At 44.7% G+C, this 46,429-nt stretch carries 34 protein-coding genes and 1 riboswitch (1 of these 35 cut by a window edge); of the genes, 23 read left to right on the top strand and 11 right to left on the bottom strand.

The window, feature by feature from the left end; all coding sequences use genetic code 11:
• Nucleotides 1–105: 105 nt before the first annotated feature.
• Nucleotides 106–1,497 (bottom strand): Gfo/Idh/MocA family protein, encoded by a 1,392-nt coding sequence (locus tag AB6735_RS06465; protein WP_370995042.1) that lies wholly within the window; start codon nt 1,495–1,497, stop codon nt 106–108.
• 184 nt (nt 1,498–1,681) lie between these two features.
• Between AB6735_RS06465 and AB6735_RS06460 the strand changes: the two genes are divergently transcribed.
• Nucleotides 1,682–3,586 (top strand): beta-N-acetylhexosaminidase, encoded by a 1,905-nt coding sequence (locus tag AB6735_RS06460; RefSeq protein ID WP_370995041.1) that lies wholly within the window; start codon nt 1,682–1,684, stop codon nt 3,584–3,586.
• 330 nt (nt 3,587–3,916) lie between these two features.
• A complete protein-coding gene (locus tag AB6735_RS06455; protein ID WP_370995040.1) occupies nt 3,917–4,366 on the top strand; it encodes a DinB family protein in 450 nt (149 codons plus the stop codon).
• 273 nt (nt 4,367–4,639) lie between these two features.
• Here AB6735_RS06455 and AB6735_RS06450 read toward each other — a convergent pair whose 3' ends face one another.
• Nucleotides 4,640–6,286, bottom strand: coding sequence for a S8 family serine peptidase (locus tag AB6735_RS06450; protein WP_370995039.1), 1,647 nt, complete (start codon nt 6,284–6,286; stop codon nt 4,640–4,642).
• A gap of 110 nt (nt 6,287–6,396) precedes the next feature.
• Nucleotides 6,397–7,938 carry an aldehyde dehydrogenase family protein gene (locus AB6735_RS06445; protein WP_370995038.1) on the bottom strand — a complete coding sequence of 514 codons (1,542 nt, stop codon included), beginning with the start codon at nt 7,936–7,938 and terminating at the stop codon, nt 6,397–6,399.
• Between the two features lie 239 nt (nt 7,939–8,177).
• On the opposite strand from AB6735_RS06445, the gene AB6735_RS06440 reads away from it, so the two are divergent.
• From AB6735_RS06440 to AB6735_RS06405, 8 genes are all read left to right on the top strand, one after another.
• Nucleotides 8,178–9,581 carry a lipopolysaccharide assembly protein LapB gene (locus AB6735_RS06440; RefSeq protein WP_172336049.1) on the top strand — a complete coding sequence of 468 codons (1,404 nt, stop codon included), beginning with the start codon at nt 8,178–8,180 and terminating at the stop codon, nt 9,579–9,581.
• 318 nt (nt 9,582–9,899) lie between these two features.
• Nucleotides 9,900–10,661 (top strand): phosphosulfolactate synthase, encoded by a 762-nt coding sequence (locus AB6735_RS06435; protein WP_370995037.1) that lies wholly within the window; start codon nt 9,900–9,902, stop codon nt 10,659–10,661.
• Between the two features lie 171 nt (nt 10,662–10,832).
• Nucleotides 10,833–11,594 (top strand): YoaK family protein, encoded by a 762-nt coding sequence (locus AB6735_RS06430; RefSeq protein ID WP_370995036.1) that lies wholly within the window; start codon nt 10,833–10,835, stop codon nt 11,592–11,594.
• Nucleotides 11,595–11,630: 36 nt separating this feature from the next.
• Entirely contained in the window at nt 11,631–12,431 is an 801-nt protein-coding gene (locus AB6735_RS06425; protein ID WP_370995035.1) for a shikimate dehydrogenase, read from the top strand.
• A complete protein-coding gene (gene gldD, locus AB6735_RS06420) occupies nt 12,428–13,006 on the top strand; it encodes a gliding motility lipoprotein GldD (RefSeq protein WP_370995034.1) in 579 nt (192 codons plus the stop codon). The genes AB6735_RS06425 and gldD overlap by 4 nt, the downstream gene beginning before the upstream one ends.
• A 213-nt stretch (nt 13,007–13,219) precedes the next feature.
• Nucleotides 13,220–14,032 (top strand): helix-turn-helix domain-containing protein, encoded by an 813-nt coding sequence (locus AB6735_RS06415; protein ID WP_370995033.1) that lies wholly within the window; start codon nt 13,220–13,222, stop codon nt 14,030–14,032.
• Nucleotides 14,033–14,236: 204 nt separating this feature from the next.
• Nucleotides 14,237–14,620: a VOC family protein gene (locus tag AB6735_RS06410; RefSeq protein ID WP_370995032.1), complete on the top strand. Its 384-nt coding sequence runs from the start codon at nt 14,237–14,239 to the stop codon at nt 14,618–14,620.
• A 216-nt stretch (nt 14,621–14,836) separates the two neighbouring features.
• Nucleotides 14,837–16,075, top strand: a complete 1,239-nt coding sequence (locus AB6735_RS06405) for an MFS transporter (RefSeq protein WP_370995031.1) — start codon at nt 14,837–14,839, stop codon at nt 16,073–16,075.
• 1 nt (nt 16,076) lies between these two features.
• Here AB6735_RS06405 and AB6735_RS06400 read toward each other — a convergent pair whose 3' ends face one another.
• Nucleotides 16,077–16,499: a VOC family protein gene (locus AB6735_RS06400; protein WP_370995030.1), complete on the bottom strand. Its 423-nt coding sequence runs from the start codon at nt 16,497–16,499 to the stop codon at nt 16,077–16,079.
• Nucleotides 16,500–16,625: 126 nt separating this feature from the next.
• Between AB6735_RS06400 and bshA the strand changes: the two genes are divergently transcribed.
• The 7 genes from bshA to AB6735_RS06365 all read left to right on the top strand — a co-directional run bounded on the left by bshA (nt 16,626) and on the right by AB6735_RS06365 (nt 23,623).
• A complete protein-coding gene (gene bshA / locus AB6735_RS06395) occupies nt 16,626–17,798 on the top strand; it encodes an N-acetyl-alpha-D-glucosaminyl L-malate synthase BshA (protein WP_370995029.1) in 1,173 nt (390 codons plus the stop codon).
• Nucleotides 17,799–17,995: 197 nt separating this feature from the next.
• A complete protein-coding gene (locus tag AB6735_RS06390; protein WP_370995028.1) occupies nt 17,996–18,187 on the top strand; it encodes a hypothetical protein in 192 nt (63 codons plus the stop codon).
• A gap of 83 nt (nt 18,188–18,270) precedes the next feature.
• Nucleotides 18,271–18,335, top strand: a riboswitch (Fluoride riboswitch).
• Between the two features lie 264 nt (nt 18,336–18,599).
• Entirely contained in the window at nt 18,600–19,991 is a 1,392-nt protein-coding gene (locus tag AB6735_RS06385) for a voltage-gated chloride channel family protein (RefSeq protein WP_370995027.1), read from the top strand.
• A gap of 409 nt (nt 19,992–20,400) precedes the next feature.
• The gene (locus tag AB6735_RS06380; RefSeq protein WP_370995026.1) at nt 20,401–21,351 is read left to right on the top strand and encodes an NAD-dependent epimerase/dehydratase family protein; all 951 of its coding nucleotides are present in this window, start codon (nt 20,401–20,403) and stop codon (nt 21,349–21,351) included.
• Nucleotides 21,352–21,495: 144 nt separating this feature from the next.
• Nucleotides 21,496–22,221: a YebC/PmpR family DNA-binding transcriptional regulator gene (locus AB6735_RS06375; RefSeq protein WP_370995025.1), complete on the top strand. Its 726-nt coding sequence runs from the start codon at nt 21,496–21,498 to the stop codon at nt 22,219–22,221.
• Nucleotides 22,222–22,369: 148 nt separating this feature from the next.
• Entirely contained in the window at nt 22,370–22,585 is a 216-nt protein-coding gene (locus tag AB6735_RS06370; protein ID WP_370995024.1) for a DUF2442 domain-containing protein, read from the top strand.
• An 87-nt stretch (nt 22,586–22,672) separates the two neighbouring features.
• Nucleotides 22,673–23,623 (top strand): hypothetical protein, encoded by a 951-nt coding sequence (locus AB6735_RS06365; RefSeq protein WP_370995023.1) that lies wholly within the window; start codon nt 22,673–22,675, stop codon nt 23,621–23,623.
• A 134-nt stretch (nt 23,624–23,757) separates the two neighbouring features.
• Here the strand turns inward: AB6735_RS06365 and AB6735_RS06360 are convergent, their stop codons facing one another.
• From AB6735_RS06360 to AB6735_RS06345, 4 genes are all read right to left on the bottom strand, one after another.
• Complete coding sequence (locus AB6735_RS06360; protein ID WP_370995022.1) at nt 23,758–24,555, bottom strand: prolyl oligopeptidase family serine peptidase; 798 nt, start codon at nt 24,553–24,555, stop codon at nt 23,758–23,760.
• Between the two features lie 223 nt (nt 24,556–24,778).
• Entirely contained in the window at nt 24,779–26,134 is a 1,356-nt protein-coding gene (locus AB6735_RS06355) for a glucoamylase family protein (RefSeq protein ID WP_370995021.1), read from the bottom strand.
• Between the two features lie 105 nt (nt 26,135–26,239).
• Nucleotides 26,240–27,775 (bottom strand): RagB/SusD family nutrient uptake outer membrane protein, encoded by a 1,536-nt coding sequence (locus AB6735_RS06350; protein ID WP_370995020.1) that lies wholly within the window; start codon nt 27,773–27,775, stop codon nt 26,240–26,242.
• Nucleotides 27,776–27,786: 11 nt separating this feature from the next.
• Nucleotides 27,787–30,786: a SusC/RagA family TonB-linked outer membrane protein gene (locus AB6735_RS06345; RefSeq protein ID WP_370995019.1), complete on the bottom strand. Its 3,000-nt coding sequence runs from the start codon at nt 30,784–30,786 to the stop codon at nt 27,787–27,789.
• A 389-nt stretch (nt 30,787–31,175) separates the two neighbouring features.
• On the opposite strand from AB6735_RS06345, the gene AB6735_RS06340 reads away from it, so the two are divergent.
• On the top strand, nt 31,176–32,363 hold the full coding sequence (locus AB6735_RS06340; RefSeq protein ID WP_370995018.1) for a M57 family metalloprotease: 1,188 nt from the start codon (nt 31,176–31,178) through the stop codon (nt 32,361–32,363).
• 61 nt (nt 32,364–32,424) lie between these two features.
• On the opposite strand, the gene AB6735_RS06335 is transcribed toward AB6735_RS06340, so the two are convergent.
• The gene (locus AB6735_RS06335) at nt 32,425–35,316 is read right to left on the bottom strand and encodes a triple tyrosine motif-containing protein (RefSeq protein WP_370995017.1); all 2,892 of its coding nucleotides are present in this window, start codon (nt 35,314–35,316) and stop codon (nt 32,425–32,427) included.
• 168 nt (nt 35,317–35,484) lie between these two features.
• Here AB6735_RS06335 and AB6735_RS06330 point away from each other — a divergent pair, with 168 nt between their 5' ends.
• Nucleotides 35,485–35,688, top strand: a complete 204-nt coding sequence (locus AB6735_RS06330; protein WP_370995016.1) for a hypothetical protein — start codon at nt 35,485–35,487, stop codon at nt 35,686–35,688.
• 222 nt (nt 35,689–35,910) lie between these two features.
• On the opposite strand, the gene AB6735_RS06325 is transcribed toward AB6735_RS06330, so the two are convergent.
• Together AB6735_RS06325 and AB6735_RS06320 are read right to left on the bottom strand one after the other, a co-directional pair.
• A complete protein-coding gene (locus AB6735_RS06325) occupies nt 35,911–36,873 on the bottom strand; it encodes a rhodanese-related sulfurtransferase (protein WP_370995015.1) in 963 nt (320 codons plus the stop codon).
• 156 nt (nt 36,874–37,029) lie between these two features.
• Complete coding sequence (locus AB6735_RS06320; protein ID WP_370995014.1) at nt 37,030–39,510, bottom strand: DUF5686 and carboxypeptidase regulatory-like domain-containing protein; 2,481 nt, start codon at nt 39,508–39,510, stop codon at nt 37,030–37,032.
• A 701-nt stretch (nt 39,511–40,211) separates the two neighbouring features.
• Here AB6735_RS06320 and AB6735_RS06315 point away from each other — a divergent pair.
• From AB6735_RS06315 to AB6735_RS06300, 4 genes are all read left to right on the top strand, one after another.
• On the top strand, nt 40,212–41,447 hold the full coding sequence (locus AB6735_RS06315) for a glycoside hydrolase family 76 protein (protein WP_370995013.1): 1,236 nt from the start codon (nt 40,212–40,214) through the stop codon (nt 41,445–41,447).
• A 464-nt stretch (nt 41,448–41,911) separates the two neighbouring features.
• Nucleotides 41,912–43,099 carry a glycine C-acetyltransferase gene (gene kbl / locus AB6735_RS06310; protein WP_370995012.1) on the top strand — a complete coding sequence of 396 codons (1,188 nt, stop codon included), beginning with the start codon at nt 41,912–41,914 and terminating at the stop codon, nt 43,097–43,099.
• A gap of 681 nt (nt 43,100–43,780) precedes the next feature.
• Nucleotides 43,781–45,061, top strand: coding sequence for a glycoside hydrolase family 71/99-like protein (locus AB6735_RS06305; RefSeq protein ID WP_370995011.1), 1,281 nt, complete (start codon nt 43,781–43,783; stop codon nt 45,059–45,061).
• Between the two features lie 145 nt (nt 45,062–45,206).
• Nucleotides 45,207–46,429, top strand: partial view of a glycoside hydrolase family 3 N-terminal domain-containing protein gene (locus tag AB6735_RS06300; protein WP_370995010.1) — the 5' portion only. 1,042 nt of this gene lie beyond the right edge of the window; only the first 1,223 of its 2,265 coding nucleotides appear in the window; it begins with the start codon at nt 45,207–45,209; its stop codon lies off the right edge, out of view.

Genomic DNA, 46,429 nt, shown 5'->3' with positions numbered 1-46,429 from the left:
GCTAAATTCTATAACGTTTATGAAGGATGGCTACTCTATCAAGATTACAACTAAAAGATGTGTCCACACAGTAGCCCGTGGGGAGGGAATAAAAACCTCATCAACCTACACCAGCTTCATTCCAATCGGATCCCATTTGATCACCCGGTTCTCGAAATAACTATCATTACAGGCTAGACAGGGCGCAGCGGCGCGGAAGCCAAAGGCGGCATCCTCCACTACGCGTTTACCGGTGCGCATGGAATCAAAAAAATTGGCGAAATGCTCGTTGGAGTCGTTATAGCCTTCGGGTTCGTGGTATACCACATCATCCATTTTGGGCGCCTGCTGATCGGCAGCAGAATATTTTTTATTGTATTCCTCTACAATAGCTTTTTGCATGGCTTCCGGATAAGTTCCGAAGGCATCCCAGCCGCCGTAACCCGGCGCTACCGGCATTTTGCTTTTATGGATGGTAAAGCCGCCGCCATCGCTCATGTCAATAACCCCTTCAGAGCCCACGATTTTAGTAGAGGCCCGGTCACCTTCACCACTTACAAAATTTACACGAAGGGTGACCTGGAAAGCCGGATGTTCCGGCGATTCGGGATAGGAGATCACGGCACTCATCACATCAGGCACATTGCGGCCGTCTTTCCAATAAGTTAAACCCCCTATCGAAAATATTTTATCTGGCCCTTTGGAGCCGGTTATAAAATGAATGCCCGACAGCAGATGCACAAACAAGTCGCCGGCAACGCCGGTACCATATTCGCGGTAATTACGCCACCTGAAGAAACGGTTACTGTTATAAGCATGTTTTACCTTGCTGTTGGCCTGAAACTGTGCCCAGTCAACGGTTTGGGGCGACGCATCCAGCGGAATGGTATACTGCCATGCCCCCAGCGCGCTTTGCCGGCTAAAAGAGGCCTCTACCGCGTTGATCTTGCCTATGGCACCCGCCTGGTAAAGCTCTTTCGCTTTTTTAAACGCTATGCTGCTTACCCGCTGACTGCCTACCTGGAAAACCGCTTTGGTTTCCTGCTGCACTTTTATTTCATTCAGCCCCTCACTAATGTGGTGTATCATGGGCTTTTCGCTGTAAACGGCTTTGCCCTTACGCATGGCTTCAATAGATATGGGGCTGTGCCAGTTGTCGCTGGTAGCCACAATAACAGCATCAATATCCTTGCGGTTTAAAATATCATGGTAATTATCGGTAGTAAAAATATTGGGGCCGTACACTTCCTTAGTGCGCTGCAGCCGGCCTTTGTACAGGTCGCAAGCAGCTACCAGTTCCACACCCGGTACGGTAAGTGCCGCGTGGGTATCGTTAAATCCCATAATACCCATGCCTATGGTGGCTATCCTGATCTTATCATTAGGGCTCACGCGTTTTTCGGCCTGTAGTATTCTTTTTTCATGCTCCTCTTTGGCAGCCAGGCTGGTAAGCGATGCCGAAGTGAGGAGAACTGAGGTGCCAAATTGTTTTAAAAATTTTCTTCTGTCAGTTGCCATAGGTATCTTGTTTTTAGTTCAGGTAAATGAATAATTGGTTTGTACAATCGGGTATATACTGCAGGCGCAGCTACGGGATGTATTTATATGCAATTTAAAACAACAAATTTTACTCTGCAACTTTTTAATTTTATTTAAAAAGTTTAATTTGCATACCGTTTCCCAATTAAAACATATCCTTTATATGAAAAAGTTATCCTTATTGCTCTGCTGCTGCTTTGCGCATGCGCTCACGTTTGGTCAGGTTGCACAAAGCGGCTTATCCATTATTCCCGAACCGGTGAAGACCATCCGTTTAACGGGCCAGTTCCTGCTGCCTAAAAGTGTTATTGTAGAAGCCGGCAATCAGGCTGAACTGACTTCGGTAAAGGCTTATTTGAAAAAGAAACTGGCTACCGCGCCGGGTTCATCCGTGATCATCAAAAGTGTGGCGCCTACGGCTTCTATCAGGCTTATTCTGAATAAAACTGCCGATGCGGCTATTGGTACCGAAGGCTACACGCTGTCGGTAAAAAGCAAAAAGATCGTAATCAGGGCTAATGAAGCCGCGGGTTTATTTTATGGTGTACAAACGCTGATGCAGCTGTTGCCTGCAGATATTGAAAGCGCGGAGCCGGTGAAAAATGTAAAATGGACGGTGCCTTGTGTAGAAATTACCGATTATCCGCGTTTTGCCTGGAGGGGATTAATGTTTGATGTGGCGCGTCACTTTTTTACCAAAGCAGAGGTAAAACAATATATAGATGCCATGGTGAAGTATAAACTGAACCTGCTGCACCTGCACTTAACCGATGATGAAGGCTGGCGCGTAGAGATCAAGAGCTTGCCAAAGCTAACTTCGGTTGGGGCTTATAACGTTAAAAAAGTGGGTCAGTTTGGTACATTTACTCCGCCGGCACCGGATGAACCCCGCACTTACGGCGGATTTTATACCCAGGATGATATTCGCGAGCTGGTTCAATATGCCAAAGACCGCTTTGTAAATATATTGCCCGAGATAGATGTACCAGGGCATAGCCTTGCCGCTGTTGTAGCTTATCCTGAGCTGTCATGCACTCCCGGTGCTGATAAATACGTGGTTAACTCCGGCGAGCCGTTTATGAACTGGAATGGTCCGCATAATACAGCCATTGTGGACAACACCCTTTGTCCGGCTAATGAAAATGTATACACTTTTCTGGATAAGGTGGTGACTGAAGTGGCGCAGCTGTTCCCGTTTGGCTATATACACATGGGCGGCGATGAGTGCGCTAAGAACTTCTGGGAGCAAAGTGACGCTATTAAAGCCCTGATGGCTAAAGAAGGACTGAAAACACAACAGGAAGTACAAAGCTATTTTGAGAAACGCTTGGAAAAGATAGTTGAATCAAAAGGTAAAAAGTTCATGGGCTGGGATGAGATCATTGAAGGAGGCCTTGGTCCGAATGCCGCGGTAATGAGCTGGAGAGGTATTAAAGGAGGCATCGAGGCCGCTAAACAGGGTCATGAAGTAGTGATGAGTCCTACTACTTTTGCTTACCTGGATTATATGCAAAGCGACCGTGTGAACGAAACAAAAATTTACGCTACGCTGCGCCTGAGCAAATCATACGAATTTGAGCCGGTACCTGATAGTGTGGATGCCAAACTGATCAAGGGCGGGCAGGCCAATTTATGGACCGAACAGGTGTACAACATCCGCCAGGCCGAATATATGACCTGGCCAAGGGGTATGGCCATTGCCGAGTCGGTATGGTCGCCAAAGGAAAAGAAAAGCTGGCCTTATTTCTTTGGAAAAGTAGAGAAACAGTTCGATCGTTTTAATGCCGCCGAAACAAAATATGCACCAAGTGTTTATGATCCATCCTTCAGCGCTATACGCAATGCCGATGGTACGCTAAAGATCACCCTGACCAATGAGGTGGATGGGCTCGATATTTATTACAGTTTTGATAATTCATTCCCCGACAGGTTTTATCCAAAATATACGCAGCCTATTGATGCGCCTAAGGATGCAACAACGTTACGGGTGATCACCTACAGAGGTAAGAAACCGATTGGCAGGATGGTAACCATGCCACTATCTGAACTGAGTAGCAGGATTAAGTAGTGTAACTTATTTTATCGAAGAGAAGCTTTCCTTGTCATCAGGAAAGCTTCTTTACTTTATAACTATAACTCTTGTCATCCTGAACGTAGTGAAGGATCTTCTTCATCATGTATGCCGACCGACTTGGCCCGCGAAGAAGATCCTTCGTTCCTACCCATGACATGTTTAGTAAACCGTGTAAAGACTTACGAAGTTTCAAAAACTTCGTAAGTCTGGCATCAACACCTAATATGTCATTTTCGCCTTCAGAATCCAGCGGATTTTATAACTCAGGATGACAAATTCGAGTTTAGTAATTCTTATGATTTACTAAATTTATAAATAAATATCATGACTATGTTGAATAGTACATTGGCCAATTTTTATGAGCGTGATATCAGCAGGTTGATTGAAGAGATCAACTTATTCCATGTTGAAGAAAACCTGTGGAAGACAGCGGGAACGATCAAGAACTCAAGCGGTAACCTGGTGTTGCACATTGTTGGAGGCACCAATTACCTGATCGGGGCCATGCTTGCGAAAACCGGATATGTTCGTAACCGCGACCAGGAGTTTATCATAAAAGGCGTACCACGAACTGAGCTTGTGGCGCAGTTGGAAGCGCTTATGCTGATGATCAGTAAAACGCTGAGCACTTTCGACGATGAGCGCATGGAAGCTGAGTACCCGATCATGTTTGATGATATGAAAGTTCCAAACAGCTATATACTGATACGGTTGGCGATCCATTTGAATTATCATCTCGGCCAGGTAAATTACCTGCGGCGCGTTTTAGAATAAATAGGATGGTTTAAAATAAGAAAGCTTAGCAGTAACCTGCTAAGCTTTCTTATTTTAAACTGTTGAATCTTTGCGCAGCGTGGACAACCGACCGGAGGGAGCTCATTAATACCTTTAAAGATAATTAATAATATTAATAATCCCCGATAGGCAGAGCCGCTCTGTATAGTTTGGGATTATTAACTGTTGTGTTTGTTTTTATCAGTATTAATGAGCTCCCTCCGGTCGGTTGTCTTCGTGCCTCGTAATGACGCGTTATATTTGATCGACTCGTTAATTAGCCCGTTCGCCTTTTGTTTTTGATGCTATCTGCAGGGCTTTGTAAGCATTTACAATACCTCCCGTTTTGCTTAGGGAGGCAAAATCAACCTTAATTGTTTTACTGCCTGGCCTGAACACCATAGTACCGGTTAATGGTGTTGCCGATTGCAGGATGATCTGCTTCAGTTGTTTAGCGCTCAGGGTTGGATAATATTCCAGCAATAAAGCCGCTACACCTGCCGTGATGGGCGATGAAAAGCTGGTACCATCCTCGGTCATAAATTCGGCATCGGTATCAACAGTAGTTACTTTAACACCCGGAGCAAATACATCCACATTCTTTTTGCCGTAGTTAGAAAAATCACCGGCCAGGTGTTCGCCTAATCTGGGTCCCGATGCGCCAACGTTGATCACGTTATCAGCATCAGTTGCGCCATCCAAAAAGGTATCGTTCGGATAATCAGGAATGACATCCACATCCTGGTTATCATTACCTGCCGCCTGTACCAGCAGTACATCTTTTGATGCCGCGTATTTAAAAGCTTCATCAAGCCACTCTTTATGCGGCGATATTTTTTTACCAAAGCTCATGTTAACAATGCGGGCACCGTTATCAACCGCGTAGTGTATAGCATTGGCAATATCCTTATCGTATTCATCACCATTGGGTACCGCCTTAATAGCCATGATCTGCACGTTATCAGCCACACCATTAATCCCATAATTATTGTTGCGGATGGCCCCGATTAAACCGGCTACGCCGGTACCGTGCGATGCATCTGTAAATTTAAGCAGGTTGTTGCCATAAGGTTTATGGTCCATACTATCTACATTATCGCCAACTATGCGCTTGCGGGCTTCCAGGTCAGGCGATAAGTCATTGTTTAACTTGGCAAGGTACTCACTCAGATCTTTGATAATAGCGGCATTGGTTTTATTGGTACCCTCCTGCGAAAATATAGATTCCCAAACATATTTGCTTTGGGTAAGGGTATCATTAGCCAGCTTCAATTTTACCAGGTCGGCTTGTTTAAAGGTGCCGTTGGCTGGCAGACTAAGCCCTCTTTTAATATACCCGCTGGTCACCATCAGCGCATTCATGATGGGTTGTAGCTGTTCGGTCTCGGTACGCGATTTATTAACGGTGCTATCGTAAATGGTTTTTACACGTTTCCAATAAGCGTATTGCTTTTTATCAACGGCATTAGTATCACTGATGTTTTCAAATTTACCTTTCAGCTTATTATATTCACGTACCTCCTCGGTGGTTTCATTAAAATCAGCTTTGCCATCCGGGCCACCTAAAAAATTCCAGCCGTGTATATCATCCACATAACCATTATGATCATCGTCGATACCGTTGCCCGGAATTTCTTTGGTATTTGTCCAAAGGATGCTTTTCAGGTCTTTTTGCAAGGTATCAATACCGCTATCAATGGTGGCTATTACCACAGGCTTACTTTTTTTGCCCTGTAAAAAAAGATAAGCGGGTTTCAAGCTGATGCCATAAAAACCATTTTCTTTCAGGTCCATCAGCTGCCAGCCTTTTGGGGGCTCAGGCTCTGCTTTGGGGAGTATTTGCGCAAAAGTTGTTTGACTAAATGTTAATGCAGTTAATAAGGTGGTGCCGGTGATTAATAATTTGCGGTAATTGAACATGTACAAAAATTAGAAAATGAAAAAATAATCATATGGGTTTCGTGGAGCGTGTTGCGAGGTTCGTGGACCTTTGTATATCCCGGTCCTCGCAACACGCCCCTCGAACCTAACTAAAGGTCGAATTTGATCCCTTGTGCTAAAGGCAACGTTTTTGAGTAATTAATAGTATTTGTTTGGCGCCTCATGTAAACTTTCCAGGCGTCGGAACCAGATTCACGGCCGCCGCCGGTTTCTTTTTCACCGCCAAACGCGCCGCCTATCTCTGCACCCGATGTACCGATGTTTACATTAGCTATACCACAATCAGAACCAGCATAGGATAAAAATTGTTCTGCCTCACGCAAATTATTAGTCATAATAGCCGATGATAAACCCTGCGGAACACCATTCTGCAAATCGATAGCTTCCTCAAGCGTGCTGTATTTGATCAAATAAAGTATCGGCGCAAAAGTTTCGTGCTGTACTATTTTAAAATGGTTCTCTACCTCGGCAATGCAGGGTTTTACGTAACAGCCCGATGAATAGTTTTCGCCCTCAAGCTTGCCGCCTTCAACCACAAATTTACCGCCTTCGGCTTTACATTTTTCTATGGAGTCCAGGTACAAGTTCACCGCGTCATGATCAATCAGCGGGCCCATGTGGTTATGTTCATCCAATGGGTTGCCAATGCGGATCTGTTTGTAGGCGTTCACCAGCTTTTGTTTAAAGGCCTCATAAGCATTTTCGTGAATAATGAGCCTGCGTGTGCTGGTACAACGCTGACCGGCAGTACCCACCGCGCCAAATACCGCGCCGATGAGCGACATGTCCAGATCGGCATTTTCGCTGATGATAATAGCGTTGTTACCACCCAGTTCCAGCAGACTTGTCCCTAAACGGGCACCTACTGCCGCGCTAACCGCCTTACCCATGCGGGTTGATCCGGTAGCCGATATCAATGGTACACGGGTATCGGCCGCCATCAGCTCACCAATGTTACGGTCGCCGATGATGAGGTTGGATACGCCCTCTTCAATATTATTCTTTTTAAATACCTCCTGCGCGATGTGCTGGCAGGCAATGGCGGTTAAAGGTGTTTTTTCTGATGGTTTCCAGATACAAACGTCGCCGCAAACCCAGGCCAGCAGGGAGTTCCAGCTCCAGACTGCTACCGGAAAGTTAAATGCCGAAATAATACCCACAATGCCCAGCGGGTGATATTGCTCATACATACGGTGGTTGGCCCTTTCAGAGTGCATGGTTAATCCATACAATTGGCGGCTCAAGCCAACGGCAAAATCGGCAATATCAATCATCTCCTGAACCTCGCCCAGGCCTTCCTGCAGGCTTTTACCCATTTCGTAAGATACCAGACTGCCCAGATCGTGCTTGTGCGCGCGTAGGGCTTCACCTATCTGGCGTACGATCTCACCGCGTTTTGGAGCAGGGGTATTGCGCCAGGTTTTAAAAGCTTTGGCAGCTTGTTCAACTACCTGGTTATAATCGTTTTCTGAAGCAAATTTTACGGATGCTATTTTTTTGCCGTCAACCGGCGATATAATATCTTTTACGGTAGCGCCGGCGCTGCTGCCCCAGTGGTTGCCCGTACTAAAAGCATCATTAATATCGTTTATATGTAAACGTTTTAGAATGTCTGAAATATCGAGGTTCATAATTGTTACTTTTGTCAAAGGTAAAAATCTTAAGGCAATTTTTAGTTTGCCCACTTTTGGCTCGTGAATTGATTGTCGTTAATTATCAATGCTTTGCATGTAAATCATGTTAAAAATGTGCGAATGTTGAAAACTAAATTGTTTATTGGAGGCTTACTTGTTGTATTTTGAACTCAATAAGTCTTTACAAGACAATAACAATTGTTAACCTAAAGCGGATGTTCTGCAAACAAAATTGAATGGAAGAAGAATTTGAATTTGGTTTTACCGAAGATCCAAAGTTTTCGGTAGAACGGTACGAGGAGATGATTCGTAATCACGACCAGTACTTTTTTGATGCCCAGGCGTTTGAGAACATTATCGACTACTACATCGAGAAAAATGATCCGGCCAAGGCACTGCAAGTAGCAGAATACGCGCGTAACCAGCACCCTTTTGCAGCGGTTTTTTTAATTAAACAGGCACAATTACTGGTTGTTACCAATAAAGTGACCGAGGCATTCGCGGCTTTGGAAAAAGCGGCCATGCTGGAAGCTTCCGATGCGGATATTTATATTATCCGCGGCAATCTGTACGAAAGTATGGAGCGCTATGGCGAAGCCCTGGAAAATTATGAAAAAGCATTGGGCCTGGCAGAAGAGACCGACGAGATCCTGCTGCATATTGCCTACGTGTACCAAAACATGGGCGACTATGACACGGCCATAACCTACCTTAAGCTTTGCCTTAAGCAGAATATGGAAAACCAGGATGCCCTTTATGAACTGGCTTTTTGCTATGACGTAATGGACAACCAGCAGGAGAGCGTGCAGTTTTATCAGCAATATATCGATAACGAGCCTTACAGTTATGCCGCATGGTATAACCTGGGCAACGCCTACACCAAGCTGAGCCTGTTTGAAAAAGCTATCGACGCTTATGACTATGCCATCCTGATCAAGGACAGTTTTGCATCAGCCTACTTTAACAAGGGTAATGCCCTGGTTAACCTGGAAAAATACGCAGAAGCGATTGAAGTATACCGCCACACATTTGAGTACGAGCAGCCTAATGCCGATACTTATTGTGCTATTGGTGAGTGCTACGAAAAGCTGGAGCAAATGGACGATGCCCGCGCCTTTTATAAAAAATCGGTTAAGATGGACCCGAAGCTGGCTGATGCCTGGTTTGGCATAGGTGTTACGCTTGATTTTGAAGAGCGCTATTTTGAGGCCCTGCATTTTTATAAAAAAGCGCTCGACCTGGACATAGCCAATGCCGATTATTGGTTTGCCATAGCTGATGCCGAGTATAAACTGGGCCATATGCCCGAAGCCGAACAGGCTTATGAAAAAGTAGTAGAGCTTAATCCACTGGATATTGATGCCTGGTTGGACTACTCATCTATATTGTATGAACAGGACAGGCTGCCCGGTGCTATCGAGATCATATCCGAGGCTATTAAAAATAACCCCGAAGCAGCCGAACTTTATTACCGTATGGTGGCCTATTTGTTTGCCAAAGGCGAATACAATGAGGCGCTAAACCACCTGGAAATGGCCCTAACCAGCGATCCGGATAAGCATTATATTCTTTTTGATTACCTGCCGCAATTGCAAAAGAATAAGGTGATTGTAGATATTATCAATAAATATACGAAATAGCAGATGTGCAGATTTTAAATGTGCAGATATGCAAATAACAAATGTGCAGATAATGATTGATGTTTTGATCAATTGTTATCTGCACATTTGTTATAGAATCCTTTTTTTCATCTGCACATTTGTTATTTGAACATCCGCACATCAATTACTCATCTGCACATCTGCACACCTGCATATCCGCACATCTGTGATATAAATTTTACAAAAACTTCATCATTTGCACATCTGCACATTTGAAATTTGCACATCCGGTTTCACTTTTTTTTCGGATATTTGCATCATTAGAACTTTTAGTTATAGGCTATAACCATCCATTGTATGAATTATATGATCAATGATCTTCCAGAACGTACAGCTAAACCCCGCGATAAAGGCATCACCATGGTGATGGACAAAGGACTAAGTTTAAGGCAGGTAGAGGATTTTCTGGAAGTAGGTGCAGCTTATACGGATATTGTTAAACTGGGCTGGGCAACCTCATACGTTACTCCCAACTTAACCGAAAAAGTAAAACTGTATCAGGACGCGGGCATCCCCGTATATTTTGGCGGTACTTTGTTCGAGGCTTTTATTGTACGTAACCAGTTTGATGATTACTGCCGCATATTGGATAAGTACAAACTGGAACACTGTGAAGTATCTGACGGGTCGATCACCATTGAGCATGATATCAAGTGCGAGTATATCAGCCGCCTGGCTAAACAGGTTACCGTCATATCAGAAGTGGGTTCCAAGGACGTGCAAAAGATATTTGCGCCTTATAAATGGATCAAACTAATGAGCGCCGAAATTGAGGCTGGTTCCTGGAAAGTGATAGCCGAAGCCCGCGAAAGCGGTAACGTAGGCATCTACCGCGACTCAGGCGAGGTAAGACAGGGACTTATTGATGAAATACTGACCCAAATACCCGAAGGCACCATTATTTGGGAGGCTCCGCAAAAAGCGCAGCAGGTATGGTTTATAAAACTGATAGGGGCCAACGTGAGCCTGGGTAATATTGCTCCAACAGATATTATCCCGCTGGAAACATTAAGATTAGGTATCCGCAGTGATACTTTTGATCATTTTTTGAATTTATAACTGATCTTACTATATGAATTAAGAAGTCTCCGGATTAAGTTCTGGAGGCTTTTTTTGTTTAAGATGGTTTAAATGCGCCGCGATACAACCACGGGTTATTCGGTTTTGTGTGCTTTCCATAAATTTGTTTTTATCTTGTGCATCATTCAGCCTTAAAAATAAATACCGGTAATGATCTCCGAAACTGAAAATCCATCAGCTGAAAAACCAGATCAGACGCCTTTACAGGTGTATTCCGATAATTCTATCGAAGTTGCGGCCCTGCTTACCTTATCTGGCGGTTTCCTGGATGTATTTACCTATGTAGGGCATGGCGGGGTATTTGCCAACTCCATGACGGGCAATATTGTATTTTTAGGGATGTATGCAGCGCTGGGCGACTGGCAGCAGGCCATGCATCACATTCCGCCTATTATAGCATTTTTGATTGGTGTGTTCATCGCCTATCGCATGCACCTGCCATCGGTATTAAAATATCTGCCCAAACCGGCCTTAACCTGCCTGGGTTTCGAGATCATTGTACTTTTGGCCTGCTCGTTTTTATCTGATTCTTTTCCGGATATTCCTTTAGTACTGGCCATATCGCTGGTGGCGGCCATGCAAAACTCCAGCTTTACCAAACTGGAACAATGGACCTATAACTCCGTCATGACCACCGGCAACCTGCGCCGTTTTGCCGAAGCTTTTTTCAGGGCCACCATGCCCAAGCGTGATCGGGTTGCCCTGCGCGAGGCTCGTTTGTTTGGCTTTGTTTGCATTTGTTTTTTAGCAGGCGCCATTCTGGCTGCCTTAACCACCAAACGTATGCATGATTACGCCCTGTTAATACCCGCCGGCACTTTGCTCATCGCCTTTATTATTTGCTGGCGCAGACAAAAAGCTAAAGTTTTGTACTTTAAATTAAAAAGGAATCCGCCTCCCGCTGCTCAATAGTTTCCATAACTTATGAAATGTTACTAATATTACGCCATGAAACAATACGGGCTTATAGGCTACCCCCTTTCACATTCTTTTTCAAAGAAATATTTTGCCGAAAAATTTAAGAACGAAGGTATTACCGACGCAGCCTATGAGCTGTATCCGTTGGAGCACATCAAAGATCTGCAGGACCTGCTGGATGAACACCCAGGTATCTGCGGGCTCAACATTACCATCCCGCATAAAGTTGCTGTACTGCCATACCTGGATTGGATTGAGCATGATGCCCGCAAAGCCGGGGCGGTTAATTGTATCTGTGTAATTGCCGAAAGTCCTGTACAGGCTGCATTTACCGGGGAGGTTGGTATTGGAGGTCATGATTTCAGGCTGGAAGGATATAATACTGACCTGTACGGTTTCGAGATGTCCATCCGTCCGCTTATTAAGGATTTTGAAGCCGAAGCCCTGGTGCTGGGTGATGGCGGTGCGGCACAAGCCGTAAAATGTGTACTGGAGAATATGGGCATTGCCTTTAAAACGGTTACCCGAAAACCGCACCCTGATCATATTTTATTCAGCGATCTGAAACCGCACGACATCAAAAGGCATAAGATCATTATCAATACCACTCCTGTTGGGACGGCACCTAAGATTGATGAGTGCCCGCCAATACCTTATGAGTCCATAACCGATGAACACTTATTGTACGATCTGATCTACAACCCCGAGGAAACCTTGTTTTTACGAAAAGGCCGTGAACAGGGCGCCGCAACCAAAAACGGTTACGAAATGCTGGTACTGCAAGCCGAAAGGTCATGGGAGATATGGAACGCTAAAGATAACCGGGTATGAGATATGCTGGGCTATTAATGGCAGCGCTGTTGTTTTTGGCGGCATGTGGTGGTAATCATGATTATTCGCCAAAGCCGCGGGGATATTACCGCATCGCTTTTCCTAAAAAAGAATATCAGGATTATAACACGGGTTGCCCTTACTCCTTTAGCTATCCCAAATACGCCGTTATTGAACCCGACAGAACCAAAGGCGCCAAGCCATGCTGGGTAAATATGCAGTTTCCGCAATTTCATGCCACACTGCATTTAAGCTATCAGCCGGTAACCTCTAAAAAAGTATTTAATGAGCTGGTAGAGGATGCCCGCACCTTCGCATTTAAACATACCGTAAAAGCCACTTCTATTGATGAAGGTGTAATAGGCTACGCCGACCGTAAGGTTTATGGCATTTATTATACCATTGACGGCAACGCGGCTTCATCGGCACAATTTTTCCTGACCGACAGTACGAAAAATTACCTGCGCGGCGCCCTCTACTTTAACTCCGAACCCCGCCTGGATTCTATCCAGCCCGTGCTCAATTTTATTAAGCAGGATATTGCGGTGATGATTAAGAGTTTTAAATGGAAATAGTAGGTAGAGCCAAGAGATAAGAATCAGGAATCAGGACAAAGTTCAAAAAGCACGTCATTGCGAGGCACAAAGCAATCTCTAAACTATGCAGAGCCCTCTGCTAATCGGGAATTGCTTCGTGCCTCGCAATGACGCGTTTTTGTTTGAGATGTAAATACTAAACAATAAATCTTAACTTTATATAAACCCGACATCGAACATTCCAATTCCGAAATGAAATACTATACCATTCAGCCACCAGATATATTAAAACCCTTTATAAGGTTTTTTTGGGTGTTGGAGCATGAACTTTCTGCCGGCGAACCGGAGTACGTTTACCGTTCCATAGCTGATGGCTGTACCGAAATGGTGTTTCATTATCAATCAACCTTTGATGAAATTAACGACCGGGGACAGGAAAACGGAGGGCCTTCAGGTATCCAGTTCCAGACCAACCGCTACCGCCGCTTTATAACCCGGCAAAGCTTTGGCATTTTTGGCGCATATATTTATCCTTTTGCCGCCCCTCGCTTTTTTAAGATCCCCAGCAGCGAAACCACCAACCTAGCGCTCGATTATGATACTTTTTTAGGCAGTGCCGGTCGCGATCTGGAAGAACGAATGATGCTGGCGCCCGACAATCTGAAACGGGCTGCGATTCTAAGTGATTTTTTACTGATGCGCTTGCGGCATAATACACCTACAGACGACCGGATCATTACTTCTATCAGGCAAGTGATCCATACAAATCAGCATAAAACAGTTGCGCAGCTGGCCGATGCGTTTAATCTTTCGCTGCGGCAGTTCAACAGGCGTTTCAAGGAATATGCGGGATTTAGTCCCAAAAGCTATTTACGATTGATCCGTTTTCAGGATGCCATAAAACAATACGGCAGTAATAAATCATTAACGCGGATAGCTTTGGAGTGCGGTTATTATGACCAGTCGCACTTTATACATGATGTAAAAATGTTTACAGGCTATCACCCCAGCTTTTACTTTTCGGGCAAAGCGGAAGGGACGGAATATAGAAATATTAAACTCTAAATCCGAAGTGCTAAATTCTAAAAAATGCCTGAACCAGAATTTTAGAATAATAAATCCTAATTCGAACATCCGAAACGGCGTAGCCCTCTTGAGTACCTCAAAAAAACAAACAAAAACGAAAAATCCGAAATCAAAAAAATGTCTTGTTTTTACAATTTTGCCTGCAACGGGCAGATTAGTTTTGAATAAAAAAAACAGATCGACATGGAAACTATCAAAACCATTCCCGAAACCTATCAGCGTATTATGCCCTACCTTATTGTAAAGGATGCGCCTGCTTTTATCTCCTTTATGCAAAATGTATTTGGCGCTAAGGAGCAGTACAAACAAATGCGCGATGAAAAATGTATTATGCACGCCGAGCTCAGCATTCAGGGAAGCACCATTATGTTTTGCGATAGTACCGAAACTTATCTTCCACAAAATGCCGGCTTATTTATTTATGTAGATAGCTGCGATGAAGCTTATCAAAAAGCACTCGAAAACGGTGCCTCAAGCGTTATGGAGCCAGCCGACCAGCCATATGGTCGCAGTGCCGGGGTAAAAGATCCTTTTGGTAATACCTGGTGGGTAACTAACCCGCTTTGAAACGTTGCCCAACTCCAACAAAACGCCATCCTGTTATTAAAATAGGGTGGCGTTTTGTTTGGGCTATGTAATTTTATGATGTGGTGGATGTTGATATGTTATTTTATAACTAATTCATAATTAATGAGTTTTACTATATTCTTTTATATAGAATAGCCTGTTGATTATGGATTCATCCAATATACCGCTGATAAGAATGTTAATTTTGCGGTATCTATGAGTACGTTAACATCAAAAGCCCCTGCCATTAAGGAACATCATCAGTCAATAGCAACACTGCTGGCTTTTGCCCTGATCCCTTTATCGGGTTTTGCTACCGATATTTATATTCCATCATTACCCACCATGGCCGGCGAAATGGGCGTGAGCAATGTGCAGGTACAATTAACATTAAGTATTTTCCTGATTAGCTATGGTATATCCCAACTATTTATCGGCAGTATACTGGATAGTTTTGGCCGGTATAAAGTTAGCCTGGCTTCGTTGGTTATTTTCGCGGTTGCCAGCATAGTGATCGCTATCACCCATAATATTTATCTGATTTACCTCATGCGGGTGATACACGGCGTAACCGTTGGTGCCATTATAGTAGCCAAGCGGGCCTACTTTGTGGATCTGTTTACCGGCGATAAGTTAAAGCACTACTTGAGCATGTTTTCTATCATCTGGTCAACCGGGCCTATTGTGGCGCCGTTTATAGGGGGATATCTGCAAACCGCTTTTGGCTGGGAATCAAACTTTTATTTTTTGGCAGGCTTCGCGGTGGTATTTGCCATTCTGGAACTCATTTTTAGTGGCGAAACCCTGGTGCATTTTTCGGAGTTTCATTTTCAAAAAATCGTAAAAGTATACGCCAACATGATCAAAACCCACAGCTTCACGCTGGGTATAGTAATGCTCGGACTGGCCTATTGCATGGTGATGACTTATAATATGACTGGTCCGTTTATTATTGAGCATCATTTACATTTAACACCTATTATTGCTGGTTATAGTTCGCTGGTGCTGGGCTTTGCGTGGATGGTTGGGGGCTTTATCGGTAAGGCAACCATCAACCGCCCATTCTTCAAAAGGATGGTAGTTAACGTCGTTATGCAAGTGCTTTTTGTACTGGTGATGATCATCAGCGTTCAATTTATCAGCAATTTATATTCCATGATATTTTTCGCCTTCATCATCCACGTTTGCGCCGGGTATACTTTTAATAACTATTTCACCTTTTGTTTAAGCAAATTTCCTAAGAATGCGGGTATCGCTGGTGGCCTAACCGGGGGCATCACTTATGTGATCGTTTCTTTTTTAAGCTACGGTATTGTTAACGTGGTACCTGCCAAAGACGAGCGCAACCTGAGCTATAGCTACCTGATATTCATTTTACTTTCAGCGCTGATCATGTTCCTCATCTTCCGGATCAATAAAAAAGAAAAGGCGCCGTCGGAGGCTTTTGCAGAATAATCTAAAGTACCTGATTAAACTCCAATCGTTCACCATCGGGACCGGTAATGTTAAAATATTTGCAGCCGTTTTTCCAGAATTGTAAGAAAACAGGGGCTTTTTCGATAATGTTAAAGCCGGCCTCTTTAATAATGGCAAAAGTTTCGTCAATATCGCTTACATCAAAAGCCACGTGATCGATATGTCCGTTGCCACGGGCCCTGATCTCCGCTAAGCTCGCTTCGGGTAACTGGTAAAGTTCCATGAGTATATTTTCGCGCTGCATCATTACGCAGGTGCCCTGTTCGCCATGATCGGTAAAATGAGCCTGCATTACGTTGTTAAAACCCAGCCGGTTGTAAAACTTTTGTGACGCATCCAGATTAGTTACCGGGATGCCTATGTGCTGTATGCTGTTGATTCTTAGTCGGATATCATTTTCCATGAAGACTAATATTAGTGGTGTAAAATTAAAAAAATGAGTAACTTGACTAAGTTATATCATTTTACACAGTGTTAACACATTTGCCGTAAATTGCTGTTAAACTTGCAGCCATAATTAACCAACTTAATGAAAATCGGAATTGTATGTTACCCAACCTTTGGTGGAAGCGGCGTTGTAGCCACAGAACTCGGTAAGGCCCTTGCCGACCGCGGTCACCAGGTTCATTTTGTTACCTATAACCAGCCCGCTCGGTTAGATCTTTTTTCCGAAAACCTGTTTTACCACGAGGTATCGGTATCCAACTATCCGCTTTTTGATTTTCCGCCTTATGAGCTGGCCCTGGCCAGCCGCCTGGTTGATGTGGTTAGGCACGAAAAGCTGGATGTATTACACGTTCATTACGCCATTCCGCATGCTTCGGCCGCGTTTATGGCTAAACAGATATTATTAACCTACGGTATTTATATCCCGGTGGTTACTACCCTGCACGGTACCGATATTACCCTGGTAGGTAAAGACCGCACTTTTAAGCCGGTAGTTACTTTCTCTATCAATCAGTCTGACGGTGTTACCGCGGTATCCGAAAACCTGAGGCATGATACGTATGAGTTTTTTGAGATCGATACCGATATCAAGGTGATCCCAAACTTTATCGATCTGACCCGTTTCAGTCTCAAAGCAAAAGACCATTTTAAAAAGGCCATAGCCCCATCGGGCGAAAAAGTACTGGTGCATACCTCCAACTTCCGTAAGGTAAAACGTACCGAGGATGTGGTGAGGATTTTTGCTGAAGTAATTAAAAAAATACCTTCCAAATTACTGATGGTTGGTGACGGACCTGAGCGTTCGGGCTGCGAGCAGTTATGCCGCGACTTAGGTGTTGCCGATAATGTGCGCTTTTTGGGTAAGCAGGATGCCATTGAAGAAATACTTTCGGTAGCCGATCTGTTCCTGATGCCTTCACAGTCAGAAAGTTTTGGTTTAGCCGCTTTGGAGGCCATGGCTTGTAAAGTACCGGTGATCAGTACCAACGCGGGTGGTTTGCCCGAGTTAAATGTGGATGGAGTAACCGGTTTCCTGAAAGATGTTGGGGATGTAGAAGGTATGGGCAAAAGCGCTATTTATATACTGGAAGACGAAGACCGGCTAAATCAGTTTAAAGAAAATGCCCTGGCCCGCGCTAAGGAATTTGATTTGGCCACCATTTTGCCTTTGTATGAAAACTACTACTTACAGGTGATTGATAAGTGTAAAGACAAGTGTAAAGAGCTGTGCACAGGTAAAGCCAAGGTTGCCTGAATGTAAACTGTATACAATTAGCTCATATAAAGTTAATTAGCTATCTGGGGATTTTTTTTCTTATATTCAGATCATTCATTTGACCATCTAAAGGGGTGTAACATACCTGATACAATTGAAAAAATATTTTCTAAAGGTTAAATATTTTCGTTGATGTTAACTAACTTAGTCTACTGTTCACTTTTAAAATTAAACTTATGGCAAAGCACACAACCCTAAAACGTGGTCAATTACTTAAGTACATTGGTAAAAGATGGAAGAATTTAAACATCAGCAACCCCTTCATGAAATTTTTGGGCTACGACGGAAACGGCTTTGCTGATCTGTGGGTAGAATATCAGGGCCGCACATTATTCCTCTCTATTAAAGAAGTTGAACTGGCTGTTTAAAACGGCCTGTTTTATACTACGTAAAGGGTTTGGTTTTAAACCTACCCCGGATAATTATGGCTTTATAAAAAAAGAAGCTATATTCGTACAAAGGAAATGGTGTCTTCCTACTTAACCGCCCTAAAAAGCTGATGGCGCCTGCAATAAATTAACCCACAGGATTTACCCTGTGCTGATTTTTTGTAGGTGGAAAAAAAACTCAATATATCGCTTTTAGAATTATACCGGCATAATGTCCGGATGAAACTCCTGTTCTCTTCGTATCTTATTGCTGTAAAAAGCTCCAGTCTACTTCATGTCATTGCGAGGTACGAAGCAATCGCATGCTTTACAGAGTCGCTTTGTATTGTTTGCCGCATACTTCGCAGTGTAGTTTTCTGTTACCGAATAAAAGAACCTAAATTAGTCGCTCATGAATGATAAGCTTTTTACGTCCGAACATTTTTCAATCCTTAAACATCTCATCCGCTGGACGGTTATCATCATACCCATCGCAATCGTCATCGGTAGCATGGTTGCCCTGTTTTTATGGTTGCTTAATTGGGCTGTCCATTTCAGATTTGCTCATCCTTTTATCCTGTATCTGCTGCCTGTTGCCGGCGTGTTGATCTATTTTATTTATAAGCTGATTGGCGGATCGGCCGAAAAAGGGAATAATCTTATTATTGATGAGATCCATACACCCGGTGGTGGCGTACCCAAACGCATGGCCCCAATTGTGCTTATCACCACTATTATTACCCATTTGTTTGGCGGCTCGGCCGGGCGCGAAGGTACAGCAGTACAAATAGGTGGCAGCATAGCGCAAATGTTTAGCGGCTGGTTTAAATTAAGTGAGGGCGATACCCGCATTGTGCTCATTGCCGGTATTGCCGCGGGGTTTGGAGCCGTTTTTGGTACGCCGCTAACCGGGGCCATATTTGCCATGGAGGTGTTGACTATTGGTCGCATTCAATACAATGCCCTGCTGCCCTGTCTTATAGCCAGTATTATAGGCGATGTTACGGTTGCTGCCTGGGGTGTTCATCATACCCCATATCACATCGATATTTTCGCCACAGCGCAGCATTGGTTCTCGGCTTATTTGTCATTTGATTTTGTTTTGCTTTTTAAGATCATGATCGCCTCAGCTGCATTTGGACTGGCCAGTTACCTGTTCGCCTGGATGGTGCATGGCATCAAAGGCTTTTTCATTAAATGGATTCCTATTCCCTGGCTGATACCTGTATTGGGCGGACTGATCATTATTGGTCTTACTGTGCTGATCGGCAAGCCAGATTACCTGAGCCTGGGTGTCGATCCGGAATATGCCGGCGCCGTTACTATTCCCTCGGCTTTTCACGCAGGAGGTGCCGATACCTGGAGTTGGCTCTGGAAAACCATTTATACTACTACCACACTGGCTACAGGTTTTAAAGGCGGCGAGGTAACTCCGCTTTTTTATATCGGTGCAACATTGGGTAATACCTTATCTGTATTAATGGATGCCCCGGTAAGTTTATTTGCAGCGCTGGGTTTCATTGCGGTTTTTGCCGGGGCAACCAATACTCCACTGGCCTGCACCATTATGGGGGTTGAACTTTTTGGCGGCCAGTATGTTTTGTTTTTCGCGGTAGCCTGTTTTACCGCTTATTTCTTCAGTGGTCACTCCGGTATTTACAGCGCGCAGCGCATTGGCATACCCAAAGTAGCAGATACCCGTTTTTCTGATGCGGCCACCCTTTCAGAAGCCGGCAATCGTCGGCAAAATTATGTGCAAAAGAAATTGCAGAAGTACGGGTTGGGGGGTAAGAGAGAAGAATAAGGATAAAATCCTTCAAATTTCCTTTTCCTTTCCCGACAGCATAAGCTTCGCGCGAAAATGGACAGAACGGTGGCCAAGCAAATTTTGCAGAAGAGTGGGACTGATGAGCGCGCGAGTATTTTATAATACTGCACGCAGACGACTCACCGCCTATCTCCGCCAGCTGGCGGATGGGCGACCCTCTTTTTGCCCACAAGGGGAAAGAGGTTTGGGATTTTTTTCCATTATATCCAAATTTTTCAAATTCCCTCTTTCCAGCGAAGCTGAAGAGCGAGATGGCAAGCGCAGCGATGACCGGTAAGTTGACTCTTGAACCATTCAAAACCACAATTCAAACCCGAATAAACTTCACCAACTCCTTCAACACATTTCGCCCAAATTTTTACCTTTGCCTAAACTCAAACTATACATGAGCGAAAAGATTTTAGTGATAGGAGCCAACGGCCAGATAGGGACAGAACTGGTTGTTGCTTTACGAAAAATACATGGCGCCGAAAGCGTTATTGCATCCGATATCAATGATCCAGGTTATGCCATACGCCACAGCGGGCCTTATGAGCTGGTGAACGTGCTGGATAAGGACAATCTGCATCACATTTTCCAGAAACACCGCCCTACCCAGGTTTACCTGCTGGCAGCCATACTCTCGGCTGTAGGCGAACAAAAACCCAAACTGGCCTGGGACCTGAACATGACCGGCCTCATCCACATACTTGATTTTGCCGTGGAGTTTAAAACCGCCAAAGTTTTTTGGCCAAGCTCCATCGCGGTATTCGGACCAAACTCGCCGCAATTCCATACGCCGCAATATTGCGTAATGGACCCCAATACCGTTTATGGCTTCAGCAAACTGGCCGGCGAACGCTGGTGCGAATATTATTTTACCAAATACGGATTGGATGTACGCAGCATCCGTTACCCCGGCCTCATCGGCTGGCGCGCTAATCCGGGTGGCGGCACTACCGATTATGCCGTGCATATATTCCACGAAGCATTAAAAAAAGGAAAATATACCAGTTTCTTATCAGCGGATACCGCTTTGCCCATGATGTATATGGATGATGCCATCAGGGCTACTATATCCTTAATGGATGCACCTGCCGAACAGCTGACCATCCGGTCGTCATACAACCTGGCAGGCATCAGTTTTACGCCGACCCAGTTGGCCGGGGAGATCAAAAAACAGATCCCGGATTTTGAAATAAGCTATGCCGAAAATGACCCGCGGCAGGCCATTGCCGATAGCTGGCCAAAATCAATAGACGATAGTTATGCCGAAAGAGACTGGGGATGGAAACTGGAATATGACCTGGCCGCCATGACCAATGATATGCTGACTAATTTAAAAAACACCATATAAGCCGAAGGCGTAAAGCAAAAAGCTAAGGGTTTGAAACTTATATAAAACAAATATTATATTTAACCACTTTACCCCGATTGGGTAAGCAGTTATAAATACTTAGGTTGATTATGAACTATCAACCATGAACAATGAACTAAAAACATGGGAAGAGCATTTGAATTCCGCAAAGAGAGAAAATTTAAACGCTGGGCCAAAATGGCTGTGCAGTTTACACGTTTAGGTAAAGAGATTGTAATGGCCGTAAAAGCAGGTGGTGGTGATGTTACTACCAACTCGCGCCTGCGCACCGCGGTACAAAATGCCAAGGCGGTAAATATGCCTAAAGATCGTGTGGAGGCTGCTATAAAAAGAGCTACCAGTCGCGATGAAAAGGATTATGAAGAATTAGTATACGAAGGATACGCGCCTTATGGTGTTGCCGTATTGGTTGAAACCGCAACGGATAATACCAACCGTACCGTAGCCAATGTGCGCAGCTATTTTACCAAATATGGTGGTTCGTTGGGTAAAACAGGATCATTGGATTTTATTTTCACCCGCAAATCCGTTTTTACATTTGATCCTGGCGATCGCGACCTGGAAGAACTGGAGCTTGAACTGATTGACGCTGGTTTAGAAGACCTGTTTGTGGAGGCCGACGAAGAAGGAAACGATATCGGCGTGATCCATACCGCGTTTGAAGATTTTGGTAAAATGCAGAAAGCCCTGGAAGAACTGGGTGTCGAAGTAAAATCAGCCAAGCTGGAGCGTGTGCCGCAATCATTCCACGAAGTTACCGAAGAACAGGTTGCCGACATCATGAAACTGATCGATCGCCTGGAAGAGGACGACGACGTGCAGGCGGTTTACCATAACATGGCTGAGTAATTTTTGATTTCGGAATTGGGATTTTCGATTTCGGATTTTAAAAAGTGAAATATAACTCATGTCATTGCGAGGAGGGACGACGAAGCAATCGCGAACTTTGCAGGGCACAGTTTTGATTTTTGAATTTTAACTTTTGAATTAATTCCCCATGCCACTATTCAGTTCACGTAAGGAAGAAAAAAAGGTAAAAGTAACTTTTGCCAATGGCTTGCTTTTTGTTGAAAAACCTGATGGTAAACAACAGGCTTTTCCGCTGGAGTGGTTCCCGAAATTGATGAACGCCAGCGATGAGGAACGGGAAGACTGGAAACAAACCGATAAAGGCATTCACTTTAACCAATTGGATTTGGACGTGGATCTTTAAATAGATATGAGATGTTAGATATGAGATTTGAGAAGGGGAAATATAAAATGTCTCAAATCTCGAATCTCATATCTCAAATCTAACAATATGACTTTCGAAGAGTTTTTTAAAAAGAAAAAGATCGACCTGGCTGCTTTGCAAGCGGCGGAAGGGGCACTATTTTCTGAATTTAAAACTCACTTTGAACAAATGGGCGAAAAAAGTTTCGACCATACCAAAAAATATTGGTTCAATAAACTTAGGCGACGGTTCCCGGCTGCACCTGAAATAAAAACGGAAAAGGTAAGGATAGAAAACAAGCTGGCCGAACAAACCATTACAGAAAGCCTCACAGAACCAGCCGCGCCATCAGCCAAACTGGGTTTTGCGCCTAAATTCAGGGCTGGCGGAGTTGCCAAATCTGCCGAAGAAAAACAAGAAACTAAGCCAGAAGAGACTACACCTGCTGCAGAGGCTTCGGCCAAACTGGCATTTAAGCCCCGGTTTAATCCAGGTATGGTAAAACCCAAACCAGCAGAGGATACTGCAAAACCACAGGAAAAGTCTGAAGCAAAAGAAGAAAATACAATCCCTGCAAATGACGCTCCAAAGCCCGCATTTAAGCCGCGTTTTAATGCCGCGATGATGAAGCCGAAACCTGCTGAAGAGGCCGCAGAACCACAAGATAAGCCTGAAGCAGAAAAAGAAAATACATCAACACCTACAGATCAAGCGCCGGCAAAATCAGCATTCAAACCCCGGTTTAATGCTGCCATGATGAAGCCTATGCCTGCGGAAGGTGAAGCAACACCAGAAGAAAAACCGGAGGTAAAAGAAGAGCCTGCTTCATTTGCTGAACCTGCTCCCAAACCCGGATTTAAACCGCGTTTTAACCCCGGTATGGTAAAACCAAAACCTGCGGAAAGCGAAGCTGCACCGGAAGAAAAGCCAGAAGATAAGGCTGATACTCCACCGCCTGCGGGAGAGTCTGCCCCTAAATTGGGATTTAAGCCCCGGTTTAATATGAAAACTCCTCCGCCAAAATCAACTGAAGAGTAGCTGAGGACATGTTTTCTCCACGCGTCATTGCGAGGTACGAAGCAATCTTTATGCTATACAGAGCGGCTCTGCTAATCGGGGATTGCTTCGTACCTGCAATGACGTGCGGGAGAGAGAAAACCCATCACTCCAAACTATTTGCTATGCGAAAACAGCCAGCTAAATAGCTCAGGTTCTTTAAAAGCATTATCCCAGCTGTTATGGTCAACGCCGGGGTAAAGAGTAAATTTAGGTTCGCCGCCGGCCTCTTTAATGGCTGCTACCATTACTTCGGAATGATCGGACGGAACAACACTGTCTTTGCTGCCGTGGAAGATCCATAGCGGTACTTTTTTAGCGTATTTTTTAGCGTTCAGTGTATTGTCGCCGCCGCAGATAGCAAAAGCCGCGGCAAATATCTTGGGTTCGCGGCCAATGATTTCAAACGTACCCATTCCGCCCATGCTGAGGCCGCCCACGTAAACCCGGTGTTTATCAACAAAAGGTTTATCTAAAAACTGGTCGACCAAACCTATCAGCATGCGCATAGCTATGGTAGGTTGTTCATTCACCTGGAAAACGAATTTGCGCTTTTGCGTAGCGGGATCGGTTTCCTGTTGTACGTTTGACCAGTAGCTGTTTGCCGGGCATTGCGGGAAAACTATAATAGCTTCGTATTTTTCTCTTACGCTATCCTGCAACAAACGTGATGGTCCATATTTTAACTGCGACTCGTTATTATTGCCGCGCTCGCCGGCACCATGCAGCACAAACAGCAGAGGGTATTTTTTATTAGGATCAAAATGCTTGGGGAACAGTAACCGGTAAGGGAGGGTATCGCCTTTCATAGTAAAGCTGCCGCGATCAAAAGACGATAAATTTTGGGAACGGGCCGAAAAAGAAAATGCTAAGAGTAAACTTAGCATTCCTATAATAAATTTTTTGTGGATCATGGGCTATGTTTAAGATCTGTTTATGCTATAGTTAGCTAAACAAATTTAACGCCTTTTGATTTACATTTTTTTAATATTTTTTTACAGCGGTAACAATGAACATAAAAACCACTGCCTTTTAGACATTTCTAAAAAAGGCTGTCGTGCTGAGCTCCGTCGAAGCATGGTGGCCGGCCTCTGCGCGCGCCCCTTCGACGGAACTCAGGGTGGCAGCCCCTGTTTTTTAAGGGTGTTTAGCTATAGCCGGACTCTCAAAACCCAGCTTGGTAAGCCCTTTCTGTACTTCGGGGCAGCTCATGAACAGTTTCCATAATAAGCCGGTGCGGTAGTTTTCGATCATCACGATGATCGGTCCCTGGTCAATAGCCAGGTATGATTTGGCGTACCAGTTATGTGATTCACTAAAAGCATCAACAAAACCATATTCGCCCCAGATCTTATCGCCCAGGTCGTAATAAAAATGGCGCAGGGCTTTCATAGAGTATTCAGGCGTATATGGAAATGCCGACAAGGCTGCGGTAGGTGTGATCACCCCCAGGTCGTTGGTAGGCGAATGGGCATTGTATCCTTCAAAATTATCACTTGCGGTAAGTCCCCAGCAGTTTTCGCCATAACCTTTAAATTTTTTAGGGTTATCTACACAATAGGCGTGATTGATCAAAGTATGATTTTTATTCTGCTCCCAATAATCGGCATACTGATCTTTTAAACCTTTGGGGTTTAAACCCAGAAAGGAGTATTGCGAAAAGAAAAGCGGTCCGCCGTAATCAAAACCCAGAGGCAGCTTAAACCCATAAAATGTTTTACCATTCTTAAAAAAGTCACTTTGAGCCCAGCCCCTGTGGTATATATCGGCGCTTACGGGGTAACGCTCTGCCGAAGCCGCCAGCACATAGGTGATCAGGCACTCGTTAAAGCCATGTATCGGGAAGTTCATGGCCCAGCCATTGTTAGGGCTCCAGTGCCAGTACAGGGCGTCGCGACCCTCGCGGGTATACCAGTTCCATTCCATTTCGCCCCACATCCAGCCGATCACATCGCGTATGCGCTGCTCTTGCGGGGTGTTGGCTGTAAAGTATTGCCTGGCACAAAGCAGGCCCTGAAAAAGATAAGCCGACTCCACAATATCACCGCCATCATCCTTACGGCCAAAGGGGATCACCTTACCGGTTTCGCCGTTCATCCAGTGCGGAAACGCGCCGTGGAAAGAATTGGCTTTATACAAAAAGTTAACGATTTTAACCATGCGATCAACCGCCTGCTTATGCGTTATCCATTTACGGCTATCAGCCACGATGATAGACATGATGCCGAAGCCCGATCCGCCGGTGGTTACCACCTCATCGCCATAATCAAAAGAGGTATTGCTGCGCTCGCGGGCCAGGCCGCTCACCGGGTGGCCAAAATCCCAAAAATAACGGAAAGTCTGGCGCTGAACTACATCGAGCAGGGCGTTATCGCTCAGGTTTTTGATAATACCAACGGGTTTAATAGTATCGGTATTAGCCGTTGCAGGTTTTTGCGCCAGGCAGTATATGGCCAGGCATAATAAAAAGGGGGTTAACAATAGTTTTTTCATGTAGATATATATGCGGGTTTCTTTTTTACAAAGACCGGAGGGATCGGTTAAAAATGGCTGCCTGCCTATGAAACAGGCAGCCGATAAATAAACCAATCTAACTGATTAATAACCAGTATTTTGTTTTAACCTGCCGCCGCTCAGGTCAATTTGTGTTTGCGGGATGGGAAATAAAGCATTTTTGGCGCTCCATGATTTACCGTGCGCGGCAAATGCTGCAGCAGCACGGCCAGGCATTACCGCGTCCTGACGAACGATGTCAAAAAAACGGTCATGCTCTTCGGCCAGCTCCATGCGGCGCTCATGCCAAATAGCTAACAATGAAGCATCTGCTGCTGGTAATTTTGCCCTGGTACGTACCAGGTTCAAATCGGTTGAAGCCTCTCCTGTTCTGCCCAGTTGAAAAGCAGCTTCGGCATTGATCAGCAATACATCGGCATAGCGTAAAATGCGCACCTGTTTTGGCAGGCGATCGGTATTGCCGCCGCAATTAGTTTCTGCTGTACGACTATGATAAGCTTTATAACTGTAGGTGCTGTTTTGAACAGAATCCTGGCTTGGTATGCGGAAACCGTCCCACAACACGGTGCCATGCGGCAGTATGCTGATCACGGTAGCTGCCTTACGTACATCATTGGGTTCATATTCCTTTAATAAAGCATCCGACGGATTGTTAAAACCAAAGCCCAGATCGGCCCAGCCAAATTTACCACCGGCACGAGGGCCCTGGGATACGGTGTACAGATTAATACCAGCAGAGCAGTCTTTGTTGATACCTGCCTGGATCTCAAATATCGATTCGGAATTGTTATTACCACCATCGCCGTTCACAGCGTTTTGTCGCCATATCAACGAGTAATCCTTTACCAATGAATATTTACCACCATCCATCACAGCTTTTGACAGGTCATAAGCTTTCTGGTAGTTTTTCATATACAGGTACACTTTGGCTTCCAATGCCTGTGCTGCGCTTTTAGTAGCACGACCAACGTCGGTAGCGCCCTTATCGGGTAGGTTGGCAACGGCAAAATCCAGGTCACTTACAATAAACGCGTAAATAGCATCGGCTGTGGCGCGGGTTTGGTATTTGTCCTGGTTGGCTTCGCTGGCCAATGGTACTTTATCTAACAGTGGCACCCCGCCGTATAAACGCACCAGGTTAAAATAGAAGTAGGCCCTTAAAAATTTAGCCTCGCCAATCAATGCGTTTTTGGTAGCCGCATCAAACTGGGCATTCTGCAATTTATCCAAAGCCTGGTTTGCACGGGCAACACCTTGATAATGGCCTGTCCAAACGTTGTTAACCACCCCATTTGACGCGGATGTTTGCAGGTTATCAATTTGTTTGGCATCACCATAATCATCAGGCGAGCTTCCTTTATCGGCATCATCAGAGGCGATGTCGGTCATGATCACAAACTGGAAGCTATCGATATCCGGATCAAAACCGCCTATATAAAATACGTTGTAGATACCCGTTACCAATGCTTTAGCTGCATTGGGGTCATTGGCAATATCATCCTGCGTTATTTTACCTTGCGGGTTAACATCAAGGTAATGCTTACACGCGCTGAGGGTAGCGGTTAAAACCAGCATACAAACAGCTATAATGTTTAAATTTTTATTATATATCTTTTTCATAATGCTGCATATTAAAATTGAAGGTTCAAACCAAGTGCAAAGGTGCGGGTTACCGGGTAGTTGGTATTATCTATACCTGCCTCGGTGATACCAGTGTTCACATCATTATTAAATAACTCCGGCGATGAACCGCTGTACCGTTTTAAGGTGAAGAGGTTTTGTGAGGTCAGGAAGATCCTCAACCTGGAAATATTGGCCCTTTTTAGCATAGCCGATGGCAACGTATAACCTAATGTTAAGTTGTTTAAGCGCAGGTACGCTCCTGATTCAATAAAATAGGTTGATGGCGGCGTTGATGAGGTAATTACATTAGGGTCGGTGCCGGAAGGCTTAGCGGTCGTAAAACGGCTGTTGGCATAACTGGCCTCAATGTTGTCATTTTCGCTGCCCCTGGAATTCTTTTTACCATTATAGATCTTGTTGCCCCAATTGCCTGTAAAATCGGCGCTCAGGTCAAAATGAGTGTAATTGATAGCAAAGTTAAAGCCACCATAGTATTTGGGCTGATATGAGCCGGCATAAACACGATCGTTAGCATCAATTACACCATCATGGTTAATGTCGGCATATTTGAGTCCGCCAACTTTATTAGGTTCAAAGGTATTGGTGGGCGCTCCGGTAAGCTCAGCCGCGTTTTGGAAAACACCAGTAGCCTGCAATACATAATAACTGCCAATAGGCTGGCCATTGTCTGTACGGGTAACTTGTTTTGAATTGATACCGCCGCCGAATAATGCCTGGCCGCCATTTAAGCCAATTACATTGTTTTTATTATAGCTGATGTTTGCTCCCACACTGTATGACAGTTTGCTGTTGATCTTGTCGTTCCACTTTAAACCCAGCTCAAAACCTTTGTTGCTGTAGGATGCGGCGTTGGTGATATAAGTATTGTCCGGATCGCCAAGGATACCGGGGAGCGGTATCTTGGTTAGCGCATTGGATACTTTTTTGTTGTAATAATCAACCTCACCACTTAAGCGGTTATTGAGGATAGCAAAATCCAAACCGATATCAAACTGAGCTGTAGTTTCCCACTTCAGGTTCAGATCTTTAATATCCTGTATCACGCTACCCAGGTTTAATGTGTTATTAAAATAATAAGGCAGGTTTGAGGTAGCTGTAACAATGTACAACGCCTGATCAATATTATCGTTACCAAGCTTTCCGTAGCTGGCACGTAGTTTTAACTGATCAAACAGATGGTTATCTTTCATGAACGATTCTTCCGAAATTACCCAGCCACCACCAAAGGTGTAAAAGTTGCCCCAGTGCTGGTTGAATTTAGAGCTACCATCACGACGGAATGATCCGCTTAGCAGGTATTTGCCTTCAAAACCATAATTTACCCGACCTACAAATGATTGCCTGGTAAACAAGCCGCCGCCGTTATCGTCTTTAGCATTCACATCCGGATTGCCCAGGCTCAGGTACCATTGATCCTGGTTGGCCGGTACATCCTGGCGCGAACCGTTGAGATAATTTGATTTATTTTTTTCGGTAACTATACCCCCTAAAACTGTTAAGTGGTGTTTACCGAAGGTTTTATCAAAAGTTACGGTGTTATCCCAGGTATACTGATAAGAGTCGTCGTTTTGAACAAACAACACGCTGTTATCCTGCCTTTGATTACCGCCGCCTACTGTAAAGGTGCTGTTATCAGAATGGAACTGGTATTGATAGTTTTTCTGGTTGTTAAAACGAATATCGGCATTAAACGCGGAATGAAAGGTAAGCGAGCTGATAGGTTTATAATCTAAAGCTACATTACCCTGTACACGGTTGTTGAGTGTAAAATTGTTAGCCTTATCCAACTGCAGTAATGGGTTGCCCACATTACCCCATGCCGAAGTATTACCATACTTGCCATCTATCATTGATGGGATGATGGGGGCTGCCCGATAAATATTTCCATATATGCTGTTTAGATTAACCGTTTGTTCGGCGCCGCGTGTCAAAGAGATCTGCTCGCTGAATTTTAGCTTTTTGGATATGTTTATTTCATTATTGGCACGGATAGTAAAGCGCTGGAAACCGTTGGTTTTAATAACGCCCTGATCATCAAGATAGTTGGCGCTAATAAAATAGGTGTTGTTTTCGCCGCCGCCTGCAACCGAAACGTTATGATTGGTGGTAAACGCATTACGCGAAACCGCTTTTAGCCAATCGGTAGTTCCCGGAGAGGTTACCGGGGCGTTTACATCGGCGCCGGGGTTGGCATCTTTCAAATAATCGGTGTATTGGGCGCGATTAGCCAGTTGAAGCGGATTGGCTATTTCCCTGAATCCAATGGTAGCGTCATAGCTTACTGTAGGCGGACCGCTTTTACCCTTTTTGGTAGTGATAATAACTACACCATTTGCGCCACGTACACCATAGATGGCCGCCGACGCATCTTTTAGCACATCCAGGCTCAATATATCATTGTTGTTGATGTTTCGGATATCATCTGTTAATACCCCATCAACTACATAAAGCGGGTTGGCGCCGGCAAGCACAGAGCCAGTACCACGGATACGCAAAATAGGTGCCGAGTTTGGTTGACCGGATGATAAAACCTGTACACCGGATACTTTCCCCTGCAAAGCCTGGGTTGGCGTTTGCACGGGTTGCTTGGCCAACAGATCGCCATTTACACTGGCAACGGCTCCGGTTACATCGCGTTTTTTCTGGGTGCCGTAACCAATTACCACCACCTGCTGAAGTTCTTTAGCTTCGGGCTGTAGTTTTACGGTTAACGTGTTTTGGTTATTAACGGGCAACGATAGGGTTGTATAACCAATGTAGGTGAAAACAAGTGTTGCATCTGGCGGCGCCTGCAAGGTGAAAGCGCCATTTACGTCGGTTTGAGTTCCGGTGGTGGTACCCTTTATTGCAACACTTACGCCAATTAGGGGCTCGCTGGTATTGGCATCGGTAACTTTACCTTTTACCGGTGCGTTTTGAGCAAATGAAGTGTTAACAAAAAAGAAGCAGAATAACACCAACACAGAAATAGTAAGGTTTCTTTTCATAGTGGTTATTAGTAAGTGAGCGTTATAAAATAATTGGTTTATTATTTGACAAAACTGGACAGATATTACCCATTTATCAAAAAAATTAACTCAACATTAATACATCATATTAAAAACACTTGCTCAATGTTTTGGTTTTTATTTTTTAATTATTTGATTATCAATTTATTGTGTGTTGAGTATAAAATGTGTATATACTACAAGACCTAAGCTATGCAGGTAAAGATGAATTGGGACTGTGAGAGGTAATGATGTAGTATTATGGGGTACTGAGCAGGTTAATTAAACCTTTAAAAGGATAGGTGATTTGTGGCACACTTGACTTTTCAGCAGGGATATTAATATCTTTAGTTAACCAATAATACCTATAAACTTAAAACCTGCTAATTATGAAAAAACACCTCTGTTTAATTTTCTTAGGATTCTTTGTGATCTTTTTTATCAATTCCTGTAAAAAGCAAGGCGCTAATGCTCCTGATCAAAATGGAAAGATCCCCGACGATGTATTGAGTGCTATTACCAAAATGGGCTTCAACGCTAACGATGTTCACGCGGTTAATGATGGTTACATCGTAGAGGGCGACATTTTTATTGCTAAAACATCACTGGGCAAAACAGTGAACAGCGCCAACATCGTTATTGCCAAAACCGAGCAGTACCGAACCAATAACCTGGTAACGGGTTTGCCCAGAATGATCAATATATCGGTAACAGGCCTAACCGGTAATTTTATTACGGCCACCGATGCAGCCATTTTACGATGGAACAACTTAAATCTTACCGTTAAATTTCAGCGGGTAGGCAGCGGCGGCAATATCGATATCAGCGGCATTTACCAGGGCCCCTATCCCGATGGATCTATTTTGCTGGGCAGGGGTGGCTTTCCCGAAAATGGAAATCCATATGGCACCGTTGTACTCAACACTTATGTGTACAATGCAAACAGCGATGTTGGCTATATGACATCGGTAATACAGCATGAATTAGGGCATTGTATAGGCTTGCGGCATACCGATTATTTTAACCGCGCCTTTAGTTGTGGCGGAAATACCAATGCCGAACCATCAAACTATAATCCATCAGATCCGCAGAATTATCCCGGCGCTATCAATATCCCAGGAACGCCGACAACTGCTGACGCGGGTTCATTAATGCTGGCCTGTAACAATGGTGTCGACCGTTCTTTTAATCCCAATGATGTTGTAGCGCTGAATTATCTGTATGGTCAGCCGGCAGCCCCTTCGGCAACTATCAATAACAAGAGTAGTTTTGATTGGGTGGATGGTGGTTCAAACCCTATAGTGAATGGTTCGGGATCAGGCAGCGGAACAATCAAGGCCCCGGCTGGTTCAACCGTAGCGGTAACCATTTCTGCTTACGGACCACAAATTACTCGTACCACCTTTACCATGTCGGGGGCGCAGTTAAGTGGCCCTATGGGAAATAACGTTACTGTGCAGGTTGGCAGTACCACGCAAACATTTGTAACGCCGGCCAGCGGCCAGGTAAGCTGGAACGGAACATTTTATAGATCTACCTCATCAGGCACAGGTCATATATCAGTGCAGCTGCAATAATGACGCATACACATTGATTTAAAAATAAAAAGGAGAAGGCCGCAAGGCCTTCTCCTTTTTATTATAGTTCTATCAGAAACTCCGTAAGGTTTTTATCATGCTCCAAATTGAGCTTTTTACGCAGCCGGTACCGCCTGATCTCGACACCGCGCAGTGAAATATTCAGTAATGAGGCCATTTCTTTACTGCTCATATTCATGCGCAGATAGGCACATAATTTCAGGTCATTCGGCACCAGGTCGGGGTGACCGGATTTAAGTTTTTTGAAAAAGTTTTCATGCGCCTCGTTAAAGCTTTTTTCAAATATATTCCAGTCTCGTTCATCATTCATACCCTCATCAATAACTTTTTGAATGCGACGTAACTGATCAGCAGCCAATTTTTTGCCAGAGCTGTCTTTCAGATGTGTTATTTCTTCGCTGATCTTTTGCAGCAGTTCATTTTTATAAACCAGGTTCATGGCCGAGTTGGCCAGCTCGCGGCTTTTACCGGCCAGGTCGGCCTGCAGTTGTTCATTTTTAATATTGATGATATGCTGTTCGTTGGCAATGGCTTCCTGTTTTAAAAATTCTTCTTTTTCTTTTTGCAGTTTCTCCTGTAGATGCTGTTGGTGGCGCCGGAGTTTTAAGCGGTAATAATATCTTACCAGGTAATAAGCCAAAATGAGCAGCAGCACATAAAAAGCTATAGCCAATTTGCTGGCATACCAGGGGGCAAGCACCGTAAAGGTTAGTGTAGTAATGGCCGATATGTTTTGATCATTGATCTTGGCCCTAACTTTAAAATGATAAGTACCCTGGTTAAGATTGGTAAACTCTTTCTGGCTTTGCGGCGCCCAGTCAGACCATTGCCTCGAGTATCCTTCCAGGTAATATTGAAACTTGATCTTGGCTTGTTTGTAATAAGGCAGCGAATAAGCGATACGGATATTGTTTTGAGAATAGGGTATCTCAATAGTGTTATGCGGGCTATTCATATCGCTGAGCACGTAAACCTTGTCGGTCACGTTTTCGATGCGGCGTATCAGCACCTGTGGAATTTTTACCGGGCTGGGCAAAAGAGCGTCTCCGTCATTCAATATCACAAAACCATCATCAATACTGATGAGGTAGGTTAAATTGTTAATGCGGTTGATGGTTTCATAATGCTGTACCATTTGTCCGTTGAGTACCGTAAAACGGTTGGTATCGATACTGGTTTTACCGGGTATCGAAAAATCAGCCAGAGCAACACGCCCATGGTTGATGAACCAATACCGCTTGCCCAAAGCCTTAATGATTTTACCCGACGAGGCAAACGTGCCCAGTTTTTTGTTGAGCTGGGCATACTTAAAAAAGCGATCGGTGATATCGTCATAGATATAGAAGCCGGAGTCAGAGGAAAAAACCACGCGATTGTCCAGGTCAAATACATTCACGTTATAGCTGCCAGGCAGACCGTATTTCCGGTCATAATATACGCTGGAGGTTACTTTTTTAAGATCGCTGCTCAGCGTGAGCTTATAAATACCCTTATAGGCATGGCTCACCCATATCTGCCCTTTGCTGTCCTGCTCTATAAAGCGCGAAGGTTCGCCAAAACCTTCTACCTTATGGCTGAATACCCAGTTGCCCGCAGCATCTTTTTTATAGATCACCAGGCCGGTATAGGTACCCTGTACCAGCTTGTCCGGACTGAGTTTTTTGATGGTCCAGCCGCCGGTTACGGTTGATATTTTGGTAATGATATTACTATTCACCTGGTAAGTACCATCATTATGGCCGCAAAGCAGGCGTCCATCTTGTAACGAAAGATCCCAAACCTGCCCCTGCGAACCGGGGATCAACTTAAAATCAAAAGATTGGAAAAGTTGGTTATTATCCGCGATCCAGTCGCTGTAAAAAAGGCCCTGATTGGTGCCCAGGTATATTTTGTTATTAAATATGATGCTGGCATAAACCGTCCCGAACCTGCCGGTTTTGTCAAAATAGAAATACAGCGGTGAGTTTACCTCTATGCGGTCGATGCCATTATCCAGTCCGGCCCACAGGTTTTGTTCGTTATCGGTATATAAACTTAAAACGGTATTGTTTTGCAGCCCGCTTGCTTTGTTGATGTGCTGTACCACATGCCCGGCGGTGTCTACAATTACAATACCGTTGAGGATAGTACCGTAGGCAAAATATTTACCCGGGATAACAGCCCCGTTATTCAATTGGTAGGTTTTTAAAAAATCGTTGGCCTGGTTAATCCAGGGGCTTATATGGACGCCATCGTAAATAAACAGTCCGTTTTGCGCGGTGCCAATAATATATTTATTACCCTGAAACGGCAGTATGGAGAGCACGCCGCTGGTGCCTAATATATTGCTGCGCTGTACATACTCCAACCGGTTGCCCTTTAACTCAAACAATCCTGACGATACCTGCTCCACAAAAAAGCGTTTGCCCGCCTGAAATAAAAACAGGTAGGGCTTTGGCGCTTTGATAACGCTGATACCGCCCTTTGCATAAATGTATATGGCCCCGAATGATTGGAACAGCACCCTATCACCATCGATATATATTTTCCAGATCTCCTCGTTAATGGGCCGGTATTGTTTGGGAACCAGGTTAATCAGGGAGTTATACTTTAAAAAACCTTTATGATCATCCTGCCAGTAGCCAAACTCGCCAAAGGCGCCGGTGTATATTTTGCCCTTGCTATCCGCCAAAACCGAGCGTACAATAAGGCCGTTGGGCATGTGGTGCTGCTGCCAGTATTTGCCGTCGAAACTTAACAGTCCTTCGGCATTGCCAAAATACATAATGCCCTGCTCGTCGCGCGTAACCGACCAGTTTTGATTGCCCGACTGGTATATGTTTTTGGTATAGTTTTGTACATAAGGAACGCCTATGCTTTTGATATCAACCGCGCCGGAATAAAAAACAGCAGTAAAAAACAGGTATAAACCAATCCAGATAGCTTTGCGCATAGTGTTTATAAACAGATGTAGGGTGTGATCAGTTGTACGAAAATACAGTTTGCCTCCCGGATAAAAAACAATAGCAACTATATAATTGTAGTATAATAAGCAAAAATGACTATTGCAGATACTATGCTATTTACTTAGCTTGCAGTTAAACAAACAAACATAAACAACATGAAGAAACTATTTACCATGCTGATGCTCGCTGTAATGAGCTTTGGCGCTGTTACCACTTATGCTTTACCACAAACTAAAAAAGACGGTACTGCCGATAAAAGATATAAAGCCAATAAAGTAAAACTAAAGAAAGACGGAACGCCAGATAAGCGTTATAAAGCAGCTAAACCAGCCGCTGCTCCGGCCAAGAAAAAAGCTTAATCAAAAAAAATCCCCGATGATGTTTTCACCGGGGATTTTTTTGTGGGAGCCCTCCGCGCCGTCATTGCGAGGAGGAACGACGTGGCAATCCCCGATAGGCAGAGTTCTCTGTAAGTAGGGGATTGCCACGCTACGCTCGTAATGACGTGTTTTTTTATGAGGCTTTTACCCTCTTGCCGCTTGCGAAAGAGAGGGTGGTCGAGCGAAGCAAGACCGGTGAGTCTATTCGCCAGCCAATTGTATCTTTCCTTTTTTCTGCACGTTTACCGGTTGAGGCACCTTTACATAATAGCCTGTACCATCATACTCCCTTTTGCGGGGGTGACTTTGGCAGGCGTCGCTGCAGCAGCCTTCCATTTTGGTGCCGCATTCGTCACATTGGGTAAAATGCTCATTACACTCCGGGTTGGCGCAGTTGATCATTTTGGGCGTAACCTTACCGCAATTACGGCAGGTGGATATCACCACAGGGTTTACGCTGTTCACATCAACAGAAAGGCGGTTGTCGAAAACATAACATTTGCCTTCAAAATCCTCGCCTCCGGCTTCCTTACCATATTTGATAATACCGCCATGCAGTTGGTAAACATCCTTAAAACCCTCATGCAGCAGCAGGGCCGATGCTTTTTCGCATTTAATACCGCCGGTGCAATAGGTTAATATCTTTTTATCCTTGTACTGGGCCAGCTGGTTGATCATCTCCGGGAAATCCCTGAAATTCTCAATATCAAGCGTTACCGCGTTTTTGAATTTTCCTAAGGAATGCTCATAGTTGGAACGTACGTCAAGCACCACTACATCGTCGCGGTCTTTCATCGCCAAAAAATCCTTGGGTTCCAGGTGTTTGCCGGTTTGCTGCTGCGGGTTAATCACATTAGGATCGCGCAGGCCCGAGTGTACGATCTCTGATTTATACCGTACGTGCATTTTTACAAACGAAGGGGTATCCACCTCATCAATCTTAAAATCGATACCGGCAAAACGCGGGTCGGCGTGTACGGTATCCATATAAGTTTTACAGGCTTCGGCTGTGCCAGAAACGGTACCGTTAAGCCCCTCGGTTGCTACAATAATGCGACCGGTTAAACCTAAACTTTTACAAAATTTTAAATGATCGGCAGCAAATTGCTCCGCATCAGCTATTGTTGAATAACAATAGTACAGTAGTGTATTATATTGTGCCATAATCCATTGATACCGCTGCAAACGGTGTTAAATGAGGCGCAAAGATAGGAATTTTGTTTTGAGTCCGAAAGTCCACATAAGTCCGGAAGTCGGAAAGTAAAAAAATGCTGCACTAAACTTTCGGACTTATGCTGACTTTCCGACTCCCGGACTCCTTTACCTTATGCCATAAAATATCCTGAACCCTTGTATGTACTTTTGGTTCCCGGCGTAGGAGATACCGTAGTCAACCCTGAAAATGAGGCGTTGTACACCGATGTAAAACTCGCGGTAGTTGGTATTTCCTTTGGTGGTAAGAAAATTGGCGCCAATCAATTCTTCCAGTTTTAGTTTCCGAAGGATGGGTATCCTGTTGAATATCGACCCTGCAAAATTATGCTGGAAGTGTGCCTCCAGGAAAGCGCCGTTGGTGCTGTAGGTATAGAACGGTAAAAAGTGGAAACTGCCCACATAAGTTGGATCGAAGGTTAAACCTTGATTACCCAAAAAGTGGTTATAATCCATATAATACAGCTTGTTGTTATTAAAAAAGCCGCCCGCGCTTACCTTAAACGACGAGAAGCCGGTTAGCCCCAGACGGATATTGTTTTGCGAAATATCGGCCGAGGCAAAATCATAATCCACATCAGAGCCGAACGCATTTTTAATGCCCTTACGGTAATTGACGGTTAGGGTTGGATATTTTGATGGTAGATTGAATTTACCGGTGGGCCTGGTTTCATACTGCTGATCAAAAGTAATGGTGGCCGATGCCGTGAAAACAAGCGCCTGGTTATCCGGAAATAATTGCGAATGATCATCGGGCGGTGTTCCCGGTGGAGCTAAAGGATTATTGGAAGTAAATTCCCGGTCTTTCACATCCTTAAACTTGCCGAAGGATGTATTATACAGTTGACTGCGGCTGGAGTAAGTGAGGTTGCCGTTCAGCAAAACACCATTCAGTATTTCCCGCTGATATCCAAACATGCCGTAATGCGACCGATAATATTTTACATAGTTGTTTTCGCTGAGCAGGGTACTCAATGTGTTGAAATATAGTGACCGCGTGCCTACGTTATTCAGATCGAGCACATCGCTGCCAAAACCGGCAAAAAATTTGGCATTATGAAAAGGATCGTTCCGGTACTCGCCATACATATTGGCGCTGAGTATTTTATTTGAGAAGCCATACCGCAGATCGGGCGTTATGCTGTATGCCCTCAGGCTGTCCAAAACATGCGTATACCTTACTTTGGCGTTGATGCCGAAACCTTCAACCGTGTTGTAATAAAACGTTTGAATGAAAGGGTATATGTACAGCGAATCTTTTTCGCTGCGATTGCTGGCATGATAGCCAAATATCAGGTATCCCGGATAATTGATATGGTTTTTGTGGTGTTGCAGGGTATCAAGATACTGGTCGGTTTTTTTAAAAGCGGCTATACTATCTTTTTTCTGTATGTCACGCGCTTCCTGTTGGGTTAAAGGAACCGGGCGTGCCGAAGCCCAGTAATCCTCTTTTTTAGAATTAGCCGCGGTATCAACCTTTAATATTTCGCCGCTAAAAAAGCCATCGGGAAAAGTAGGATTAATTTTATAGTTATTGTAAATGGTGTTGTAATAGCCGCCAAACCTAAATCCCAATACCTTGCCTTTAAAGTTAAATTGTACCGAGGCCGGCATCCAAACACTGTCGGTAACAGCAATATACTGTTGTTTTATTTGCAGCGTATCAATCAGGTTAATGTTGCTCCTCTTGTTAGTCACATACAAATCGGCGGCGTATATGCGCCAGTCGCCCTCCACAATATATATGTTGCCTTCAAAGTACTGGCCGTGCCCGCGGCGTGGTATCACCTGTATCTTATCAATAGTACGGCCATTCTCAACCGAGGTGCCCAACAGTTTATACCGGTAAAAAATACCGGCGAAAGAAGCCACCGGCGATACAAAACCCCGGGTGCTGAGGCCATTGATAGCAAACACGTTCTGGTAAAAATTCACCTGCAGATCCGACGCTTTATTATAGCTGAACGCCGTGTTGATACCCGACATTTTTTTGGCGATGGTGATCTCCCTTACTTTATTGGGTTTTTGAAAGCTGAGGTCAGATAAGGACTCCGATTGATAAAGGATTCCCCTCCCCTGGGCGTCGAGGTCGAGGGTTTGCCGTACCGCCGGTGATAACAATGATTTGGGCGCGCTCAGCAGTTTTTGTACACCTTTAATATAAACCGCGCAGGAATATGATGTAGCTTCCTCTATATAATACTTGCGTTTTTTGATCACCTGTTTCATGATGGTATCACCCGCATCATGATTTTTTTGATAAACGGATGCCACGCGGTTGGTGGCAAATACCTCATCCTGCATCTGCACATTCAGTTGCTCATCATGGTCGGTTATGGTTACACTAACGGTTTTTTCATTATAGCCAACTACCCGGTAAGTTATATGATAAGTACCCGGACTCAGTTTAAACTGGTAAGCCCCATCCTCATTGGATGTAGTGCCATAAGTGGAGTTTTTGATATATACCGACGAAAAAGGGATCAGGTTGTTTTGTTGATCGGTTATTTGGCCCGATAATAAATATTGTTGCGCCGAAGCATTTATAGTACCTAACACTATAAAAATCAATAGTATGCAGTTCTTCATATTTTATAACTAATCAATACGTTTTCCCTGCAAAATGTTTTATCTGCAATTAATAAATATTTAACAATGGAATATTAAATATCGAACACTGAATATCGAATGTGGAATAATGAATTAAAGGGATAGCATGACGTATAGCCGGCTCACCCGGTCTGCGCTGTTCTTTCCCAGGCGTCATTGCTGTAAGGAACGACGTGGCAATCCCCGATATGCAGGGCGTCTCTGTAAGTCGGGGATTATTAATAATGTTAATTATCTTAAAAGGCATTAATGAGCTCCCTCCGGTCGGTTGTCCACGCTACGCTCGTATGACGTCCTGTTTTTACCGCCCTTAGCACAAGTCTTGTGTTGTGGCCAGTGGGCTGCTGACTTGTGTTCTGTCGGCGGTCACAAGTCAGCCTTTACGCAGGGGCCACTACACAAGACTTGCGCCAAATAATGAAAATAAAATCCCCTCTATGCGCGAAGCGGAGAGAGGGGTGACGAGCGTAGCGATGTCGGGGTGAGTCGAATCGGCGCCAACATGGTTATTCTGAATGAAATTGATCATCGGTAACCCAATGCAACTTTCATACGTATTAACTCAACCCTAAGTCGTAACAATCTGTCCTTCTTTATTTGAGAATGCCAGATCATTGCCCCCTCTTTTTTGCCGATCTGAACGAGCATTAAACCACCAATAACCATTTATCTACTACATTATGAAAAGAAGAATCAACAACCGTTATTTTAAACTTTATCTACAAGAAGTGAGCTTATTGCTGCACCACAGCAAACAGCTGGCTGTAATTTTAAGCATATCAACCAGTATTGTTCTCACCAGCTGTAAAAAAGGACAGGTGTCTGGTACGGGTAATGATAAAGCAAATCCTGCTAGTACCCATATTGGCCTGACTGCGGCACCCTTTCCCACCAAGAGCGAGGCATTAGTAGCCATGCAGGTTTACAATAATCATTTTTATAATCAATACGGTACTTATGGGCCCTCTTACAAAGCCTACTATTGGAAAGATGATAGTCATGCCGGGCGCATGGATTTCTGGACACAACAGGAAGCCATCGAGATGCTGATAGATGCTCACAACCTAAACCCAAGTACAGATTTTTTGAATAAGATCCAATATTTGTACAATGGTGTTCGTGATGGCTACGGTACCCTATGGTCAAATAATATCTATAATGATGATGTGGTTTGGGGATCATTAATGTGTATAAGGGCTTATCACCTCACCAATGATGGCGGTCAGCTCGACATGGCCAAAAACAACTTTAACATGATGTGGAACCGGGCCTGGGACACTTCGGTGTTAGGTGGTGGATTGTGGTGGAATACCAATAACAACACCAAAAATACCTGTGTAAATGCACCGGCGGTCATCTGCGCCATGTTGCTATATCAGGCCACCGGCGATAGCTCTTATAAAACAAAGGCCAAACAAATTATGGATTGGATGGTGGCACGCCTGTACGATGCCAATACCGGCGAAGTTAAAGGCGCTATTATTCCTAACGGGACGATCACTGAGGGTGCACTTTCCTACACACAGGGAACTTTCATTGGCGCCTGCGATCTGCTGCGTTCTGAATATCCATCGGTTGATTACCTGGGGATAGGTAAAAAAGCGATGGACTATGCCATGGCCAGTTTATGTAATTCGGCTGGTGGCATATTGAAAGACGAAGACGGCAATGGAGATACGCAGGGCATGAAAAGCATTTTTGCCCGCTGGGCCTGTCAGTTTGTACAGCATACCGGAACGGCCGGTACCTACGGTGCATGGCTTGATCTGAATGCAGGACAAGCCTGGTCTATCCGTAACTCCTCCGGACTCATGTGGAACATCTGGGGCACCCGCACTTCAGATACGCAGGTACTCAATGCGTTTCAAACTACCTGCGGTGTTGCTATGATGAACAACGCGTATCTGTACCATTAAAAACTAAGCTTGCTCGTTTGGTAAACTAAAAAGGTCCGGGCTAGTAGTTCCGGACTTTTTATTTTCCAGTTCCCTCCCCACGGGAGGGGGGCGGATGGATGGTGTTGTGGCAGGGAGGGGTTTATACACCCGGCATAAACTTGTAATTGTGTATAAATCCCTTTTTGGTGCAAGTCTTGTGTGGTTGCCGGTGGGTTGATGACTTGTGCTCTGTAGAAGGTCACAAGTCAGCCTTTACACACATAACCGATCACACAAGACTTGTGCCAGTAGGAAGAAGCGGAGAGAGGGGTGACGAGCGAAGCGATGTCGGGGTGAGTCGAATCGGCGTTTGATGACATTAAATATGGAAGTAAAAGATCGATGTCCGATATCCAAAATTCAGTTATTCGATATTATTTCTTCTTTCAGTTCCCTCCCCACGGAGGAATGTTTAATTTTGCCCTCTCTAAAACAGTACAGATATGTATAATACACTAAAACCGGTTTTACAGCAGGAGCTTGCCGACATTGAAAATGCAGGGTTATATAAAAAAGAACGCGTGATCACATCGGCACAGGGTGCTGATATTACCGTTCAGGGTGGTCAGGAGGTAATTAACTTTTGTGCCAATAATTACCTTGGCCTGTCGGGCAATCCTAAAGTGGTACAGGCGGCAAAAAACGTGATGGATACCCACGGCTATGGCTTATCATCCGTACGTTTTATTTGCGGTACACAGGATATCCACAAACAGCTGGAAGCTAAAATATCGGAGTTTTTAGGTACCGAAGATACTATATTATACGCCGCGGCATTTGATGCTAATGGCGGTGTTTTTGAACCCCTGTTTAATGAACAGGATGCCATTATATCCGACGAGCTGAACCATGCCTCTATCATCGACGGTGTGCGTTTGTGCAAGGCCCAGCGCCAGCGTTACAAACATGATGACATGGCCGACCTGGAAGAGAAACTGAAAGCGACCAAAGATCTGCGTCACCGCATCATCGTGACCGATGGCGCCTTCAGTATGGACGGAACGATTGCCCAGCTGGATAAAATTTGCGCCCTTGCCGAACAATACAACGCCCTGGTGATGATTGACGAGAGCCACTGCTCGGGTTTTATGGGCAAAACTGGCCGCGGTACCCATGAGCACCACAATGTAATGGGCCAGGTAGATATTATTACCGGCACTTTAGGCAAAGCCCTGGGTGGTGCGTCGGGTGGTTTTACTTCAGGCCGTAAAGAAATTATTGATATGCTGCGCCAGCGCTCACGCCCATACTTGTTCTCGAATACGCTGGCACCTGCCATTACCGGCGCTTCCATAGCGGTGCTGGATATGCTGAGCGAAACTACCGCCCTGCGCGACAAGCTAGAAAGCAATACCCAATATTTCCGCCAAAAAATGACAGAAGCCGGTTTTGACATTAAACCCGGAGTGCATCCCATTGTACCGGTAATGCTGTATGATGCCAAGCTGGCCCAGGAGTTCGCAGCCAAAATGCTGGATGAAGGTATATACGTAATTGGTTTTTACTACCCGGTAGTACCACAGGGCAAAGCCCGCATCAGGGTACAAATATCAGCCGCCCATGATACCCACCACCTGGACAAGGCCATTTCCGCGTTTGCCAAAGTGGGTAAGGAACTGGGGGTGATTTAGCCCCTAACCCCCTAAAGGGGGAATGATATGCAGCAAAGTATAGCATTCTGCCTGCGGTGGAAATAGAAAAAAATTAATAAAGACGTCATTGCGAGGTACGAAGCAATCTCTATGCTATACAGGGCGTCCCTGCTAATTGGGGATTGCTTCGTACCTCGCAATGACGTGTGGAGCTAAACTTTTCAAATCCCCTCTTTCCGCCGCAGGCGAAGAGAGGGGGGGCCAGCGAAGCGCAGATTGGGTGAGTCGTTTCTGCGCCTTGCGATTTTTATTACTCATGAAAAATTCCTATATTGTATAAAACCAACAGCCCGGCTTCCCGAAAACAGGAAACCGGGCTGTTGGTTTAAAGAGAAATAAGCTCCAAAAATAGACTGTTTTTAATTAGTTAATTGGCTCCTAATTATTTAATACTTTTTAAAGTTTTAAAAACTGCTCAAAACCGGATTGAAATTTGTTAAAAAGTGTTAAAATCGATGGTTTTGAACTGATTTTTGGATGTTTTTAGCCCACTTTTAGGCAGAAAAGTGTTAAAATTTAAGGTTTAAAAAGTTTTTTCTGGGGGTGCATCAAAACGCCGGATCATTTATTTGTTAAACCATTTTTTCAATTAATGATTTTTTAAGAATTAATTAAGCGCCGATCACAAATTTGGGTTTTATAACCTTTTATAATAAACCCATGTTTAATTCTTTCAAATCTCAATTCATATTACTGGCGTGGCTGCTGACCACCGGTACCCTGGTTTACGGCCAAAGCAGGCATAGTAAAACCTCGGGATTTACCAGTTATAAAGGCCTGGTGATGGCCGGCTACCAGGGCTGGTTCAATGCCCCCGATGATGGCGGCGGCCGTGGTTGGAATCATTACACCTCGCACGGAAAATTTGAGCCCGGCTACACCAATATTGACATCTGGCCCGATGTGAGCGAGTATAAAAAAACCTATAAAACGCCCTTTAAGCACGCCGACAGCAGCTATGCCTATCTATATAGCTCGCACGATGCATCCTCAACCGAAACCCATTTTAAATGGATGCAGCAATACGGTATCGATGGGGTATTTGTACAGCGTTTTATAGGCGATGTGCAAAGAGGGCGCGGCAAGGTGCATAATGATGTAGTGCTGGGTAATGTGCTTAAATATGCTCAAAAATATAACAGGGCTGTATCGGTAATGTATGATCTTTCGGGTATGCAGGCGGGCGGTGATTCCCTGGTGATCAAAGACTGGAAGCACCTGGTTGATAGTCTGAAATTAACCAACCGGGGTAACAAGCAAACCTACCTGTACCATAATGGTAAACCGCTGGTAGCTGTGTGGGGTATTGGCTTTAACGATCATCGCCGCTACGGTTTAACGGAGGCCGAAAAGATCATTGATTTTTTAAAGAACGACCCGGTTTATGGCGGCTGCTCTGTGCTGCTGGGTGTGCCAACCTACTGGCGCGATTTTGGGAATGATACCGAAAAAGACCCGCATCTGCACGATGTGCTGCGCAAGGCCGATATTTTACATCCCTGGTTCGTGGGCCGGTATAACGAGACATCGTACCCGCAATTCAAACACCGTATTGCCGAGGATATAGCCTGGTGCAAAACCAACCATCTGGATTATGTACCCGTGATTTTCCCGGGTTTTAGCTGGCATAATATGAACCCGCGCAGTCCGCAAAACCAGATCCCGCGTAACCGGGGGCAGTTTTACTGGAAACAAATCACCGGGGCCATATCCAGCGGCGCCGAAATGCTGTACGTAGCCATGTTTGATGAAGTTGATGAAGGCACGGCTATACTTAAAGCATCCAAAAATCCACCGGTAGGTTTGAGCAATTTTGTGAAGTACGAGGATGATATCCCCAATGATTATTACCTGTATTTAACCGGCTATGCAGGCAAAATGCTGCGGAAGCAGATACCGTTCCAGGATAGTATACCACCGCCTAACAGCAAAAAACGATAAAAAAACTGAAGGTATTCATCCTTATGACCTGCTGTTAATGTTTTATTAATACGTTATTATTTGCGGCGCATAGCTTAGCTCCTGGTTGGCAATTCACTCGGATTGTCGATATACAAAATATTTAAACCTGATAACCGTACATTTTATGAAGAAAAAGTATGCCGGTGCGCTGGCTATTTTAATAACGGCGTTTTGCTCTTTTAAGGCGCCTAAACCACTTGTTAAATATCCCTATCAAAATGCCGCTTTACCTGTTGAAAAGCGGGTAGTCGATCTGCTAAGCCGCATGACAGTTGCCGAAAAAATAAGGCAGCTGGATATGTACAGCGGTCATGAAGTGGCTAATATGAAAGGCCATGAATCGGTTTCGTACTCAGACAGTGCCCGCATCAGTATAGGCACTGAAGGCATTGGTTCTGTACATGATCTTTATCCTTTAACCAGCGATATCAGCAATCAGATACAACGCTATGCTGTTGAGCATACCCGGCTGGGAATCCCGGTGTTATTTATTGAAGAGGGCCTGCATGGTTACTCGGGCTTTGGGAGTACTACTTTTCCTATTCCTTTGGCATTGGCCGGGGCCTGGGATACTACCCTGGTGCACCAGGCAGGGCATATCATTGCTACCGAAATGCGTGCGCATGGAGTTGCCATGGTATTAGGGCCTGTGCTTTGCCTGCCGCGCGACCCGCGCTGGGGCCGTGTGGAAGAAACTTACGGAGAAGATCCTTATCTGGCAGCAGCCAACGGTGTTGCCATGGTAAAGGGCTTACAGGGCAACAAAGTAAGTGATCCCGATGCTGTACTGGCGGAACCCAAGCATTTTGCCGTGCATGGCATACCCGAGGCGGGCAGCAATACAGCACCGGTAAATATGGGTGAACGGGAGGTGCGCTCGTCATTTTTATATGTGTTTGAAAAAGCTGTTAAAGAGGGCGGCGCCCTGGGAATGATGGCTGCTTATAGCGAGCTTGATGGCATTCCCTGTGTGGATAATAAATGGTTATTGAAAGAGGTGCTGCGTAAGGAGTGGGGATTTAAGGGCTTTGTGCTGTCTGATCTGGGGGCTATCAAAATGTCGATGGTTAATCACAAAGTAGCAGCCAATACCGCTGATGCAATGGCGCAAACGCTTACTGCCGGGCTGGATATGCAGTTTTATGATTTTCCGCATGCGGAACTGATGAGCGCCATCAAAAAAGCATTGGCTACCAAACAACTGAGCATGAGCGAGCTTGACCGGGCCGTTGGCGATGTGCTTCGGGTTAAATTTATGCTGGGTTTGTTTGATCATCCTTATGTTGGTGAAAGCCTGATTAAAAAAGTGTTTCATACCGAAGCGAGCCAGGCTGTGGCCCTCAAAGC

Source organism: Mucilaginibacter sp. RCC_168 (assembly GCF_041355315.1).
Lineage (GTDB): Bacteria > Bacteroidota > Bacteroidia > Sphingobacteriales > Sphingobacteriaceae > Mucilaginibacter.
Note: the sequence above shows the minus strand (reverse complement) of the source record. Positions and strands in the feature narration are given on the sequence as shown.

Bases quoted from the DNA above. Each gene is read 5' to 3' on its own strand.
- AB6735_RS06465 (WP_370995042.1), bottom strand. From the start codon at position 1,497: ATGGCAACTGACAGAAGAAAATTTTTAAAACAATTTGGCACCTCAGTT.
- AB6735_RS06460 (WP_370995041.1), top strand. From the start codon at position 1,682: ATGAAAAAGTTATCCTTATTGCTCTGCTGCTGCTTTGCGCATGCGCTC.
- AB6735_RS06455 (WP_370995040.1), top strand. From the start codon at position 3,917: ATGACTATGTTGAATAGTACATTGGCCAATTTTTATGAGCGTGATATC.
- AB6735_RS06450 (WP_370995039.1), bottom strand. From the start codon at position 6,286: ATGTTCAATTACCGCAAATTATTAATCACCGGCACCACCTTATTAACT.
- AB6735_RS06445 (WP_370995038.1), bottom strand. From the start codon at position 7,938: ATGAACCTCGATATTTCAGACATTCTAAAACGTTTACATATAAACGAT.
- AB6735_RS06440 (WP_172336049.1), top strand. From the start codon at position 8,178: ATGGAAGAAGAATTTGAATTTGGTTTTACCGAAGATCCAAAGTTTTCG.
- AB6735_RS06435 (WP_370995037.1), top strand. From the start codon at position 9,900: ATGAATTATATGATCAATGATCTTCCAGAACGTACAGCTAAACCCCGC.
- AB6735_RS06430 (WP_370995036.1), top strand. From the start codon at position 10,833: ATGATCTCCGAAACTGAAAATCCATCAGCTGAAAAACCAGATCAGACG.
- AB6735_RS06425 (WP_370995035.1), top strand. From the start codon at position 11,631: ATGAAACAATACGGGCTTATAGGCTACCCCCTTTCACATTCTTTTTCA.
- gldD (WP_370995034.1), top strand. From the start codon at position 12,428: ATGAGATATGCTGGGCTATTAATGGCAGCGCTGTTGTTTTTGGCGGCA.
- AB6735_RS06415 (WP_370995033.1), top strand. From the start codon at position 13,220: ATGAAATACTATACCATTCAGCCACCAGATATATTAAAACCCTTTATA.
- AB6735_RS06410 (WP_370995032.1), top strand. From the start codon at position 14,237: ATGGAAACTATCAAAACCATTCCCGAAACCTATCAGCGTATTATGCCC.
- AB6735_RS06405 (WP_370995031.1), top strand. From the start codon at position 14,837: ATGAGTACGTTAACATCAAAAGCCCCTGCCATTAAGGAACATCATCAG.
- AB6735_RS06400 (WP_370995030.1), bottom strand. From the start codon at position 16,499: ATGGAAAATGATATCCGACTAAGAATCAACAGCATACAGCACATAGGC.
- bshA (WP_370995029.1), top strand. From the start codon at position 16,626: ATGAAAATCGGAATTGTATGTTACCCAACCTTTGGTGGAAGCGGCGTT.
- AB6735_RS06390 (WP_370995028.1), top strand. From the start codon at position 17,996: ATGGCAAAGCACACAACCCTAAAACGTGGTCAATTACTTAAGTACATT.
- AB6735_RS06385 (WP_370995027.1), top strand. From the start codon at position 18,600: ATGAATGATAAGCTTTTTACGTCCGAACATTTTTCAATCCTTAAACAT.
- AB6735_RS06380 (WP_370995026.1), top strand. From the start codon at position 20,401: ATGAGCGAAAAGATTTTAGTGATAGGAGCCAACGGCCAGATAGGGACA.
- AB6735_RS06375 (WP_370995025.1), top strand. From the start codon at position 21,496: ATGGGAAGAGCATTTGAATTCCGCAAAGAGAGAAAATTTAAACGCTGG.
- AB6735_RS06370 (WP_370995024.1), top strand. From the start codon at position 22,370: ATGCCACTATTCAGTTCACGTAAGGAAGAAAAAAAGGTAAAAGTAACT.
- AB6735_RS06365 (WP_370995023.1), top strand. From the start codon at position 22,673: ATGACTTTCGAAGAGTTTTTTAAAAAGAAAAAGATCGACCTGGCTGCT.
- AB6735_RS06360 (WP_370995022.1), bottom strand. From the start codon at position 24,555: ATGATCCACAAAAAATTTATTATAGGAATGCTAAGTTTACTCTTAGCA.
- AB6735_RS06355 (WP_370995021.1), bottom strand. From the start codon at position 26,134: ATGAAAAAACTATTGTTAACCCCCTTTTTATTATGCCTGGCCATATAC.
- AB6735_RS06350 (WP_370995020.1), bottom strand. From the start codon at position 27,775: ATGAAAAAGATATATAATAAAAATTTAAACATTATAGCTGTTTGTATG.
- AB6735_RS06345 (WP_370995019.1), bottom strand. From the start codon at position 30,786: ATGAAAAGAAACCTTACTATTTCTGTGTTGGTGTTATTCTGCTTCTTT.
- AB6735_RS06340 (WP_370995018.1), top strand. From the start codon at position 31,176: ATGAAAAAACACCTCTGTTTAATTTTCTTAGGATTCTTTGTGATCTTT.
- AB6735_RS06335 (WP_370995017.1), bottom strand. From the start codon at position 35,316: ATGCGCAAAGCTATCTGGATTGGTTTATACCTGTTTTTTACTGCTGTT.
- AB6735_RS06330 (WP_370995016.1), top strand. From the start codon at position 35,485: ATGAAGAAACTATTTACCATGCTGATGCTCGCTGTAATGAGCTTTGGC.
- AB6735_RS06325 (WP_370995015.1), bottom strand. From the start codon at position 36,873: ATGGCACAATATAATACACTACTGTACTATTGTTATTCAACAATAGCT.
- AB6735_RS06320 (WP_370995014.1), bottom strand. From the start codon at position 39,510: ATGAAGAACTGCATACTATTGATTTTTATAGTGTTAGGTACTATAAAT.
- AB6735_RS06315 (WP_370995013.1), top strand. From the start codon at position 40,212: ATGAAAAGAAGAATCAACAACCGTTATTTTAAACTTTATCTACAAGAA.
- kbl (WP_370995012.1), top strand. From the start codon at position 41,912: ATGTATAATACACTAAAACCGGTTTTACAGCAGGAGCTTGCCGACATT.
- AB6735_RS06305 (WP_370995011.1), top strand. From the start codon at position 43,781: ATGTTTAATTCTTTCAAATCTCAATTCATATTACTGGCGTGGCTGCTG.